Source organism: Streptomyces sp. NPDC039423 (genome assembly GCF_055598725.1).
In genome coordinates, this window is sequence record NZ_JBVKAH010000005.1 from 92,701 (window position 1) to 149,245 (window position 56,545).

Below are 56,545 nucleotides of genomic sequence, written 5' to 3' on the forward strand. Positions count from 1 at the left end.
GGGGTTTGGGGGCGAGGGGGGGGGGGCGGTGTACGTGCCTGCACCCCCCCCCACACCACCCCCGCCCCCCCAAACGGGGGCCGCCCGCCCGGTGCTTACGGGCTGGTGACCGTGAGGACCGGCGAGACCTGGTACTTGGCGCCGAACTTGGCCTTGTCGCCGGTCTTGATCAGGCCCGCGCACGACCCGGACGCACTGGTGACGGTCAGCGCCGGGGTGGCGTCGGGCACGATCTCCAGGACGCCGGTCGCGTTGGTGTAGCTGCCGGTGTTGGCGGACCCCTCGATCGTGGCGTTGCACGTCCCGAGCAGGCTGGTGCCGGTGAGGGTCACCTTCACGCCGGTCAGCGTGCCCTTGGTGACGCCCGCGGCGTAGGTGACCCCGTTGAGCTTCATCGCCTGGACGGACGAGGAGACCCACTTGGACCCGAGCGGGCCGTTGCACTTGGTGGCGGAGGTGCCGAAGGTGGCGGTGCCGATGGTGGCCAGGCCGGCCCCACTGGCGTAGGCGCCGTCCACGGCGGTCCCGGAGGCGGCGTAGACGGAACACGTGATGGTGGCGCCGGTGGTCACGTTGGTGAGGACGGCGTTGGCGGCCGGGACGTTGGTGGCTGTGAACACGTCGTCCGCGGCCGGGTTGCTGACGGTCCAGGTGGCCTGGGGGGCGGCCGACGCGGTCGTCGCGGACACTCCGGCGGCGGCCAGTAACGCGGCGGCGGAAATGGCGGAAATTCTGGTAACGGGTCGCACGGGCTGTTCCCTCCTGAGGGGATGGGGCGTACCTGATGACCGCTTTCCCCCACGCGTATGCGGCTCGTACACGCCGGGGACAAGCGGTGGCGGCTCACTTCACGGAACACGGGGCCAATTGCGTACGGCCACCAGGTCGAGCACCTTGCGCGATTGACGCTACGAGCGAGTAACCGGCCGCGCAATACGCGCCCGTAAGTTTTCCCCGGCATTCTTACCGACGGGTATTTTCTTGTCGTACGGGCCACAGATCGCCGGGGTTTCTTGTACGGAAGTGAGCACTCCCGCCCCTTCGGCCGGGTGCCGGCCCCGCCCGGACCGGGAAGACGGTCGGGCTTCGGCCAGATCCGTGCACCGCGCCCGGACCATTGGTCCGTACTGGTGCGCGCCCGGCGACTCCTGGTCTATGTTCGGCACCCACGAAGTGCTCGACCCCGCCCGCACGTGGGAGCGCTTCCCCCCACAGCGCCCCCGCACCACCTCCCCCCACCGGCCGCACCCGGAGAAGGAGGGGCCACCCGCCATGCCCCGATCCACCACCCAGCCGTCGGACGTGGGCGAGCCACTGGGGCCGCTCCCCCAGGAGTTCGCCGCCATCATCCGGCCCGAACTGCCGAGCCTCGTCCAGGAGATCGGCATCGAGGTCACGCGCGCCTACCCCGAGTACGCCCGCCTCCTGGGCGGCCCCTACGGCAAGGCGATCCGCCTCGGCGTCGAGGAGAACATCTCCGCCTTCGTCGACCAGGTCGCCTCCCCCTCGGCCCCCACGACCCTGCGCGACGAGATGTGCCGGCGGTTCGGCCGGTTCGAGGCGTACGAGGGCCGCAGCCTGGAAACCCTGCTGGGGGCCTACCGCCTGGGCGCCCGGGTGGCGCTGCGGCGGGCCAAGAAGGTCGGCAGGCGCTACAACTTCTCCCCCACCCTGATGCTCAGCTTCGCCGACGCGCTGTTCGCCTACGTCGACGAGCTGGAGGCGCTGTCCCGGGAGGGCTATCTGCAAGTCCGGGCGGAGACCGTCGAACAGGCCGAGTCCTTACGCAGACGGCTGCTGCACCTGATCCTCGCCGGACCGCCCGTCCCGCGCACCGCCCTCGCCGAACTGGCCGAGCAGACCGGCTGGCCGCTGCCCGACCGGGTCACGCTCGTCGCGCTGCGCCCTCCGGCCCGTCCCTCCCTCCGCGGCAAACCCGACAACGATGTCCTGGTCGACCCGAGCGACCCTCAGCCGCACCTGCTGTTCCCCGGCCCGCTGGACGACACACGGAGGCGGTCGCTCGAGGCGGCCCTCCCGGCGGACCGCGCGGCCGTGGGCCTCACCGTCCCCCTGGCCTCCGCGGCCGACTCGCTCCGCTGGGCCCGCCGCGTCCTGGAACTGATCGACGCCGGTGTCGTCGAGGACGCCCCGCTCACCTTCTGCGCCGACCACCTGGTGACCCTCTGGCTGCTGGCGGACCCCGCCCTCGTCGACCAGCTCGCCGAGCGGGAGCTGGCCCCGCTCGCCGGACTCACGCCCACCCGCCGCGACCGGCTCATCGATACCCTGCGCACCTGGCTGGACACCCGCGGCACCGCCGCGCAGATGGGCGAGCTGCTCGACGTGCACCCGCAGACCGTGCGCTACCGGATGCGCAACCTCGAAGCCCGGTTCGGCGGACGGCTCGCCGACCCCCGGTCCAGGTTCGCGACGGAGGCGGTGCTGCGGGCGCTGCACCTGCGTGCCGCGGAGTCCGGCGGCCGGCGGGGCACCGCCTAGGGCCGGCGGGGCTGACCGCGGCCGGGAAGATCAACACCTGCCGTCCGGCGGGGACTTCGGGCGTTCGTGCGACGGAAATCACCGGTCGCGGAGCAAACGGTTGCAGCACAGATACAAACCCTTGGGGTAAACGCGAACCTGATGCTGTACCCATGGAGGGAGCACAGCAAACAGACGGCTGCCACAAGCAGCGCTCAGCAGTGAAGGACTCCACGTGACCGCGTCGCCCCTCGTCCCCGTCCCGATCCCCGACCGGGTGGCCGCCCTCATCGGCTCGTGCATGCCGATCGGCATCCTTCAGGCGGAGGTCGACGCCGAGTGCGCGGCGCGCGAGGTGTACCGGTTCCGGGCACCCCTGTGCACCGAGGACCAGGCGGACCGCGAGCACGCCCTGGCCGCGCTGGCCCGCGCCAACAAGGTGCTCGGCGCCTACAACCCGGGCCTGCTGCTCCGCCCGGGCGCGTCCTGGCGCTGATCCTCCGCCCGGGGCGCCGCCCGGCGCTGATCTCCCGCCGCGGCCGGCCGCGCGCCGGCCCGTCACTGAAGCCGGCGCCGAGGCGTCCTCCTGCCGGCCGCGCCGCCTATTCGGTGAAGGTGCCGTCCACGTACACCCAGGCGCCGTCGGTCCGCTCGAAGCGGCTGCGTTCGCTCAGCGCGCCGGGCTCGCCGCCGTGGGTGTAGCGGGCGACGAAGGAGACCGTGCCGGTGGTGTGGAAGAGGGTGCCGTCGGTGGTACCGGTGATCTCCAGGCCGGTCCAGCGCATGGCGGGGTCGAAGTCCACGCTCCGCGGCCGGGTGGCCGGTGCCCAGGTGCGCAGCAGATACGGCTCGTCGCGGACGACGAAGGCGCTGTAGCGGGAGCGCATCAGCAGTTCGGCGGTCGGCGCGAGCGCCCCGCCCGTGTGAAACCGGCCACAACAGGCCCCGTAGGCGGCGGGCAGTCCGCACGGGCAGGGGCTGTCGTCCCGCACCTCGGAGGCGGTGCGCGGGTGTGCGGCGGACCGGGGGTTACGCGAGGTGGGGCGGGGGGTGGCGCGGCGGGCGGGGGTGCGTCGGGGCATGCCTCCATTGTGCCGGTCGCCGGGGGCCCGGCCGGCCGCGCGTCCGGTGCGCAGCGGAGCGTAGTGAGCCCCCTACACACGCCCCCGCGTACCGTCACTCGTACCGGAGTTGACGAATGATGGAGGGGATCATGCAGCCGTTCGCGTGCAGCTACGCGCGTCCGCAGAAGGCTTCGGAGGACGTCACCGCGCTCTACACCTACGACCCGGCGCTCCAGCTCAACGTCCTGCCCGACGGGCGCCCGGCCATCAGCGACCGGGCGCTGCTGCTGGCCGCGGGCACGACCACGTCCACCGCCGGCTCCCAGACGCACTTCGACGACTGAAGCACGGCCGGCGCGAGCTGATGACCGTTCTGGTCCTGACGAGCCCTCAGGACGTCACGGCGGACATGGTGGTGGCCGAGCTGCACGAGCGGGGTGTGCCGCTCGTACGGCTGGACCCCGCCGACCTGCCCGGTGGGGCCGATCTGTCCGCCGAGTACGTGCACGGGGACTTCCACTGCTACCTCTCGGCACAGGGGCGCATGGTCAGCTCCCGGGCGCTGCGCTCCGTGTGGGTGCGCCGCCCGGGCGAGCCGGCGGCACACGCGCCGGGGACGTCGGCGTGGCTGGGCGCGGAGACCGGGCAGGCGCTGTACGGGATGCTGTACTCGACCACGGCGCGCTGGATGAACCATCCGCGGCCGGCCGCGCAGGCGCGGTACAAGCCCTGGCAGTTGCGGGTCGCGCACCACAGCGGCTTCGCCGTGCCGCCCACGCTGATCACGACGTTCCCGCGGGTGGCGGAGGAGTTCGCCGGGCGGTACGGGCGGGTGGTGGTGAAGTCCCTGTCGGGGCCGCCGCGTACCGATCCGCCGGTCGCGCTGCCCACCACGCTGGTGGAGCCGGGGGCGGACTTCGCGGGGGTCGCGGCCGGGCCGACGCTCTTCCAGCGGTACGTGCCCAAGCGGGCGGACGTCCGGCTCACCTGCGTCGGGGGCCGGCTGTTCGCCGCGCGCAAGGCGTCCGCGGAGGGGCAGGTGGACGGGCGGTACGGCGACACCGGGCACGCGTGGGAGCCGGTCGGGGTGCCGGACCGGATCGCCCGTCCGGTGCGGGAGTTCATGGACCTGGCCGGTCTGGTGTACGCCGCGTTCGACTTCGCCGAGGACGCCGAGGGCCTGTGGTGGTTCCTGGAGTGCAACCAGGGCGGGCAGTTCGGGTTCGTGGAGCTGGAGACCGGGCTGCCGATCGCCGGGGCGGTCGCGTCCTGGCTGGCGGCTCCCGGCCCGGCGCACACCTGAGCCCGCGTCTCTCCCCGGCCCGGGCGGCCCGGGGGGCCGGGGGCCGGCGGGTGGTGCCGGCGCGAGGCCGGTGGCGGGAACCGGCCATTGTGCGGTGGCGGGGCGCACGGTGGTTCCGGGTCGCGCGGGGCGGCCCTAAGCTCCTGCGACCGACGGGCTGGTTACCTCGGGTAAGGGTGGGTGGGGCATGCACCGTACGGGTACGACACGACGCACCTTCATGGCGGGCGCCACCGCCGTCACCGGGGCGGTCGGGGTGGGCGCGCTGCCGGGCCCGGCGGCCGCGGCGGCCCCGGCGCCCCGCGGCCCGGCCGTCGCGGTGTTCGGCGGCGGGGTCGCCGGGATGACCGCCGCGCACGAGCTGGCCGAGCGGGGGTTCCGGGTCACGCTCTACGAGCGGCGCGCGCTCGGCGGCAAGGCGCGCAGCATGGACGTGCCCGGCAGCTCCAGGGGCGGGCGCAGACCCCTGCCGGCCGAGCACGGGTTCCGGTTCATCCCGGGCATCTACCACAACCTCCCCGACACGATGCGGCGCATCCCGTTCCCCGGCAACGCCCACGGCGTGTACGACAACCTGGTCGCGCCCCGCGAGATGGCGTTCGCCCGCACCGGCCGCGAGGACCTGCGGATGCCCATCCCGTGGCCGGGCCACCAGCCGGAGCGGCTCACGCTCGACGACATCCGCCGGGCCCTGACCGCGCTGGTCGAGACGGCGACCGGGCTGCCGCTCCACGAGGGCGCGTACTTCGTCAACCGCGCGCTGGTCTTCCTGACGAGCTGCGACGAGCGGCGCGACGAGGTGTGGGAGCACATGCCCTGGTGGGAGTTCACCCGGGCGGCGCGGATGTCGGAGACGTACCAGCGGATCCTCGCCATCGGCGTCACCCGCAACATCGTGGCCACCAAGGCGGAGGAGGCCAGCACCCGCACGGTGGGCACGCTCGGCGAGGCGTTCGTCTTCAACGCGCTCGGCCGTGGCGCGGACGGCCCGCCGGACCGGATCCTGGACGCGCCCACCAACGAGGCGTGGATCGACCCGTGGGAGGCCCACCTGCGGTCGCTGGGCGTCGAGTTCCGTATCGGCTGGAGCCTGCGCGAGGTGCTGTACGGAGGGGGCGAGGTGACCGGCGCACTGGTGGAGGACCCCGCCGGCGTCCGCGGCACGGTCCGCGCCGACCACTATGTGTGCGCCCTGCCGGTCGAGCACGCGCGGCGCACCTGGGGCGCGGCCCTGCGGGCGGCGGACCCCCGGCTGGCGCGGTGCGACGGGCTCCGGACCGACTGGATGACGGGCATCCAGTTCTATCTGACCGAGCGTCCGCCCATGGTGCGCGGCCACGTCAACTGCATCGACTCGCCGTGGGCGCTGACGGCGATCGCCCAGGCGGGGCACTGGCCGCGGCGGGACTTCCCGGCCGACTACGGCGACGGCGTGGCGGTGGAGTGCCTGTCCGTGGACATCTCGGAGTGGGACAGGCCGGGGATCCTGTACGGCCGGACGGCCAAGCAGTGCACGCGCGAGCAGGTGGCCCGTGAGGTGTGGGCCCAGCTCAAGGCGGCCCTCAACGACACCGGCCGCACGGTGCTCAAGGACGGTGCCCTGCACTCGTGGTTCCTGGACCCGGGCGTGGACGGTCTCGGCACCCCGCACCCCACCAACGAGGACGAGTTGCTGATCCACCCGGTCGGCACGTTCCACCTCCGCCCGCCGGCGGCCACGGCGGTCCCCAACTTCTTCCTGGCGGGCGACTACGTGTCGGTCGCCATCGACCTGGCGACGATGGAGGGCGCCAACGCCGCCGCCCGCCAGGCCGTCAACGCCCTGCTGGACCGGACCGGTTCCGACGCCCCCCGGTGCGTGGTGAAGCCCCTGTTCCGGGCGCCGGAGATCGAGGCCCTGAAGCGGCACGACCGCGTCCGGTACCGGCTGGGGCTGCGGAACGCGCTGGACGTGGGCTGAGGGCGCTCAGGGGCGCGCGGTGTGCCCCAGGACCGCCTCGGCCGGCGGCGCGAGGACCTGGCGCGGCAGGGCGTGCCCCATCCCGGGGGCCTCGACCAGGTCGGCGCCGCCGGTGACCTGCGCCAGGTGCCGGGGGTGGGGCGGCGGGGGCCGTCGAGCAGTGCGACCGCATCCTCCGCGAGGGCGGTGAGGGCGTAGGGCTCCTTGCCGTAGGACCAGGTCGAGCGGCCCGTGTCGCGGTGGTCGTAGCGGATGACCCGGTGGTGGGCGGCGAGCAGGTCGCACAGTTCGTCGGGCCAGCCGAGGCCGGACGCCTGGGCACCCATGATCAGGAGCAGCGCGGGGGCGTCCGGGTCACCGCGCCACTCGGTCCACAGGCCCACGCCGGGGGCGGTCCGGACGTACCGGACGTGGGGCTGGGGCACGGGTGGTTCCCTTCCATGAGGACGAGACGATACGTATCGTCTCGCTCGGTCCTGCCGTGGTCAAGCCTTTCCGGGCGCTCCCGCGCGGCCGAGTAGCGTGACCGCATGAAGCTGACGATTCTGGGTGGCGGCGGTTTCCGCGTTCCGCTGGTGTACCGGGCGCTGCTGGGCGACCGCGCGGAGGGGCGGGTCACCCGGGTGACCCTGCACGATGTGGACGCGGACCGGCTGCGGGCGGTCCGCGGTGTGCTGGCCGAGCAGGCGGCGGGCGTCCCGGACGCCCCCGTGGTGACGGCCACCACGGACCTCGACGAGGCCCTGCGGGGCGCCGACTTCGTGTTCTCGGCGATCCGCGTCGGGGGCCTGGCAGGGCGGGCGGCGGACGAGCGGGTGGCACTGGCCGAGGGCGTGCTGGGCCAGGAGACGGTGGGCGCGGGCGGCATCGCGTACGGGCTGCGCACGGTCCCGGTGGCCGTGTCGATCGCCCGCCGGGTCGCGGCGGTCGCCCCGGACGCCTGGGTCATCAACTTCACCAATCCGGCCGGGCTCGTCACGGAAGCCATGTCCCGGGTCCTGGGCGACCGGGTGATCGGCATCTGCGACTCGCCCGTGGGCCTGGGGCGGCGCGTGGCGCGGCTGCTCGGGGCCGACCCGGACGAGGCGTTCTTCGACTACGTGGGCCTCAACCACCTGGGCTGGCTGCGCGGTGTGCGGGTGGCGGGGCGGGACGAGCTGCCCCGGCTGCTGGCGGACCCCGGGGCGCTGGGCTCCTTCGAGGAGGGCAAGCTGTTCGGCGCCGACTGGCTGCGCTCCCTGGGCGCGATCCCCAACGAGTACCTGCACTACTACTACTTCAACCGCGAGGCGGTGCACGCCTACCGCGACGCCGGGCTGACCCGGGGCGCCTACCTGCGCGAACAGCAGGCCGGGTTCTACGGCTCCCCCTCCCTGGACACCTGGCACGCCACCCTGGCCGAGCGCGAGGCCACCTACATGGCGGCCAACCGGGAGGCGGCCGGCGCCGGGGAGCGGGCGGAGGAGGACCTGGAGCCGGGCGGGTACGAGCAGGTCGCCCTGGCGCTGATGCGGGCCGTCGCCCGCGACGAGCGCACCACCCTGATCCTGAACGTCCGCAACCGCACCACCCTCGCGGAGCTGGACCCGGACGCGGTCGTCGAGGTGCCCTGCTTCGTCGACGCCAACGGCGCCCACCCGGTGTCGGCCGCACCGCTTCCCCGGCACGCGGCCGGGCTGGTGACCACGGTCAAGGCGGTCGAGCGGGAGGTGCTGGCGGCCGCGGAGGGCGGGTCGCGGGCGGCCGCCGTCAAGGCGTTCGCCCTGCACCCGCTGGTGGACTCGGTGTCGGTGGCGCGACGGCTCCTCGACGCGTACGTGAGCGAACACCCGGGGCTGCGCTATCTGGCGTAGCGATGGCCAACAGCGGTGTCTTTACGGCTCGTTGGCCGCACCGTACGCTCCGGCCCCATGGTTCCTCAACGCCTTGGACGAGCCGCCGCGCTGACCGGCGCGGCCTGCCTCCTCACCACCGCGCTGGTGGGCTCCGGACCGGCCACCGCCGGGGAGCGCCCGCCGGTCACCGAGAACGCCACCGTCGTCCCGGTACAGACCACCGGCCCCGCGGACGAACGGTTCAACCTGGTCCTGCTCGGGGACGGCTACACCGCGGAACAGCTTCCCGAGTTCCGGGCGGACGTCGAGAAGCACCTCAACGTGCTGTGGAGCATCGAGCCGTTCGCTTCCTACCGTTCCTACGTCAACGTCTGGGCGGTGGAGGTCCCCTCGGCCGAGTCGGGGGTCGACTGCGACCCCGCGCTGGACGCCCCGCGCCGGGACACCCCGCTCGGGATGGGCTTCTGGGGCGGCTGCGACCCCGGCAGCGTGCAGCGGCTGCTGACCGTGGACGGCGACGCGGCCGACGCGCTCGCCGGCCTGGTACCGGGCACGACGGCGGCCAACCGGCAGATCGTCGCCCTCGCCAACAGCGACACCTACGGCGGCGCGGGCGGCACCCACGCCACCGCGTCCGGCGGCAACGCACTGTCCTCCCTGATCACCCCGCACGAGATCGGCCACTCCCTGGGCGGGCTCCAGGACGAGTACGACTACTACGGGCGCGGTGTCCCCGGCGGTGCGTACGAGGGCGGCGAACCGGCGTCCGCGCACCACACCGTGCTCACCGAGCGGCGGATGAGGGACCAGCGGGCCAAGTGGTGGCGGTGGCTGGGCGAGGAGAGCGAGTCGGGGGGCGTCATCGGCCGCCACGAGGGCGGGCTCTACAGCACGAAGGGCGTGTGGCGGCCCAGCCGGCACTCGATCATGAAGACCCTCGGGTACGCCTTCGACCAGGTGGGCCGCGAGGTCATGGTGCGGGCGATCTCGTCGAAGGTGAACCTGGTCCGGGCGCACACCCCGAACACCGCGCCGCTGGGCGCCGACCGGACGGTGTGGGTGGACACGCTGCACCCGGTGGGCGGTGAACTGGACGTGACCTGGCGGCTCGACGGGCGCCCCGTGGGGACGGCCGGGGCCCGCACGGTCGACCTGCGGCGGCTGGACGTGGCACCCGGCCGGCACACCCTGACCGCGACGGTCACCGATCCCACGCCGTTCGTGCGGGACCCGGCGGTGCGGGGCTCGGCGGCCCTGACCCGCAAGGTCACCTGGACGGTCGACCCGGCGGTCACCACCCGGCCCGAACCGGTGGCCGCCGCGTTCACCGGGCACACCGCCACCGGGACGCCCGTCGGGGCCCGCTCGGTCGTGTACGCCGACACCACGCACCCGGCCGACCGCATCCTCGCCGTCCAGTGGCGGCTGGACGGCCGGCGGGTGGCCGGCGCCGGCAACGACCGCGACCTGGACCTGTCCGCGCTGCGGATGCGCCCCGGCGTCACCCACACCCTGACCGCCCGGATCGCGGGCACCGGCCACGAGCTGCGCTGGACGGTCGACGCGACACCGGCCACCGGGGCGTACGAGCTGTCGGAGCCGCTGCGCACGGTCCGCCGCCCGGGCCGCCCGGTGGAGTACGTGTACGACGGTCCGTTCACGATGCGGCTGACCGCGCGGGACGACCAGGACGGGTACGTGGTCAGCCAGTTCCGGGTCGACGGCGACGGCTGGTACACGTACTACGGCTGGCCGACCGACGCGGACGCGCCGTTCCGCTTCACCCCCGGCGGCACCGAGATCGACGGCCTGGTCTACGGCAAGCTCGGCACCCCGCGCGTGGTCCCCTGGGACGACGCGACGCCCGAGTACGGCACGCACACGGTGGAGTACCGCACGATCGACTCGGCCGGGAACACCGGCCCGGCCAAGAGGTTCCTCGTCACGCTGATGCCCCCGGCGGCACGTTAGGGAGTGTCCGGAAAGTATCGGCGTCCGCCCGGAGGGCGGGGGCCGCGGTGTCCGGTGCGTGCGATCGCAAGGCGGAGGAGGGAGTCGATACGGAGTATCGACGACCGACGACAACGCCGCGAGCGCGCGTGCGGGACACCGCGGGCCAGGCGAGACTTCGCGGACACGACCTAGGGCTTGCGTGCCACGCCGGCGTACCCCGGGATCGGGTCGTCGCCGGCGACCGGGACGGCCTCGCCGAGCTCCGGGTGCCAGTCCGCCGTGAGCGACACCCCGGGTTCGGCGAGCTCCAGGCCGTCGAAGAAGCGCGTGAACTCCTCGCGGGTGCGCGGCCGCAGGGTGAGGCCACGGCTCCGGTACAGCGCGCGCGCCTTGGCCGCGCCCTCCGGGTCGAAGTCCCCGGTGACGTGCGACAGCACGAGGTAGCTGCCGGACGGCAGCCGCTCGACGAGCCGGCCGAGCAGCTCGTACGCCCCGTCCTCGTCGTCCACGAAGTGCAGCAGGGCGAGCAGGGACAGGGCGACCGGGCGGGTGAAGTCCAGGACCTCGCCCGCCCGTTCGAGGATGTCCCCCGGCTCCCGCGCGTCGGCCTGGATGTACGCGGTGGCGCCCTCGGGGGTGGAGCGGAGCAGCGCCTCGGCGTGGGCGAGCACGATGGGGTCGTTGTCGCAGTAGACGATCCGCGACTCGGGGGCGACCTGCTGGGCGATCTGGTGGAGGTTCGGCTCGGTCGGTATGCCGCTGCCGACGTCCAGGTACTGGCGGACACCGTTGGCGCCGAGCCAGCGGGTGGCCCGGTGCATGAAGGCACGGTTGACCCGGGCCATGTCGCGCCCCCGGGAGTCGACGGTCAGCAACTGCCTGGCCATCTCCTCGTCGACCGGATAGTTGTCCTTGCCGCCCAGGAACCAGTCGTACATACGGGCCGGGTGCGGCTTGCTGGTGTCGATCCGGGTCATCCGGCGTTCCCCCTGGCGATGTGGACGGACATGGATGCTGCTGAGCGGAAGGTGAGGTGACGGAAGGTCGAGGTGACGGGAGGTCGAGCTGACGGGCGGTGGGTGAGCGGAAAGGCGGTCGGGCGGCCGACGGTCAGGTGAGCAGGAAGTCGGCCTTGCCCGACTTCGCCCCCTGGATGAAGGCGGCGATCTCCCCGTGGGTGTAGATCAGCGCGGGTCCGTCGGGGTCGGCGGACTGGCGGACCGCGACCCGGCCGTCGGCCAGCTTCATCGCCTCGACGCAGTTGCCGCCGTTGCCGCCGCTCCACGGCTTGTGCCACCCCTCGGCGCCGAGCTCGGCGGCGGGCATGCCGTTGTATATGCGCTCTGCGCTATCCATTCACAGCTCCTTGCGGAAATCCCGGAGGATTTCCTTCGTACGTTGCGCCGTGGCGGCCTGGGCCGCCATGCGGTCCATGACCTCGAGGTGCGAGGCCACCTCGGGGCGCGCGTCGAGGTAGACCGCGCCGGTCAGGTACTCGCTGTAGACCATGTCCGGGAGTTCGGGCACGGCGAAGCGGAAGAGGACGAACGGTCCGTAGGTGCCGGGGTGGTGCCCGGAGGCGAACTCGGCGACCTGGAGCGTGACGTTCGGCAGCTCGGTGGCCTCCAGCAGCCGGTCGACCTGGGCCCGCATCACGGCCGGCCCGCCGCCCACGGGACGGCGGAACACCGTCTCGTCCATGATCACCCAGAACTTCGGCGCGTCGGGGCGGGCGAGCAGGGACTGCCGCTCCATCCGGAGGGCCACATGGCGCTCGATGTCGTCGTGCCGGACCTGGCCCACGGCGCCGCCGCGCAGGATGGCGCGGGCGTAGTCCTCGGTCTGGAGGAGGCCGGGGACGAACTGCGGCTCGTAGGCCCGGATGACGCTCGCGGCGCCCTCCAGGCTGACGTACATGCTGAACCAGCCGGGCAGCACGTCGTGGAACCGCTGCCACCAGCCCGGCTTGTTGGCGTCCTCGGCGAGCCGGACGAAGCCCTCCGCCTCGTCGGCCGTCACCCCGTACGCCTGGAGCAGGAGCTGGACGTAGGGGATCTTCAGCGCGACTTCCGCGGTCTCCATCCTGCGGATCGTGGCCGGTGCCACGCGGAGCACCTTGGCGGCCTCTTCCCGCTTCAGCCCCGCCCGCTCCCGCAGATCCTGCAGACGCTTGCCGAGTACGACCTGTCCCACGGTGGGGGCGGACCGCGGCTCGCTCACTTAAGACCTCCCCACGCGCTGTTTCGACGAGTGTGCCATGCGGCGGGCACAGAGAACACCACACTCTGCAACTTTCAGAGTGCCACTTGCCAAGTGTCCAAGTCGGGAGGAAAGTATTCCGGTGAACCAGTTGGTGAACCAGTTCACGCGGCTGCCGCGCTCCGCCACGGGAGAGGCGACGTACGGCGCCGCTCCCCCATGTGAGGAATCGGTCGTGGCTCCTGGTAACGCGCTCACCCCCCGGCTCATAGCCCCACGACCCCCGATCTCCGCCGATGTCCGCCGCTTCTCGTTCGAACTCGCGGCGAGCCCGGAATCGGTCGCCAGGGCCAGGCACCTCGTCGAGGAACGGCTGGTGCTGTGGGAGGTGGACGGCACCGTGTGCGAGTCGGTGACGCTGGTCGTCTCCGAGCTCCTCACCAACGCCGTGGTGCACACGGCGAGCTGCCGGGTGGTCTGCGAACTCCGGGACTGCGGCGAGCGGTTGCGCGTCTCGGTCCAGGACGAGGGGTGCCCGGCCGCCGCGCCGAGGCTGCGGCGGGGCTCACCGGAGGAAGGCGGCCGGGGACTGATGCTCGTGGACGCGGTCAGCAGCGCGTGGGGCGCCCATGACGCGCGGCACGGGGCGGGCCGCGTCGTGTGGGCGGAGCTGGCGCACGGCGGTGGCGGCCTGGCGGACCCGTGCTGAGGACGATGGCCACGCTCCTGTCGGCGCGCGGCCGGCGGGAACCGGCCCGGCGGGGTGGGCCCGAGGGCGAGGTGCGGCTCCCGCTGCCCGCGTCGCTGCCGGCGGCCCTGGGCTGCGACGCGGTGGGCGTACCGGCGCGGTACGGCTTCCGGCTGCTGTCCCGGCTGCCCGGCGACGGATGCGTGTTCGCCGACACCGACTGGTGGTGGTGGATCGTCCCGGCCGGCTCGGACGCGGACCTGCGCTGGCCGCTGCCCTCCTGCTACGCGGCGGGGGCGTACGTCCCCGACCGGCGGCCGCGGCTGATCCACCGGCCGGGCACGACGTCGCCGTACACCCCGCCCATCCCGCTCTACCTCATGATCTGCCAGCTCACCGGGGTGGCCCCCGCCTGGACCGTTCCGGGCGTCGGCACCCGTCTCTGACCCACCTGACCGCCGTGGCCCAGCCATGGCGGCCGGCTCGCGCGGCCCCGGCTGGGGGGCCGGGCCGCGCGAGCCGCGGGTGTCCTTCCCGCGCCTTCCGTTCCGACCGTCGCCCCCGGGTGCCCGTGCCCGGGGGCTTCGCCGTGCCTGCCGTACGCCGGGCCGGGGCCCGGCGCGGGCCGTGCGGGAGGGGGGCCGGCGCCCGGTGGGTGGCGGCAGGGGGTGGGGGGCGGGGGGTGACAAGGGTTTTCCCCGTATCGGGGTCGTGGCCGGTTTCCCTACTGTCTGCCGCACCGGAGGTTCTCGGCCACCTCGATGTCAGGTGCATGTAACGCGAATCCTCCGGTGACGGCCCCGCCCCAGGGGCCGTCGCGTCGGCGGCGGCGCAAGGGGCATACCCGGCCCGGGGTCCACGGACTGCCACCCCCACGGCACGTCCGCGGTCCCCATGCGCCCGCCGCCCGTCGCGCCCTGCACCGTCAGCCGCTCCGGGAGTCGCCGGAGCTGCCCTGAAAGGGAACACCTTGAACGGTTCCAGGCGGAGACTCATATCCGTCGTGGCGGCGAGCGCCACGATCCTCGGCGTGACCACCACCTCCGCGGTGGCCCTCGCCGGAGAGGCCACCCCCACCCCGAAGCCCGCTGCCCCGGCTTCGCAGGCCATGACCCCGGCGGCGCTGCCCAGCGCGCCCGTGGACAAGGTCATCGTCACCTACAAGTCCCGTACCGCCGAGGCCACGTCGAACAGCGCCGCCAAGAGCGACGCCGCGGCGAAGGCCACCGAGACGGGCGAGAAGCTCAGCTTCGAGCGCCGCCTGGCCACCGGCGCCGCGCTGGTCGACCTCGGCGCGGACGCCTCCAAGCAGGACGTCGCGGAGGTCATGGACGCCTTCCGCGCCGACCCGCAGGTCGCCTCCGTGGAGGCCGACCTCCGCGCCTACGCGATGGCCGTCACGCCGAACGACACCGAATACGCCAAGCAGTGGGACCTGTTCGAGCCCACCGGCGGCATGAACGTGCCCGGCGCCTGGGACAAGACCACCGGCAGCGGCGTCACCGTCGCCGTCATCGACACCGGGTACGCCGCGCACAGCGACCTGAGCGCCAACATCGTGCCCGGCTACGACTTCATCTCCAGCTCCGCCGACGCCCGTGACGGCAGCGGCCGCGACGCCGACCCCAAGGACGAGGGCGACTGGAACGCCACCGACGGGGAGTGCGGCACCGGCTCCAAGGCGAGCAACTCCTCCTGGCACGGCACGCACGTCACCGGCACCATCGCCGCGACCACGTCCAACGCCAAGGGCATCGCGGGCATCGCGTACGGGGCGAAGGTCCAGCACGTCCGGGTGCTCGGCAAGTGCGGCGGCGCGTCCTCGGACATCGCCGACGCCATCACCTGGGCCTCCGGCGGCACCGTCCCGGGCATCCCGGCGAACCCGAACCCCGCCAAGGTCATCAACATGAGCCTCGGCGGCGCCAGCTCCACCTGCCCGTCCGTCTACAAGACGGCCATCGACGGCGCCGTCGCGCGCGGCACGACCGTCGTCGTCGCGGCGGGCAACAGCAACGCCAACGCCTCGGGCTTCACCCCCGCCAACTGCGCGGGCGTCATCAACGTGGCGTCCACCAGCCGCGAGGGCAACCGTTCGTACTACTCGAACTACGGCTCCATCATCGACGTCTCGGCCCCGGGCGGTGAGACCCGCCGCGCCACCGACACGCCCGGCACCGTCACCACCCCCGAGAACGGCATCCTCTCCACGCTGAACTCGGGCACCACCACCCAGTCGCTGGAGAACTACAAGCCCTACCAGGGCACGTCGATGGCCGCCCCGCACATCGCCGGCCTCGCCGCGCTGCTGAAGTCGGCCAAGTCGAGCCTGACCCCCGCCGAGATCGAGTCCGCGATCAAGGCCAACGCCCGACCGCTGCCGGGCACCTGCACCGGCGGCTGCGGCACCGGTATCGCGGACGCCGCCAAGACCGTGAACGCCGTGACCGGTACTACCACCCCCGGTACCGGAGCGGCGTTCACCAACAGCACGAACGTGACGATCTCGGACAACGCCACCGTGACGTCCCCGATCGCCGTCACCGGCCGCACCGGCAACGCCCCGGCCGCCCTCAAGGTGGACGTGGACATCAAGCACACCTGGCGCGGAGACCTGGTCGTCGACCTGGTCGCCCCGGACGGCACCGCGTACCGGCTGAAGAACTCCAGCAGCAACGACTCGGCCGACAACGTCCTCGCGACCTACACGGTCGACGCCTCCTCGGAGGTCGCCAACGGCACCTGGAAGCTCCAGGTCCGCGACGTGGCGTCGGGTGACACCGGCTACATCGACTCGTGGAGCCTGACCTTCTGATCCTCCGGCAGGACGTACATCTTCACAGGTCAGGGGCGTGCTCGCGGTACTTCGCCGCGGGCACGCCCGCTTGTGTGTTCGTCCACATACCGGACAGGACACCTGGACTCCCCTGGCCGAGTTCGTATCCTGCGCTCGCGGGACAGAACCGCGAGACGGATCGCGGGCAGGGCGCGGGCAGGGGGTCCGCGCCGGAGGGTGGTGGTCGCAAGTGAGGTCGGCGCCGTACCCCTCCACGCCGTGCGCCCCCATGCCGTACGGCCCCGGGCAGACCGACCGGGCCGCGCCCGTCGGGCGGGACGAACTGCTCGCGCGGCTGGACCGGGTCCTGCTCGCCCGTGGACGGGCGCTGCTCACCGGGCCCCCGGGCGTCGGCAAGACGGAGGTCGCGCAGGCGGCCGCGGAACAGGCCGGGGCGCGCGGCGAGACGGTGGTGTGGCTCGCCCCGCAGCCCGCGGACCAGGGCATGGCCGGGGCGGCGGCGGCCGCGCTCGTCGCCTCCGTGCCCGCCGTCGCGCTCGACGGCCTGCCGGGGCCGCAGCGGGACGCCGTGGCGGTGCTCTGCCGCGAGTCCGCCGCGCCGGCCGTCGGCTGGGACCCCATCGCCCTGCGGCTGGCCATCGCGGGCATCCTGCGCACCCTCGCCGAACGGTCCCCCGTGCTCCTGGTCGTCGACGACGCCCAGCGCATCGACGCCGACAGTGCCGACCTGCTGCGCTTCGCCCTGCATCTCGCCCCGCCCGCCCTGCGGGTGGTCGCCGTCGAGACGCCCGCCCCGTACGCCGGGGGCGGCGCCGACAGCGGGGGCGCGCCCATGCCCCTGTGGGTGGCGTCCGAGGCCGACGTGCTGCTGGTCCCGCCGCTCCAGGCCGACGAGATGGCGGAGCTGCTGGTGCACCACCGGCTGCCGTCCCGGCTCGCGGGCCGCATCCACCGGGCGAGCGGCGGCAACCCGCGCCTGGCCCTGGCGGTCGGCCGGTCGCTGGCCGACGCCACCGCCCCGGTGCACCACGCCGAGGCGCTGCCCCTGTCCGGGCGGGCCCGGGACGTGGCGCGCCGGATGCTGGCGCCCGCCTCCGCCCCCGTACGGGCCACGCTGCTCCTCGCCGCCCTGGCGCTGCGGCCGACCACCGCGCTGCTGCGGCGGGCCGGCCGCCCGACGGCGGAGGCGGAGCTGGCGGCGGCGGAACGCGCCGGGCTGATATCGCTGACCGAGGACGGGACGGTCGCGTTCACGGCCGGGCTGCTGCCCTCCACGCTCGTCCACGACACCTGCTGGACCGAGCGCAGCCGGGGGCACGCCGCGCTCGCCGGGGTGGTGGACGACCCGGTGGAGGCGGTGCGGCACCGGGCGCTCGCCAACGACGTGCCCGACGAGGACCTGGCCGCCGAGGTCGCCGAGGCGGCCGACACCGCGCGGCGGCGCGGCAACAGCGCGCTCGCCGCCGAACTGGCGCTGCTGGCCGCCGAGACCACCCCCGCGGACCTGGGGCGGCGGCGGCTGGAGCGGCTGGTGGACGCGGCCGAGGAGGCCGCCCGGGCAGCCCGGGCGGACCTGGCGATGCGGGCGGCGGCCGACCTGCTCGCCCGGGACGCGACGCCCGCCGACCGGGTCCGCGCGCGGCTCGCCGTGCTGGACACGGCGGGGCAGGGACTGACCGACCTGGACGAGATCTATGTGCACGCCACGGAGGACTCCGAGCACGAGCCGGCGCTGCGCGCCGCGGTGCAGTTGCGGCTGGCGGTGAAGTACGTCCTCGCGGACGGCGATCCGGTGCGGTCCCGGGCGGCGGCGGTCGAGTCGGCGGCGCTGGCCATGTCGGTGGGCGACCGGCACACGGCCGCGCGGGCGCTGACCCAACAGGCCCGGATGGACCGGGTGCTGGGTTCGCCGGACGCCGAGCGGACGCTGGCTGAGGCACGGGCCCTGGAGATGACCGACCGGCCGCTCGGGGTCCACAACACCGCCCAGATCCTGACGATCCGTCACGCCCTGTTCGACGACCGGCTCACCGAGGCCCGTGACCAGTTGTACGCGCTGCTGCCGCTCGTGGAGCGGCGCGGTCCGGTCGAGGACGCGATCGAGCTGTTCCGTACCCTCGCCGAGGTCGAGGCGCGGCGGGGCCAGTGCGCGGCGGCGCTGGCGCACGCCGGGCGGTCGCTCGCCCTGACGCTGGAGGCGGGCCTGTCGCCGGGACCGGCCTGGTACGCGCTGGCGCTGGCCGAGACGGCGGGCGGCAGCTTCGCGCGGGCGGCCGGGTACGCGCGGCGCAGCGTCCGGGCGTCGGAGGAGGAGGGCGACCACGTCTTCCTTTCGCGGAGCCTGTACGCGCTCGGCCGGGTGCAGCTCGTGACCGGGGACGTGGCGGGCGCGCTGGAGACGCTGCGCCGGGTGCGGGACGGGGAGAACGCGCAGTGCACGGTCGACCCGTCGATGCTGCGCTGGCACGAGGAGCTGGCGGAGGCGCTGCTGGCCGGGGACGCCCTGGAGGAGGCCCAGGCGCTGCTGGCCGACGTGGGCCCGGTGGCGGAGCGGCTGGGCCGTACGACGGTGCTGCTGGGCTGCGACCGGGTGTACGCGCTGTGCCTGGCGGCGAGCGGCAAGACGGACGAGGCGGTGGGCCTGCTGGTGGAGACCGCCGAGCGGTTCGCGGGGCTCGGGCTGGTGCTGGAGCAGGGGCGCTGCCTGATCGCCCTGGCGCGGGTGGAGCGGCGGCGGCGCAGACGGTCGGCCGCGCAGGCGGCGATGCAGGCGGCGGCTGCCGTGTTCGAGCGGGCGGGCGCGGTGCCGTGGCTCGGGCTGACCGCCGAGAGCCCGTCCCCCGCCGACTCCTCCCCGGTGCCCGCCGCCGGGAGCGCCCTGTCCCGGCTGACCGACGCCGAGCTGCGGCTGGCCCGGCTGGTCGGGGAGGGGGCGAGCAACCAGGAGGCGGCCGCCAAGCTGTACCTGAGCGTGAAGACGGTCGAGGCGCGGCTGACCCGCATCTACCAGAAACTCGACGTCCGCTCCCGCGCCCAGCTTGCGACGGCGCTCAACGGACCGGCCGCGGGAGTGCGCTGACGGCCGGGACGGGCCGCTCTGCCGGGCTCCTCCGAGCGGCATACGCTGAGAACAGCAGTCGCTCCAACGGCGGGAGGCGTCATGACATTCGTCCAGATCATCGACTGCAGAACCGACCGGGTCGACGAGATGAACCGGTTGCTGGACAGCTGGGCCGAGGCGACCCAGGGCAAGCGGACGGCCACGCACGCGGTGATGGGCCGGGACCGCTCGGACTCCGCGCACGTGCTGGAGATCGTGGAATTCCCCTCCTACGAGGAGGCGATGGAGAATTCGAAGCTGCCCGAGACCGACCGGATCTTCCAGGAGATGACGGCCCTCTGCGACGGTGAACCCACCTTCACGGACCTGGACGTCGTCCGGGACGAGCAGCTCAACAAGCTCGTCGTCCGGAAGTTCGTGGACGAGGTGATCAACCAGGGGGACACCGACGCGGCCGACGCACTGTGCACCCGCGACTACCGGGAGCACGACCCCTCGCTGACCTCGTACGACGTGGACCTGGAGACCGCCAAGGCGGAGAACCGGGAGATCATGGAGGCGTTCCGGCCGCGGTGCACCATCGAGGGGCTGGTCGCTGAGGGTGACACGGTGTGCCTGCGCATGTCGTTCACGGGCCGCCACGTCGGCAGGTACCGGGACATCGAGCCCACCGGCCGGGACGTGTCCGGCACCGGTCACGCGACCTTCCGCTGCACCGGCGGCAGGATCGCGGAGAGCTGGTGGAACGTGGACGACCTCGGGTTGATGCGGCAGCTCGGAGTGGTAGCGGAAGACTGACCCACCCGGCCATGCTGCCGGCCGCGTGGCCCGTACGCGGCCGGCGGGGGCACCACGCGTCGCGGCCCGGGGCCCGTCCCGCGCCGGGCCGGACCGCCCGGCGTGTCCGGCGGGGGCGCGGCCGCCGGTCAGGCGCGGCCGCCGGTCAGGCGCGGCCGCCGGTCAGGACGTCAGCAGCGAGTCGTCCTCCGGGCGGGCGCCCGGCAGTCGGTGACGGGCGGCGACCAGGGCGGTGTCCACGTCCGCGGTGCCGGTGGCGACGCACAGGGTCCGGGCGAGTTCGTCCATGCGCTCCCGGACCTCCGGGGTGCCCGCCTCGGCGTGCAGCACCCTCAGGGTCTCGTACTGCTCGACCAGGTTGTTCAGGACGGCGGGGTGGGCCATCAGCACAGCGGGTCTCCTTCCTCCACGAGCGCCGGATGTCGGCGTGGAGCCCTGCTACCCGGTGATCCGTTCCGCATGCCCGGACGTCCTGGGCTAGCTTCACCCCCATGACCAGCGCCGCGACGCCGTCCTTCGCCGACACGCTCACCACCGCGTCCTCCCCCCTCGTCCTCGACGGGGGCCTGGCCGGCCGGCTGGAGGCCGCCGGGCACGATCTCGGGGACGACCTGTGGTCGGCGCGGCTGCTCGCGGACCGGCCCGAGGCGATCGTGGCGGCGCACCTCGCCTACTACGAGGCGGGCGCGAGCGTGGCGACGACGGCGAGCTACCAGGCCACCTTCGAGGGCTTCGCCCGCCACGGCACCGGGCACGAGCGGGCGGCCGAGCTGCTCGCGCTCGGTGTGGAACTGGGCCGGGAGGCCGCCCGCCGGGCCGCCCCCGGGGCGTCCGGCCGGCCGCTGTGGGTGGCCGCGTCCGCCGGGCCGTACGGCGCGATGCTGGCCGACGGCTCGGAGTACCGGGGCCGGTACGGGCTGGACGTCACCGCGCTGGAGCGGTTCCACCGCCCGCGCCTGGAGGTGCTGGCCGCGGCCCGGCCGGACGTCCTGGCCCTGGAGACCGTGCCGGACGCGGACGAGGCGCGGGCGCTGGTGCGGGCGGTGCGCGGCCTGGGCGTGCCGGCGTGGCTGTCGTACAGCGTCGCCGGTGACCGGACGCGGGCGGGCCAGCCGCTGGAGGAGGCGTTCGCGGTGGTGGCGGCGTCGGAGGAGGTCGTCGCCGTCGGGGTGAACTGCTGCGCCCCGGAGGACGCCGGCCACGCGGTCGCGGTCGCGGCGCGCGTCACGGGCAAGCCGGTGGTGGTGTACCCGAACAGTGGTGAGCGGTGGGACGCCGGGGCCCGTGCCTGGCGCGGCCGTCCGACGTTCACCGCCGGGCGGGCGGAGGGCTGGCGGCGGGCGGGAGCGCGGCTGATCGGCGGCTGCTGCCGGGTCGGGCCGGACATGATCGCGGAGCTGGCGGCGGGGCTGCGCTGAGCCGTCCCGGGGCGGCCGTCACCGGGACGGACCCGGGGACCCGGGACGGGACCGGGGCGGGACCCCGGGGACCGGGACGGGACCGGAGCGGGACCGGAGCGGGGCCCCGGGCGGTCACACCCGGGGCCTGGACAGGTCCCGGTCGGCGGCCTGGAAGGTACGGCGGTACGCGAGCGGGGCGACGCCGATCGCGGCGTGCAGGTGCTGCCGCAGGGACGTGGCGGTGGCGAACCCCACCTCGCCCGCGACCCGGTCCACCGGCAGGTCGGTGGACTCCAGCAACTGCCGCGCCCGGGCGACCCGTTGCTGGATGAGCCACCGTCCGGGGCTCATGCCCACCTCCTCGCCGAACCGGCGGGCGAAGGTCCGGGTGCTCATCCGCGCGTGCCGGGCGAGGTCGGTCAGGGTGAGCGGCAGGTGCAGGTTCTCCAGGGCCCACTGCCGGGTGGCGCCCGTCCCGCTGTCCGACGTCTCGGGCACCGGCTGCTCGATGTACTGGGCCTGGCCGCCGTCCCGCCAGGGTGGCACCACGCAGGCGCGGGCCACCTGGTTGGCCACCTCGCTGCCGTGGTCCTCGCGCACGATGTGCAGGCAGACGTCCACGCCCGAGCCGGCGCCCGCGGAGGTGAGGACGTCCCCGCTGTCGACGAAGAGCACGTCGGGGTCGAGCGCCACATGCGGGTAGAGCCGCCGGAAGTGCGGCACCAGCGACCAGTGCGTGGTGGCGGTCCGCCCGTCGAGCAGGCCCGCCGCGGCCAGCAGGAAGGCCCCGGTGCAGATGGAGACGATCCGGGTGCCCGGGCGGATCCGCGCCAGCGCGGCGGCGGCCGGCGCGGGCGGTTCGGCGGCGATCAGCCCCATGTCGTACGGCGGGATGACCACCGTGTCGGCCGTGGCCAGGGCCTCCGGCCCGTGGTCGACGGTGATCGAGAAGTCCGAGCCGGTGTGCACGGGACGTCCGTCGACGGAGCAGGTGATCACCTCGTACCGGCCGCCGGCGGAGCCGAAGACGCGGTTCGGTATGCCGAGTTCGAAGGGATACACGCCGTCGAGGGCGAGGACGACCACACGATGCATGGCACGATCCTATCGGACCTTGGCAATCGTGCCATTTTCCGGCCGGTCCTCCCCCGGCAGGCTGGTCCGCATGACAACGACAACGACCATGCGCGCGATCAGTCAGGACGTCCTCGGCGGCCCCGAGGTGCTCAAGGAAGTGGAACTGCGGCGCCCCGAGCCGGGCCCGAGCCAGGTACTGGTACGCGTACGCGCGGCGGGGGTCAACCCGACCGACTGGAAGCACCGCGGCGGCCGGATGTTCCTGGGCGACCCGCCCTACGTCCTCGGCTGGGACGTCTCCGGGGTGGTGGAGGCGGTCGGCATGGGCGTGACCCTGTTCAAGCCCGGCGACGAGGTGTTCGGGATGCTGCCGTACCCGTACGGCGTCGGCTCCCACGCCGAGTACGTCACCGGCCCCGCCCGCGCCTTCGCCCGCAAGCCCTCCGGCCTCGACCACGTGCAGGCCGGCGCCCTGCCGCTGGCGGCGCTGACGGCCTACCAGGCGCTCGTCGACACCGCGCGCGTCGAGGCGGGGCAGCGCGTGCTGATCCACGCGGCGGCCGGCGGCGTCGGCCACCTGGCCGTGCAGATCGCCAAGGCGCGCGGGGCGTACGTGATCGGCACCGCCAGCGCGGGGAAGCACGCGTTCCTGAAGGACCTGGGCGCCGACGAGGTGATCGACTACCGGGAGACGGACTTCGCCGAGGAGGTCGGCGACGTCGACGTCGTCCTGGACACCATCGGCGACGAGGACTACCGCGTCCGCTCGCTGCGCACGCTCCGCCGGGGCGGCCTGCTGGTGTCGATCCTGCCGATGGGCGGGGAGGAGCTGGCCGCCCACGCGGAGCGGCACGGCGTCCGCACCGAGCTGCTGCTGGTGGAGGCGGACCACGCGGGCATGAACGCGATCGCCCGGCTGGCCGAGGAGGGCAGGCTGCGGGCGGCGATCGCGGGCACCTTCCCGCTGGCGGACGCCGCCAAGGCCCATGCGCTGGGCGAGACCGGCCGCACCGCCGGCAAGCTGGTCCTCACCGTCGACTGACCCGGCGCCACCGCGCCCTTCCGCCGCCGACCGCGTCCGGCCCCCGCTCGGGGGCCGGACGCGGTCGGCGTGCCCCGTGCCGGTCCGCCCCGGCGTACCCGCCCCCGGAGGCGGCCGGAGAGGCCGCGTGGGCGCGGGCGTGCGACGGGGCGTGACACCTGACCGGCTGGGGCGTTGTCCGGGGCATGGACCGCACGAACACCGAAGAGAAACGCACCTGCTCCCCCGAGCCGCCGACCGTGGGCGTGGTCGTCGCGCGCACCGGGCGGCTGGCGCGGCTGGGCGACCCGCTGGCGTACGCCATGGATCTGCTGGCGCCGAAGCTGCGTGGCCGGCTGCGCCTGGTGGGGCGCGACAGCCGCTCCTCCGCCGCGGGCGCCCGGCGCGCGGTACGGGAGCTGGTGGAGGTGGAGCGGGCGCGGATGGTGCTCACGCTGGCGGGCACGGAGGTACTGCCGGCGGTCGCCGACGCCTGCGAGGAGGCGGGGGTGCCCTGTCTGTCGAGCACGTTCCCGTGGCAGGTGTACGTCCACGGGGGCCGGCCGCGGCGCTGGACGTACCACTTCTGCTGGGGGCTCGACGACATCGCGGAGACCTTCGCCGACCTGTGGGAGGCGGACGGCGGGCCCGGGCGGACGGTCGGGTGCCTGTGGAACGACGGCCCGCAGGGCGGCTGGTCGCGGCACGGGACGCACGGCTTCCTGCCCGCGGCACGCGCGCGCGGCCACCGGCTGCTGGACCCGGCCGGGTACCGGGAGCCGGCCGCCGCGTTCGCCGGGCACGTGACGGCGTTCCGGAATGCGGGCGTGGAGGTCGTCACGAGCGCGGCGACCGGGGAGGACCTCGGGGTGTTCCGCCGGGAGGCCGCCCGGCAGGGACTGCGCCCCCGGATGATCACGTGCTCCCGCTGGCTGGCGTACCCGCCCGCCGGGGACGACGGCGCGGCGGCCGTGGCGAACGTGGCGACGCTCGTCTACTGGACCCCGGCGCACCCCTACCGCTCCTCCCTGGACGGCATGACCGCCGCCGAGCTGGCCGAGGGGTACGAGCGGGCCACCGGCAACCAGTGGCTCCAGCCGCTGGGCCTGGCGTACGCCCTGGTCGAGGTGGCCGCGCACGCCCTGGCGACGGCGGCCGACCCGACGGTTCCCGCGTCCGTGGCGGAGGCGCTCGGCGCGACCCGGCTCCGGACCGTGGCCGGTCCGCTCGACTGGACCTCGGGTCCGGTGCCGCACATCGCGACCGTGCGGCTGTCGGGGGGCCAGTGGCAGCGGGGCCGCCGTCACCCGTACGAGCTGGTGGTGGTCGACAGCCGCCGGGTGGAGGGCCTGCCGGTGGGCGGGGAGCTGCTGCCCGTGGACGCGGACCGGTGACCCGCCGGACGCCCCGCCCACCCCCAAATGTCAACTCGCCGTTGACAGTTGGCGAGTGTCAACCTACGGTTGACACATGACGCAACCAGTCGGCATGACACATCCCGTACGCCTCGACGACCTCATCGAAGCCATCAAGCGGGCGCACGGCGACGCGCTCGAGCAGCTCTCCGGTGCCGTGATCGCCGCGGACCACCTGGGGGACCTGGCGGACCATCTGATCGGCCACTTCGTGGACCAGGCCAGGCGCTCGGGCGCCTCCTGGACGGACATCGGCAAGAGCATGGGCGTCACCCGGCAGGCCGCCCAGAAGCGCTTCGTCCCCAAGGCGGGCGAGGCCGCGGACCTGGACCCCGCCCAGGGCTTCAGCCGCTTCACCGACCGCGCCCGCAACGTGGTGATGGCCTCGCAGAACGAGGCCCACGCGGCGGAGAACGACGAGATCCGCCCCGCGCACCTGGTCCTCGGGCTGCTGCACGAGCCCGAGGGGCTCGCCGCCCGGGCGATCGTCGCCCAAGGGGTCCTGCTGGACACCGTCCGGCAGGAGGCGGCCGCGACCCTGCCGCCGAAGGCGGACGCGGTACCCGATCTCGTTCCGTTCGACGCGGGCGCGAAGAAGGTCCTGGAACTGACCTTCCGCGAGGCCCTGCTGCTGGGCCACAACTACGTCGGGACCGAGCACATCCTGCTCGCGCTGCTGGAGTTCGAGGACGGGCGGGGCGTCCTCACCGGCCTGGGCATCGACAAGGCCACCACCGCCGCCCATGTGACGGCCGCCGCGGCGGCGGCCGCGCGGGCGGCGCGGGAAGCGCTGGACGCGACGGAGGACTAGGTCGGGTCGGCGACGTCCCGGCCGGCCGCCCGGCCGGAGGACCGCCGACGGCCGGGGCCCGTGGCGCGGGAACACGGTGGCCGGGATCCGCGCCCGGCCACCGGCTCCCGCCGCGCGGGCCCTATCCTCGTCCGGGCAGCGGCTGGAAGGAGCGGCGATGCGCGTCGCGCTGTTCGTCACCTGCGTCAACGACGCGGTGTACCCCTCGACCGGGATCGCCACGGTGCGCCTCCTCGAACGCCTGGGCGTGGAGGTGGACTTCCCGGCGGCCCAGACCTGCTGCGGCCAGCCCCAGTACAACACCGGTTACCGCCCGGAGGCCCGGCGGCTGGCGCGCCGCACGGCCGGTGCCTTCGAGGGCCACACGTACGTCGTCACCCCCTCGGCCTCGTGCGCGGCCATGGTGCGCGACCACTACGCCCGGCTCGGCGAACCGGACCTGGCACCCCGGACGTACGAGCTGACGGAGTTCCTGGTGGACGTCCTGGGCGTGACGGACGTCGGGGCGTACTTCCCGCACCGGGTGACCTACCACCCGTCGTGCCACGGGCTGCGGCTGCTGGGGCTCGGCGACCGGCCGCGCCGGCTGCTGGAGACCGTCCGGGGCCTCGAACTGGTCGAACTGCCCGGCGCCGAGGAGTGCTGCGGCTTCGGCGGGACGTTCGCGGTGAAGAACCCGGCGGTGTCGGTCGCGATGGGCCGCGACAAGGTGCGCCACGCCGTGGGCACCGGGGCGGACGTGCTGTGCGGCGGGGACAACTCGTGCCTGATGCACATCGACGGCGTCCTCCGGCGCGAGGGCGAGCGGATGCGGGCGCTGCACATCGCCGAGATCCTGGCCGCCACGGAGGAGGAGCAACCGCGATGAGCGGAACGTACCTGGGCATGCCCGCCTTCCCGAGGGCGGCCGCCGACGCGGTGGCCGATCCGGTGCTGCGGGCCAACCTGCGGCACGCCACGCACACCATCCGCGAGAAACGGGCACGGGCGGTCGCCGAACTGGACGACTGGGCGCTGCTGCGCGAGGCGGGGAAACGGATCAAGGACCGGACACTGCGCCACCTGGACACCCATCTGCTGCGGCTCGAGGAGGCCGTCACGGCGGCCGGGGGCACGGTCCACTGGGCGGAGGACGCCGCGGAGGCCAACCGGATCGTGACCTCGCTGGTGCGGGCGACCGGTGAACGGGAGGTCGTGAAGGTCAAGTCGATGGCCACCCAGGAGATCGGCCTCAACGAGGCGCTGGAGGCCGAGGGCATCGCCGCGTACGAGACGGACCTCGCCGAACTGATCGTGCAGCTCGGCGAGGACCGGCCCTCGCACATCCTGGTCCCGGCGATCCACCGCAACCGCGGGGAGATCCGGGACGTGTTCCGCGACCGGATGGCCGACTGGGGCCGCCCGGCGCCGGAGGGCTTGACCGACGCCCCCGCCGACCTGGCCGAGGCGGCCCGGCTGCACCTGCGGGAGAAGTTCCTGCGGGCCAAGGTGGGGATCTCCGGGGCGAACTTCATGGTCGCCGAGACCGGCACGCTGGTGGTGGTCGAGTCGGAGGGCAACGGGCGGATGTGCCTGACCCTGCCGGAGACCCTGATCTCGGTCGTCGGGATCGAGAAGGTGGTGCCGTCCTGGCGGGACCTGGAGGTGTTCCTCCAGACGCTGCCGCGCTCGTCGACGGCCGAGCGGATGAACCCGTACACCAGCATGTGGACGGGGACGACGGACGCGGACGGGCCGCGCGCCTTCCACCTGGTCCTGCTGGACAACGGCCGCACATCGGCGCTCGCCGACGAGGTGGGCCGCCAGGCGCTGCGCTGCATCCGCTGCTCGGCCTGCCTGAACGTGTGCCCGGTGTACGAGCGGGCCGGCGGCCACGCGTACGGCTCGGTCTACCCGGGTCCGATCGGCGCCATCCTCACGCCCCAACTGCGCGGCACGGCCAGTGAGATCGACGCCTCGCTGCCGTACGCCTCGTCGCTGTGCGGGGCGTGCTACGAGGTGTGCCCCGTCGCGATCGACATCCCGGAGGTGCTCGTCCACCTTCGCGGCGAGGTCGCCGGGCGGGGCGGCCGTGGGCACCGGGCGGAGCGGGCGGCGGTCGGGGCGGCCACCTGGCTGCTGGACCACCCCGGGGCTCTCGCGGCCGCCGAGCGGGCGGCCTCCGCGGTCCGCGGGGTGCTGCCGTCCCGGCCGCCGGGCGCGGGGGCCTGGACCGACGGGCGTGAGCTGCCCGAGCTGCCGGAACGGTCGTTCCGCGACTGGTGGAGGAGGAACCGCGGATGAGCGCCCGCGAGCGGATCCTGGCCCGGGTCCGGGCGGCCGTGGTGGGCGCGCCGGACGCCCCCGAGCCTGCCCACGACTACCGGGTGAGCCACTCCCCCGAGGACCCGGCGGCCCTGCTGGACCTCCTCCACCACAACCTGGCCGACTACCGGGCGCACGTCCACCGCGCCACGGAGGCCGAACTCCCGGCGCTGGTGGCCCGGTCGCTCGCCGAGCGCGGGGCGGCTTCGGTGGCGGTGCCGCCCGGGCTGCCGGCCGCCTGGCTCTCCGGCACGGGTGCGGAGCTGCGGTACGACACGGCCGCGCGCCCGCTGTCCCCGGACGAACTCGACGCCACCGATGCCGTCGTCACCGCCTGCGCGCTGGCGATCGCCGAGACGGGCACGATCGTGCTGGACGCGTCGGAGGGCCAGGGGCGCCGCGCCCTGAGCCTCGTACCGGACCTGCACGTGTGTGTCGTCCGCGCGCCCGGCCAGGTCGTCGCCTCGCTGCCCCGGGCGCTGCCCAGGCTGACCCCGGCACGGCCGCTGACCTGGATCTCCGGCCCTTCGGCCACCAGCGACATCGAACTCGACCGGGTGGAAGGGGTGCACGGGCCCCGCACGCTGGTCGTCGTCCTCCTCACCGCCGGCTGAGCGGGCGCCGGGCGCGGTGGCGCGCCGGCCGACGGAACGCGTCGCCTCCCCACGCGGGTGCCCGAGGGAACGCGTCGCCTCCCCACGCGGGTGCCCGAGGGGGCGCGGGAGGCGGAGAGTGGGCGGTTGCGCGAGCGGGGGGCGCGCGGACCCGCCGCGCGCTGCGGCGCGACACGCGCACACCCACGCCAATCCGCCATCACTGTACGTCACGCATATTCACTACGCGTGATGACTCCTGGCGAGGAGCGCGCCCGTCCGGTCGGCCGCCCGCCACGTGGATCACCATACGAAAGGGAAAGCAGCCCATGGCAGTCCAGACACGCCCGGCCCCCGCGGAGCCGAAGATCCAGACGCAGGAGCGGATCCAGCTCAGCCTCAGCACCCGCGCGGCGCGCAACCTCGCCACGACCACCAAGTCCGAGCCCCAGATGCAGGAGATCAGCTCGCGCTGGCTGCTGCGCAAGCTGCCCTGGGTCCACGTGCCCGGCGGCACCTACCGGGTCAACCGCCGGCTGTCGTACGCCGTCGGGGACGGCCGGATGACCTTCGTCCAGACCGGCTCCAAGGTGCAGGTCGTCCCGGCGGAACTCGCCGAACTGCCGCTGCTGCGCGGGTTCGGCGACCCCACCGCGCTGGCCGCGATGGCCGACAAGTTCGTCCAGAAGGAGTTCGAGCCCGGCCAGGTCCTGGTCGAGGCGGGCCGCAAGGCCGACCAGGTCGTCCTGATCGCGCACGGCAAGGTCGAGAAGATCGGCAGGGCCAAGTACGACGACGGCGAGACCCGCCTCGGCATGCTCGCCGACGGCGACTCCATCGGCGGCCGCATGCTGGCCGGCGACACCGGCGCGAAGTGGGAGTTCACCGTCCGCGCCGTGACCCGGACCACCGCCCTGGTGCTCTCGCAGACGGCCTACAAGCAGGTCGCTGGCCAGTACGAGACGCTGCGCGACCATGTGCGGAGCCTCACCTCCAACGGGCACAAGCCGACGAACAAGTACGGCGAGGTCGAGATCAGCTTCCTCTCCGGCCACGAGGGCGAGCCGGACCTGCCCACGACGTACGTGGACTACGAACTCGACCCCCGCGAGTACGAGCTGAGCGTCGCCCAGACGGTGCTCAAGGTGCACAGCCGCGTCGCCGACCTCTACAACCAGCCGATGAACCAGACGGAGCAGCAGCTCAAGCTGACCGTCCAGGCGCTGCGCGAGCGCCAGGAGCACGAGCTGGTCAACAACCCGGAGTTCGGGCTGCTGCACAACACGGAGTACGACCAGCGCATCCAGGCCCACTCCGGCGCGCCCACCCCGGACGACCTCGACGACCTGATCAGCATGCGCCGCAACACCCAGTACCTGTTCGCGCACCCGCGCACGATCGCCGCGTTCGGCAAGGAGTGCAACAAGCGGGGCCTGTACATCGGCAGCGTCGACGTCGGCGGCCACCAGATCCCCGCGTGGCGCGGCATCCCGCTCCTGCCGTGCGGGAAGATCCCGATCACCGAGCACCACACGTCCTCGATCATCGCCATGCGCACCGGCGAGGACAACGAGGGTGTCATCGGCCTCTACCAGACGGGTCTGCCGGACGAGTACGAGCCCGGGCTGAACGTCCGCTTCATGGGCATCGACGAGAAGGCGATCATCTCCTACCTCGTCAGCACCTACTACTCGGCCGCCGTCCTGGTCCCCGACGCCGTCGGCATCCTGGAGAACGTCGAGGTCCGGCCCCGTGCCGAGTAGCCGCCCCACCGCGCCCGGCGCGACCCCCCACGGACCGGCAAGGAGTACCCGAGCATGACCACGACCACCTCCGCGGAGGAGGTGCTGCGGACGGACTTCCAGAAGTCCGTCGCCGCGTACTGGAACACCAACCGGCAGGACCCGGTCAACCTGCGGCTCGGTGAGGTCGACGGCCTCTACCACCACCACTACGGCCTGGGCGACTACGACCCCTCCGTCCTGACCGGCCCCGAGGACACCCGCCAGGAGCGGATCGTCCGGGAGCTGCACCGCCTGGAGACCGCGCAGGCCGACGTGCTGCTGGACCACCTGGGCCCCGTCACCGCCGAGGACCGGCTGCTGGACGCCGGCTCCGGGCGCGGCGGCACCGGCTTCATGGCCAACCAGCGCTTCGGCTGCTACGTCGACGGGGTGTCGATCTCCGAGTACCAGGTGGGGTTCGCCAACACCCAGGCCGAGGAGCGCGGCGTCTCCGACCGCGTGCGGTTCCACTTCCGCAACATGCTGGACACCCGCCTGGAGACCGGCTCCCGCCGGGCCGCCTGGACCAACGAGACCACCATGTACGTGGACCTCTTCGAGCTGTACGCGGAGATGTCCCGCGTGCTGCGCCGCGGCGGCCGCTACGTGTGCGTCACCGGCTGCTACAACGACCTCACCGGCGGCCGCTCCAAGGCCGTCAGCCGCATCGACGAGCACTACACCTGCAACATCCACCCGCGCAGCGAGTACTTCAAGGCCATGGCGGCCGCCGGTCTCGTCCCCATCACCGTCGTGGACCTCACCGCCCGGACCATCCCGTACTGGGAGCTGCGTGCCCGGTCCGCGCTGGCCACCGGCATCGAGGAGCCGTTCCTCACGGCGTACCGGGAGGGCAGCTTCCACTACCTGCTGATCGCCGCGGACCGGGTCTGAGGCACCGGGATCCACCGCACGGGTGGGGGAGCGCTCCGAGGCGTACCGTGGGCTGGTAGGCAGCCCACGGTGGCGCACCTGTGAAGGGACGGTGCCTCCCATGCCCGAGAATTCGCTGTTGCGGGGGCGTGCGACCGGTACGCACGCCCATGGACCGTGCCGGGGGGACATCGGCCGTCGTGTGGCCGCCCGCCGGGAGCTGCTCGGCCTGAGCCGGGAGGAGGTCGCCGTCCGGGCCGGCTCGGCGCCCGGGTACATCCAGTACCTGGAGGAACAGCCGGCCACTCCGGGGATCGGCTTCCTGCTGCGGCTGGCGGACGCGCTGGAGACCAGCGTGGTCGAGCTCACCGGCGGCACCGCCGACCTGCCGCCCGGGGTCGGCCACGCCCCGCTCCACCCCGAGCTGGTCGACCTCGACCTGGACGAGTGCCGCACCCTGCTGGGCACGCACGGGGTGGGACACGTGGCCGTGACCACGGAGGAGGGGCCGGCGATCCTGCCGGTGAACTACCTGGTCACGGACGGCGAGGTCGCCTTCCGGGTGGCTCCGGACGCGCTGGCGCCGCTCACCGGCGACAGCCGGATGGCGTTCGAGGTGGACCACATCGACGACGCGCTGTGCCGGGGCTGGAGCGTCCTGGTGGTGGGCACCCCGCACCGGGTCACCGACCCCGAGGCGGTGCGCGGCCTCGACGACCTGGCGTACAGCACGCCGTGGGTCGGCGGACCGGAGGCCTGCTGGGTCGCCGTCACGCCCGCCAGGGTCAGCGGCAGGCGCGTCGACGTGCCCTACGCCCACGTCCAGCACCACCTGTGACGCCCGCCGCGTGACGGCGGCCCCGGTCGGCCTCGCGCGGGGCGGGGTGAGGCCCGGGGGGCCTCAGGCCGGGAGCGGCAGTTCGCGCACCTCGCCCGGCTCGACCGGCACGACGGCCCCGTCGGCCAGTTCGATGGTGATGGGTTCGCTGCCGGAGCCGGGGACGGCGATGTGCAGGTGGCCCGGCGTCATCCGCAGCCGTACGCCCCAGTGGCCCCGGTAGCGGAGGGTGAAGTCGTACTGCGACAGCTCGGGCAGCGGCACCGGGTCGAGGCGGAGTACGCCGTCCCGGGTCTCCAGGCCGGTCAGGCCGCGCTGGACGAGGTCGAGGGTGCCCGCCATGGCGCCCAGGTGGATGCCCTCCCCGGTGGTGCCGCCCTGGAGATCGGCGATGTCCCCCTCCAGGGCCTCCTGGCAGAACCGCCACGCCTCCGAGCGGCGCACCCGGGCCAGGACCCAGCCGTGCACCAGACCGCTCAGCGTCGAGCCGTGGCTGGTGCGGTACAGGTAGTAGTCGACGGTCCGGCGCCACGTCCCGTCGTCCAGCTCGTGGCCCAGCCGGCGCAGCAGGGCACGCAGCTCGGCCGGTGAGAAGAGGTAGCCGAGCATCAGCACGTCGGCCTGCTTGGACGCCTGGTAGCGGTTGACCGAGTCGCCCTCCGCCTCCAGGATCCGGTCGAGCCGGCGGATGTCCCCGTAGCGCCGGCGGCACCCCTCCCAGTCGAGCTCGGCCAGGTCGCCGAAGCCCTCGAACTGGCTGATCACGCCCCGGTGGAAGGGGACGTGAAGCTTGCGCGAGACGTCCTCCCACAGTTCCAGTTCGCTGTGGTGCAGCTCGGTGCGCTCGGCCAGTTCGCGCCGGCGCGGTTCGGGCAGGTCGCGCAGCAGCCGGAGGGTGCGGGCCAGCACCCAGGTGGCCGTGACGTTGGTGTACGCGTTGTCGTCGAGCCCCGGGTGGTCGGCGTCCGGGTAGGCGTCGTGGTACTCGTCCGGGCCCAGCACGCCCCGGATGCGGTAGCGGCCGGTGCCGGGGTCCCAGGCGGCGCGGCAGGCCCAGAAGCGGGCGATCTGGAGCAGCATCTCCGCGCCCTTGGTGTGCAGGAACTCGGTGTCGCCGCTGGCCTCGCAGTACTGCCACACGTTGTACGCGATGGCCGAGCCGACGTGGTGCTGGAGGTGCGAGTGGTCGGGCAGCCAGCGGCCGGAGCGCGGGTTGAGGTGGAGGAGCTGGGTCTCCTCGCGGCCGTCGCTGCCGCTCTGCCAGGGGTACATGGCCCCGGTGCAGCCCGCGTCGCGGGCGGTGAAGCGGGCCCGCTCCAGCCGCCGGTGCCGGTAGGTGAGCAGGGCCCGGGACACCTCGGGGAAGTGCAGGTTCAGGTAGGGCAGGACGAACAGCTCGTCCCAGAAGACGTGCCCGCGGTACGACTCGCCGTGCAGGCCCCGGGCCGGGACGCCGACGTCCAGGTCGGCGGTGTGCGGGGAGAGCGTCTGGAGGACGTGGAACAGGTGGAGGCGCAGGATGCGGCCCGCCTCGTCCGGAACGTCCAGGGCGGCGCGCCGCCATAGCTGCCGCCAGGCCGCGCGGTGGGAGGCCAGCAGCGCCTCGAAGCCCGGGGCGCGGCGCACCCGGTCGACGGCGGCGTGCAGCGGGTCGCTGATGGCCGCGTCCCGGGAGGTGTGCAGGGCGACGGTCTTGTCGACGACGACCGTGCCGCCGGGCCGCAGCTCCAGGCGGAGGCACTGGTCGACGCGGCGGTCGGCGTGGCGGACCGTGCGTGTGGTGTCCTCGGCGCCCGTGGTGGTCGTGCGGGCCGCCAGGCCGACACGGATGTCGGAGGTACGGGTGCGGCAGCGCAGCCACACCGTGTCGGCGGAGGCGTCGCCGGTGTGCCCGTGGGTGAGGTGGCGGGAGGCGAGCTGGCCGTAGCGGGCCACCCCCGTGTTGGCGACGTTCCCGTCCAGACCGGCCTCGACCTCCAGCGTCCCGGCCCAGTTCTCGGCCGTGAACTCGGTGCGCAGCGCGGCCAGGTGCGGGGAGGCCATGTGCACCAGCCGGGTCTGGCGCACCGCCAGTCGCCGGCCGTCGTCGTCCTCGTAGCGCACCAGGCGCTCCAGGGTGCCGGCGCGCAGGTCGAGCGTCTGGCGGTGGTCGATGAGCTGGTCGCTGTCGGGGCCCAGCCAGGCGCCGGGCTCCGCGGGGTCGCCGACGCGGTAGCGGAGGGGCAGCCAGTTGGGCAGGTTGACCATGTCCTCGTTCTCGACCGTGCGGCCTGCCACGTCGGAGGTGAGGCGGTTGTAGCAGCCCGCCACGTACGTGCCGGGGTAGTGGACCCCGTCGGCGGAACACTCGGGGGCGGCCCCGCGGGTGGCGAAGTAGCCGTTGCCGAGGGTGCACAGGGACTCCCGGAGGCGTTCCCCGGCGGGCGCGTAGCCCTCGTACTCCCAGGTCCAGTCCGTCACGACGGCACTCCTTCACGGGGGGCCGGCAGCAGTTCCGCGAGGTCGTGCACCACGAGGTCGGCGCCCGCGCGCCGCAGCGCGTCCCCGGTGGTGGGGCCTGCCGCGCGGTCGACGCCCACGACGAGGCCGAAGCCGCCGCGCCGCCCCGCCTCGACACCCGCGAGGGCGTCCTCGGCCACCGCGCACCGGGCGGGCGGCACGGCGAGCCGGCGGGCGGCCTCCAGGAAGAGCGCGGGGTCGGGTTTGCCGGGCAGCCTCAGCCGGGCCGCCTCGTCGCCGTCGACGCACACGTCGAACAGGTCCGCCACCCGCGCGGCGGCCAGCACCTCGCGGGCGTGGCGGGACGCGGAGACGGCGGCGACCGGGACGCCGGCGCCGCGCAGCGCGCGCACCAGCCGCACGGTGCCGGGGAAGGTGCGTACGCCCCGCTCCCGGAGCAGTTCGGTGAACAGCCGTTCCTTCTCCGCGGCGACCGCCCGGACCGTCGCGGGCGACGGAGCGGTGCCGCGGGCGGCGAGGAAGGCGGCGGCGCCGTCGAGGCGGGACTTCCCGTCCACGTACCGGAGGTAGTCCGCCACCTCGTCGAACGGCGCGAACCGCGGGTCGCCGGCGGGTGCGGCGGCCGGCCGCGGGGCGTCATGCGGGGCGGGCGGCCGGGGGGACGGCGGTGTGGCGGCGGGCCGGGGGGCGCGGGCGCGCAGATGGGCGTCGAAGGCCGCCTTCCAGGCCGCGGCGTGCACCCGGGCCGTGTCGGTGATCACGCCGTCGGTGTCGAACACCACGGCACGCGTCGCCCACAGCCGGTGGGCGGGAGCCAGATCCGTCATGGGCGGTCCTCCAGCGTCGTGCTCCGGACCTCGGCGGGTTCCCGGCCAGGGCCGGCGTACGCCGGGATCGGTCACCATCCGTCACCCGGAAGTGGAACCCCACCGGTCTCTTGATCCTCTTCCCTCCCAGCAGCGCGCGCAGTCAGCCGGAGAAGACGAGACAGGAAGGGGTGCCGCCGGATGGCCCATCCGCCGTACGGTCCGCGGCCGCCCCTCGGGGAAAGGCAGTCATGTTCAGCAAGGCACTCGCGCCGGAGTACCAGGGCGCGCTCAGCGCGCTGTCGGTGAATTCCTCGCTCACGGACGTGCTGGCCGCGGCGACCGATCAGCTGGTCGCCGCCCGGCGCGCGGGGGACGCCCATGAGATGGCGCGGGCCGCGCTCGCGGTGGCGGAGGCGCACCGCCGGCTCGGCCACGTGGAATCGGCGGACCTGGCGTGGAAGACGAGCTACCGCACGGCCCGCTCCGCCGGGGACGTACCGGCGATGGCGTGGGCACTGTGGAGCGGTGGCACGCTGGCCCGGCAACGGGGGGCGCTCAGGCTCGCCTTCCGGCTGCTGCGGTACGCGGCTGACCTGGGCAAACAGGGCGGTGACATCGTCGCCCAGGGCTACTCGCTGGCCGGGCTCGCGGAGACCGGCCGTATCCAGGGCGACTACGAGGCCGTCGGCGCGCTCCACGACGAGCTGCTCGCCGAGGCACGCCGGCGGGGCGAGGCGCGGCACACGGTGTGGGCCCTGGAGGGCATCGCGCAGATGCACCGCAACAGCGGGCGGTACGACACGGCGTACGCGCTGTTCGAGGAGGCCGCGGAGATAGCCGCCGCCGCCGACGACCGGCGCGGTCACGCCTGGGCGCTGCGGGGGCTGGCGGACATCGTCTCGGTACGGGACGGCGACACCGCCCGGGCGCTGGAGCTCCTCGGCCGGGCGGAGGCGGGCTGCCGGTCGATGGACCTGACGAGCGCCCTGGCCTACAACCACAAGATGCGGGCCAACGTGCTGTACCGGGCGGGGCGGTACGCGGAGGCGCTGGAGACGTACGAGCAGGCGCTGGCGGAGTTCCGCGGGATGGACGAGCCGCGCGGCGAGGCGCTGTCCCGGCTGGGTGCCGTCAAGGCGCGCGCCCGCCTCGGCGCGGATCCCGCCCGTACCGCCGCCGAGCTGGCCGGCCTGCGGGTCGTGCTGGACCGCATGGGCCTCCGCCACGCCCGGGCGATGGTCGACAAGGCCCACGCCGAACTCGGCCTGACGCCGGTGGCGGCGGGAGGACCGGAACCGGCGGCGGCCTCGGTGCCGGGGCAGGCGGCGGTGCCGGCTCCGCGGGAGGCCCGACGATGACGCTCACGAGCGGGGCCGTGACCAAAGCCGCCGCACCCGGGCCGCGGGTCGCCGGCGCGGAGCCGGCGGAGGGCGCGGGGCCGGCGGCGGCGGAGGTGCTGGCGCGCTGCCGGGACATGGTGGAGCCGGTGCTGCGGGCCCGGGTCGCGGGGATGCACGCGTGGCCCGCCGAGATGGCCGGGTACGCCTTCGGGTGGTGCGAGCACGGCGGTGAGCCGCGTACCGGATCGTCCGGGAAGGGGGTGCGGCAGGCGCTGGCCGTGCTGTGCGCCGAGGCGGCGGGGGCCCCGGCGGAGGCGGCCGTCGACGGTGCCGTGGCGGTGGAACTGGTCCACACGTTCTCCCTCCTCCACGACGACATCATGGACGGCGACGAGACCCGGCGGCAGCGCCCGGCGGCGTGGAAGGCGTATGGCACGGGGCCGGCCGTGCTGGCCGGGGACGCGCTGTTCGCGCTGGCCTTCGAGGTCCTGGCCGGCTCGCCCGGTCCGCACGGCGCGGCCGCGGTGCGGCGGCTGTCCCGGGACCTGGCGGACCTGGTGGACGGGCAGGCCGAGGACCTGCTGTTCGAGGGGCGGCCGTGGACCGGCCCTGGCGCCGTGCCGGTCGGCGCGTACCTGCGCATGGCCGAGCACAAGACGGGTGCCCTGCTCGGCTGCGCGGCCGCGCTGGGCGCCCTGCTGGCGGGGGCGCCCGCGACGACGGTGGACGCCCTGTCGACGGCGGGGCGGCAGCTCGGCGTCGCCTTCCAGGCGGTCGACGACGTGCTGGGACTGTGGGGCGACCCGGCGTCGACGGGCAAGCCGGTCCACGGTGACCTGCGGCGCCGCAAGAAGACCCTGCCGGTGCTGGCCGCCCTCGCCGCGGGCACCCCGGCGTCCGGGCGGCTGGCCGCCCTGCTCTCCGTACCCGGGCCGCTGGAAGGGGCGGAGCTGCGGCGGGCGGCGGACCTGGTCGAGGAGGCGGGTGGCCGCGAGGCGGCGATGGCGGAGGCGCGCGGGCGCCTCGACCTGGCGCGGGCGGCCCTGTGCGGCGTCCCGCTGGCGCCGGAGCCGGCCGGCCGTCTGCTGGCGCTGCTGCCGTACGTGGTGGGCCGCGTCGTGTGACGCCCGGCCCCCGGGCAACGGCCCCGCCGGGGGCCGCGGCACCGGTGCGCCGGCGGGCCGCCGGTGCCGCGTTCCGGCGCGGGCATCCGTTTTGAGGCAATGTCAGCGAATCTGCACACCGAATGTACAGGCGTCACACCGCCTCCCACGGGTCCTCATGACAGCGGCCAGGCGGCCCGGCCGTTGGTACCGGAATGTACCGTTCCGAAATGGCCGGGCCGCGGCCGCCGGAAAGGCACCCGGCCGGCCCTGTGAAGAAGCTGCCACCAAGCCGTGGACGCACCTGCACATCGAGGTAATTCGGCACCGGCGGAACGCCGTTGCGGGTACCCGCCGGATTGGCTGAGCAACACGCCCCCGTGCTTTGATCCATCGCACTGCGGCGGTCGCACAAAGGCTCGCTCCGTAGTCATTTCGAGTTATCCGTGTGAAGGGAACCTCACAGCATGAACCCCCAGATCCAGACCCAGGAGATCTCCGACGCCGACCTGGACGCCGTGTCCGGCGGTCTGCACAGCGCCGTTGTCGGCGGTGTCGTCGGCACCGCGACCGCCACGCTCGACTCGGTCGCCCCGGTCTCCTCCGTCGCCACCTCGGCCGTCGGTGCGGTCGAGTCCTTCGCCGGCCTCAACACCTCGGCCGTCACGGGTCTCGTCGCCGGTCTCTGAGACCGCGCGAGTGAGCCCCGGGACCATTCCGTTCCGGGGCTCGTCTCGCTGTTCACTTCACGATCCTTTGTGCGCAGTTGAGGGAAGAGTTACGTGCAGTTCCGCCAAAAGGCCCTTTCCAAGCTGCAATCCCCCGAGGAATTGGACCTGCCGGTGCGTTTCGCCCGGCCCCAGGGTCTTCTCGTGCTCGCCGTGACCGTCGTCGCCATGGCCGCTGCGGCCGTCTGGGCCGTCACCGGAACGGTCACCTCCACACTCACGGCGCCGGGCATCCTGACCCATGGCAGGGGCAGTTACGTCCTCCAGAGCCCGGTCGCCGGACAGGTCACGGCGGTGCGCGCCGAGGAGGGGGAGCACCTTCCCGCCGGCGCGCCCCTGCTCGACGTCCGCACCGCACAGGGGACTTCCGTCGTCCGGGCCGTCGCCGCCGGCCGGGTGACGGCCCTCGTCGCCACCATCGGCTCCGTGGTCACCGTCGGCTCGGACGTGGCGTCGGTCGAGCGCGTCGAGAGCGAGGACGCGCCCCTGACGGCGACCGTCTACGTACCGGCCGACAGCGGCGCGACCGTCCCCGTGGGCGCCTCCGTGGACCTCACCGTCCAGTCGGTGCCGGCCCGGACGTACGGCGTGCTGCGCGGCCGGGTGAAGGCCGTCGGCCGGACCCCGCAGACCCGCAGGCACATCACCGCCTTCCTCGGCAGCAGCCAGCTCGCCGAGCAGTTCTCGCGCGCCGGCCAGCCCGTGGCGGTCCTGGTCGAGCTGCGCCGGACGTCCTCGACCCGGACGGGGTACGCCTGGTCGACGCCGGACGGACCCGGCCAGGCGCTCGACACCATGACCCCGGTGAGCGCCTCCGTGCACCTGGCCTCCCAGCACCCGGCCGATTGGCTCCTCCCGTGAGCGCCCCCGGCGGCCGCCGCCGCGCCCGGCCGGCAGCGCCCAGGGCTCGGGCCAGGGCCAGGGGGAACGCGAAGCGGCCCAGGGCCGTCCGGACACCCACCGTGCTCCAGATGGAGGCCGTGGAGTGCGGCGCCGCCTGCCTCGCCATGGTGCTGGCCCACCACGGCCGGCACGTCCCGCTGGAGGAACTGCGCATCGCGTGCGGCGTCTCCCGCGACGGCTCACGCGCCAGCAACCTCCTCAAGGCCGCGCGGGGGTACGGCCTGAAGGCCAAGGGCATGCAGATGGAGCCGGAGGCCCTGGCCGGGGTGCCGGTCCCGGCCATCCTGTTCTGGGAGTTCAACCACTACGTCGTGTACGAGGGGACGGGCCGCCGCCTCGGCCGCCGGGGCGTGCACCTCAACGACCCGGACAAGGGCCGGCGCTTCGTCTCGCCGGAGGAGTTCGACACCGGCTTCACCGGGGTGGCCCTGGTCTTCGAGCCGGGCCCGGACTTCCGCCGGGGCGGTCGCCGGCCCGGTGTGCTGAGCGCCGTGCCCGCGCGGCTGCGGGGCACGGCCGGCACCCTGCTGGTGGCGCTGCTGGCGAGCCTGCTGCTCGTCGCGGTCGGCGCGGCGGTGCCCGCGCTGAGCCGGACGTACATCGACATGTTCCTGATCGGCCAACAGACCTCGGTGCTGGGCCCGCTGTTCGGGGCGATGGCGGCGACGGTCGCGCTGACCGCCGTCCTGACCGGGCTGCAACAGACCAACCTGCTGCGCGGCCGCCTCATCTCCTCGACGCTCGGCAGCGCCCGCTTCCTGCGGCACCTGATGCGGCTGCCGGTGACGTTCTTCGCCCAGCGCAGCCCGGCCGACCTGGTGCAGCGGCTCAGGTCGAACGACGCGGTGGCCGAGACGCTCGCGAGGGACCTCGCGGCCGCCGGCGTCGACGGCGTCGTCGTGGTCCTCTACGCGGTGCTGCTGTGGACGTACGACCCGCAACTGACGGTCGTCGGCGTACTGATGGCGCTCCTGAACATCGTCGCCATGCGGATCGTGATCCGGTTGCGGGCGACGCACACGCAGAAGCTGCGCGCCGACGCCGCACGGCTGACGAACACCTCGTACACCGGTCTCCAGCTCATCGAGACCATGAAGGCGACCGGCGGCGAGAACGGCTACTTCCGCCGGTGGGCGGGACAGCACGCGACCACCCTGGAGGTGCAGCAGCGCCTGGGGGTGCCGAGCGCCGCACTGGCCGTGGTCGCGCCCACCCTGGCGACGCTCAACAGCGCGCTGATCCTGTGGATCGGCGGGCTGCGGGCTGTGGAGGGCCACCTCTCCATCGGTCTGCTCGTCGCCTTCCAGGCCCTGGTGACCCGTTTCACGGCGCCCATCACCCGGCTCAACGGGGTGGCGGGCCGCATCCAGGACTTCGCCGCTGACGTGGTCCGGCTGAAGGACGTCGAGAGCTTCCCCGTCGACGCCCTCCACGCGCGCGTGGAGCCGGACGGGAGCACCCGCCGCCTCACGGGGCACGTGGAGCTGGCGGACATCACCTTCGGCTACAGCCCGCTGGACGAACCCCTGCTGAGCGGCTTCTCCCTCCGCGTGGGTCCGGGACAGCAGGTGGCGCTGGTCGGCGGATCGGGGAGCGGCAAGTCGACGGTGTCCCGGCTGATCTCGGGCCTGTACGCCCCCTGGGAGGGGACGGTCCGCATCGACGGCCGGCGGCTGGAGGACATCCCGCGCGGTGCGCTGGCGGCCTCGGTGTCGTTCGTCGACCAGGACGTGTTCCTGTTCGAGGGGACCGTCCGGGACAATGTGGCCCTGTGGAACCCGTCCGTACCGGACGACGCCGTCGTCGCCGCGCTCCGGGACGCCGCCGTGTACGACGACGTCGTCGCCCGCCGGCCGGGCGGCATCCACAGCCGCGTCGAGCAGGACGGCCGGAACTTTTCGGGCGGGCAGCGCCAGCGCCTGGAGATCGCCCGCGCCCTGGTGCGGCGGCCGAGCGTCCTCGTGCTGGACGAGGTGACCAGCGCCCTCGACGCCGGCACGGAGCAGATCATCATCGACAACCTGCGGCGGCGCGGCTGCGCCTGCGTGGTCATCGCCCACCGGCTGTCCACGGTCCGCGACAGCGACGAGATCGTGGTCCTGGACCACGGCCGGGTCGTCGAGCGGGGCCGCCACGAGGAACTGCTCGCCGCCTCGGGGGCGTACGCCGAGCTGGTCAAGGAGCGCTGACATGTCCGTCCGTCCCGAGGTGGCCGCCGCCGATCCGGTGGTCCACGCCCTGGGCACCCTGGGCTCCCCCGTCGACTGCGCGGGCCTGCGCACGGTGCCGCTGGAGGGGCCGCACGTGCTGTGGCTGGTCGTGGCGGGCGGGCTGGATCTGTTCGCGGTCGACGCCGCCGAGCGGGGCCACTGGCACTTCCTGGGCCGGCTGGAGGCCGGCAGCCTGCTCCTCGGCCCGGTCCAGGGCCCGCGGCACACCCTGGTGGGCCGCCCGACGCGGGACTGCGCGGTGCGCCGGATCGGGCTGCGGGAGCTGCACCCCGGCCACGGGCAGGACCCGTACGGCGCGTACGACCCGTACGGCGGCCATGGCGCGTACGACCCGTACGGCGAGCACGCCGGTGCGCACGACCCGTACGGCGGGGCCACGCCCCTGGAGCACGCCTTCGCCCTCGGCACCGCCCGCAGCCTGGGCGTGCTGTTCGAGGCGCCGCTCGGCGACGGGCGCGCCCCCGGGGACGAGGCGATCGCCTCCGACGACATGCTGTGGATGCCGGTGCCCCCCGGCGGCGTGCGCCACGGTGCCGCGGACGGCTCGTACGGCCCCGACGGGGCGGCCGGCCTGCTGGTCGACGGGGACCTGTGGCGGCGGATGGTGAACCAGCAGTACCGGCTGCTGTCCGCCGTGGACCGCTGGATCGAGCAACTGGAGCGCGCCCACGAGGACCGGGCGGCCGCCGGTGTCAAGGCGGGTGAGACGGTCCGCGCCCGGGCCGACCGGGCGCTGCTGGCCTCGATCGGCCGGCCGGACCGCACCGCCCGGAAGAAGGACGCGACGGCGTCCGACGACGCCACGTTCGCCGTGTGCCGGCAGGTCGCCCGCGCGGCCGGGATCACGCTGGCCGAACCGTCCGCGAGCGGCGTGTCCGACGAGCGGACCGGCCCCGTGGAGCGCATCGCCCTGGCCTCCCGGGTGCGTACCCGCGCGGTGCGGCTGGAGGGGCGCTGGTGGCGTACGGACTCCGGTCCCCTGGTGGGGCACTGGGCGAAGTCCGGCGCCCCGGTGGCGCTGCTGTGGCGGCGCGGCCGGTACGAGGCGGTGAACCCGGCCTCGGGGCTGCGGATCCGGATCGGGCGGGCGCGGGCCGGCGAGCTGGATCCGCGGGCGGTGATGTTCTACCGTCCGCTGCCGGAGCGGCCGTTGTCGCCGGCGGGGCTGCTGCGCTTCAGCCTGCGCGGTGCCGGGGGCGACGCGCGCAACCTGGCGCTCGCCGGGCTGGTGACGGTGGGGCTGGGCGCGCTCGTGCCGTTGGCGACGGGCCGGATCCTCGGGGTGTACGTGCCGGCCGGCCGGACCGGCCCGATCGTGCAGTTGGCGGTGGCCGTGATGGTTGCCGGTGTGGTGTCGGCGGCCTTCATGCTGATGCAGAACCTGACGGTGCTGCGGATGGAGGGGCGCATCGAGAGCGTCCTCCAGCCCGCCGTGTGGGACCGGCTGCTGCGGCTGCCGACGGCGTTCTTCGCCGGGCGCTCCACCGGGGAGCTGGCGAGCGCGGCCATGGGGATCAGCGCCATCCGCCGGGTGATGGCGGGAGTCGGACCGGTGGCCGTGCAGGCGGGCACGGTGGGCGCGGTGAACCTGGTGCTGCTGCTCTGGTACAGCGTGCCGCTGGCGCTGGCGGCGATGGCGATGCTGCTGGTCGTCGGGGTGGTGTTCCTGGGCCTCGGACTGTGGCAGGTGCGCTGGCAGCGGCGGCTGGTGGAGCTGAACAACAAGCTCGACAACCAGGCCTTCCAGACGCTGCGGGGTCTGCCGAAGCTGCGCGTCGCGGCGGCGGAGAGCTTCGCGTACGCCGCGTGGGCGAGGGAGTTCGCCCGCTCGCGGGAACTCCAGCGGCGGGCGGGGCGGATCCGCAACGTCACCACCGTCCTCGACGCGGTGCACCTCCCGCTCTGCTCGCTCGTCATGTTCATGCTGCTGGCGGGTCCGGCGCGCGGGAGCATGACGGCGGGCGAGTTCCTGACGTTCAGCACCTCGGTGACGATGCTGCTGACGTCGGTCACGCAGCTCACCGGGGCGCTGGTCTCCGCCGCCGCGGCGCTGCCGCTGTTCGAGCAGATCCGACCGGTGCTGGAGGAGGCTCCGGAGGTTCGCGGCTCCACCACGCCGCCCGGCGTCCTGTCGGGGGCCCTGGAGGCCCGCAACCTGTCCTTCCGCTACGCGGACGACGCGCCCCTGGTGCTGGACGACGTGTCGCTCGACGTCCGGCCGGGCGAGTTCGTCGCCGTCGTCGGCCCCAGCGGCTGCGGCAAGTCCACGCTGCTGCGCCTGCTGATCGGCTTCGACCGCCCGGTCTCGGGCAGTGTGCTGTACGACGGGCAGGACCTGAGCGCCCTCGACCGGTCCGCGGTGCGGCGCCAGTGCGGGGTCGTCCTCCAGAACGCCCAGCCCCTCACCGGCTCGATCATGGACTGCATCAGTGGGGCGGAGTCCTTCTCGCAGGAGGAGGTGTGGGCGGCCGCGGAGATGGCCGGTCTGGCGGAGGACATCCGGCGGATGCCGATGGGGCTGCACACGATGATCGCGGGCGGCGGAGCCGTCTCCGGCGGCCAGCGCCAGCGCCTGATGATCGCCCAGGCGCTGATCCGCCGGCCCAGGATCCTGTTCCTGGACGAGGCCACGAGCGCGCTGGACAACGAGGCGCAGCGCGTCGTCATCGAGTCCACGCGCCGGCTGAACGCCACCCGGCTGGTGATCGCCCACCGGCTGTCGACGGTCATGGACGCCGACCGGGTGATCGTCATGTCGGCCGGCCGGATCGTCGAGCAGGGCCACCCCTCCGCGCTGCTCGCCGACCCCGACGGGCACCTGTACGCGCTGGTACGCCGCCAAATGCGCTGACCCGGGGCCCCTCGAAAGGGTGGGATCGGCCCTCGGGGGCGCGCCGGTCCCCGGGAACGCGGGAACCCCTCCCTACGAACCCCGCCCGGACGGACCGGGCGGCGCGTCCACGGAGGAACACATGCTCAGGAAGGCCTTCGCCTGCGCGGCCCTCGTCGCCGCTGCCATGGCGGTCGGTACTGTCCCCGCCGCCGCCCACGGCGACAACGACAAGGACGACCACGGCAGCTTCCACGCCGTCGAGTGGAGCAAGGGCAAGTTCGCGGCCCTGGAGTCCGCCGGCGGTTCGAAGATCGCGGCAGGCGGGTTCAACCAGGGCGGGGCCATCGGCGCCGAGTGGTAGCCGACGGACCCGTCGTACGACGGCCGCCGGGACGACAGCGTGGTCGTCCCGGCGGCCGCCGTCGTCAGCGGGTCAGTGCCCGCACCCGAACCGTCGCCGCTCCGAATCTGGGCCGGCTTGCGGTCCCCGGACAGCGTCCAGGCCGGCGGGGGAACGCGAAATGCCGACCGGGATGATCCCGATCGGCATTTTCCGTGGTGTCCGAGGGGGGACTTGAACCCCCACGCCCGATAAAGGGCACTAGCACCTCAAGCTAGCGCGTCTGCCATTCCGCCACCCGGACAAGGTGTCTGTCGCTCCGGGGCGTTCCCCGCGGCGACATGGATAACTCTACCAGGGGTTCGAGGTGCCCTTCACCCACATATCCCGTGGTCAGGCGGCCTGGCGGGGGGCGGGCGGAGACATCGGGGCACGGCGTACGCGGTGTCCGTACACGGTCACGGAGCGTGCGGGGTTCGCCCGTCGCCGGTCACGGGACCCGGACGACCTGCCCGGCGTACGAGAGGTTTCCGCCGAACCCGAACAGCAGGGCGGGCGCGCCGGAGGCGACCTCACCGCGCTCGACCAGCTTGCTGAGCGCCATCGGGATGGAGGCGGCCGAGGTGTTGCCGGACTCGGTGACGTCCCGGGCGATCACCGCGTTGACCGCGCCGATCTTCTGGGCGACCGGCTCGATGATCCGCAGGTTCGCCTGGTGCAGCACCACCGCCGCCAGGTCCTCGGGCGCGATGCCCGCCCGCTCGCACACCTTGCGGGCGATCGGCGGTAGCTGGGTGGTGGCCCAGCGGTAGACGGTCTGGCCCTCCTGGGCGAAGCGCGGCGGGGTGCCCTCGATCCGGACGGCGTGGCCCATCTCCGGGACGGAGCCCCACAGCACCGGGCCGATGCCCGCGTCGGGCGCGGCCTCGACGACCGCCGCCCCGGCGCCGTCGCCGACCAGGACGCAGGTGGTCCGGTCGGTCCAGTCGGTGATCGCGGTCATCTGGTCGGCGCCGATCACCAGCACGCGGCTCGCCGAGCCCGCCCGCACGGCGTGGTCGGCGGTCGCCAGGGCGTGGGTGAAGCCGGCGCACACCACGTTGAGGTCCATGGTGGCGGGCGAGCCCATGCCCAGCCGGGCGGCCACGCGGGCGGCGGTGTTCGGGGAGCGGTCGACGGCCGTGGAGGTGGCGACGAGGACCAGGTCCACGTCGGCGGGGGTGAGCCCGGCGGCGGCCAGCGCCTTGGCGCCCGCGTGGGCGGCCATCTCGTCGACGGGTTCGTCGGGGCCGGCGACGTGCCGGGTCCGGATGCCGACCCGGCTGGTGATCCACTCGTCGCTGGTGTCGACCAGCGCGGCCAGGTCGGCGTTGGTCAGGACCTTGGCGGGCTGGTAGTGCCCGAGCGCGGCGATTCGAGTGCCCGTCATGCTCGGGACCCCCCTTGGCTGGCGATGTACAGGAGCCCCCAGTCTCGTCAGCGACTGGCGAGTAACCGGTCGGGCGAATCGACAGGATTCACGCCCTCCTCTTGGAGAGTCCGCAACATCACCGGTGGCGGGCGGGCGCGCCGTGAAATGCTGTCCGTCCCTCCTCCGCGGGGTGCCGCCACGGAGGGCCCGCCGGCCGCCCGGGGGCGGTGGGGCGTTCCGTGGAGCCGGGCGCGGCCGCGTCCCGTCCGTGCAGGACAATGAGGGCGTCGGGGTCACCTCGCCGCACGACGGCCCGGTGGTCCACGGCGACCTCCGCAGCCGGGTCCGTTGCGGCTGCCACCACGTCACGAACCGGGACTGATCAGCATGGGACGGGTCACCGAGCGCCGCCGCGTCATCCGCATCCGGGACGGGGCCGCATCGGCCCGTCCCGACACCCTGGTCGCGGAGGAGCCGCTGGAGATCCGGCTCAACGGCAAGCCCCTCGCCATCACGATGCGCACACCGGGCGACGACTTCGCGCTGGCCGCCGGCTTCCTCGTGAGCGAGGGCGTGCTCGGCTCGGCGGCGGACGTGCGGAACATCGTGTACTGCGCCGGTGCCAGGGAGGACGGGTCCAACACGTACAACGTGGTGGACGTGCAGCTTGCGCCCGGTGTGGCCGTCCCGGACATCACGCTGGAGCGGAACGTCTACACCACGTCGTCGTGCGGCCTGTGCGGCAAGGCCAGTCTGGACGCGGTCCGCACCCGCACGCGTTTCCCCCTGGCCGGCGCTCCCCCGCTCGTCGTCACACCGGAACTCCTCGCGGCCCTGCCCGACCGGCTGCGGGCGGCGCAGCGGGTCTTCGACCGGACGGGCGGGCTGCACGCGGCGGCGCTGTTCTCCGGGACGAGTGAGCTGCTGGACGTGCGGGAGGACGTGGGCCGGCACAACGCGGTGGACAAGCTGGTGGGCCGTGCGCTGCGGGAGGACCGGCTGCCACTGGACCGGGCGGTCCTGCTGGTGTCGGGGCGGGCGTCGTTCGAGCTGGCGCAGAAGGCGGTGATGGCGGGGATCCCCGTACTGGCGGCGGTGTCGGCGCCGTCGTCGCTCGCGGTGGACCTGGCGGCCGAGACCGGCCTGACGCTGGTCGGCTTCCTGCGCGGCCGGAACATGAACGTGTACGCGGGTGAGGAGCGGATCGCCCTGGAGGCGGGGGTCACCCCGGGCGGCTGACCGCCCCCGGCCGGCGGACGGGTTCACGGGCGTCCGGCGGGAGCGCGTCCGCCCGCCGGCCCGGTGCCGGCCTCCTGTCCGGCGTACCGCTCCTCACTTCCCCGGTGGGTCGATCATCTGGAGCGCCAGGGTGTCCGGGGGTGGCGCGACGCCCGGTCCGCCCGCCTCCACCCAGGCGAGGATGTCGTCGAGGCAGTCGTCGTCGAGCGCCCAGCCGATCCAGGCGGCGCGGGCGCCCTTGCGCCGGGCCTCGGTGGAGGGCTGGACGACCACCACGTTGGCCTGTCCGCAGGGCCCGAGGCAGTCGCTGGTCCGGACGGCGAGCCGGCCGCCGGAGGCGGCGGCGGCCGCCCGCAGCCGGTCGAGCTGGCCGGCGTGGTCGGTGCCGGGGTGCTTGCGGGCGTCGCCGCAGCAACAGCCGCGGCAGACGACCAGGGAACAGGGGCGGGCGGCGCCGGGGCGTATCCAGGTGTGGTTCACCGGGCGGCGTCCGGGGCGTCGGATGAGGGCATGGCCTCACGGTATCGACCCCGGTGATCATCCCGGGCCGGTGGGGTGCGTGATGGCGCGGTGCCGGCGGTGGGGGGCGCGCCCGGCCGTGTCCGACCCGGTCCGCCCCCGGGGCCCGTGGGCGCGGCGTACAGATTCCGTGGAGATTCCGCCCGCCGTTACTTACCCGGCGGTCAGTAAGGCGCGCGCACCCCACCGCCCCGCGTGGGCACTTGGCTTCTGACCTGTGGCGTTGCCGTACGGACAGGCTTCGCGAAGGGCCTCCCGAACGGGTCTTGCGTGAGGTACCGTCACCCTCCGCTGTGCGGAGCGCCCCCAAGGAGCAGGCCATTGCGCGAGTTCACTGTCCCACCCGTGGCGACGGCTCCCCTGGTCGGTGGACTGGCCGATTCCGTATTCGAGCACGCGCGGGACGATCCGGACCGTGTCGCGCTCGGACGCAAGGAGGCGGACGGCCGGTGGACCGACGTCACCTCGGCGCGGTTCCGGGACGAGGTGCTGGCTCTGGCCAAGGGGCTGCTCGCGGACGGGGTCCGGTTCGGGGACCGGGTCGCCATCATGGCGCGCACCCGCTACGAGTGGACGCTGTTCGACTTCGCGCTGTGGACGGTGGGGGCCCAGTCCGTGCCCGTGTACCCCACCTCGTCCGCCGACCAGGTCCACTGGATGCTGTTCGACGCCGAGGTGACCGCGTGCGTGGTGGAGCACGAGGACCACGCCATGACCATCGGGTCGGTGATCGACCGGCTGCCCCGGCTCAAGCGGCTGTGGCAGCTCGACGCCGGGGCGGTCGACGAGCTGGTGGAGCTGGGGGCGCGTATCGACGAGGACGTGGTGCACCGGCACCGGCGGGCGGTGACGCCCGAGTCGGTCGCCACGGTGATCTACACGTCCGGGACGACGGGCCGCCCCAAGGGGTGCGTCCTGACGCACGCGAACTTCATGTTCGAGGCGGACACCCTGGTCAGCCGCTGGGAGCCGGTCTTCCACTCCAAGCCGGGCGACGAGGCGTCGACCCTGCTGTTCCTGCCGCTGGCCCACGTCTTCGGCCGGATGGTGGAGGTGGCGGCGATCCGCAAGCGGGTCAAGCTGGGCCACCAGCCGCAGCTTGCGGCCGGCCCGCTGCTGGCGGGCCTGGCGGCGTTCCGGCCGACGTTCGTGCTGGCCGTGCCGTACATCTTCGAGAAGGTCTTCCAGGCGGCGCGGCGCAGAGCGGAGACCGAGGGGAGGGAAGGGCCCTTCGACAAGGCCGTCGAGGTGGCGGTGCGGTACGCGGAGGCGCTGGAGACCAAGGCCTTCGGGCAGGGCCCCGGGCCGTCGGCGGCGCTGCGGGTGCAGCACCAGTTCTTCGACAAGGTCGTCTACGGGAAGGTGCGCGACGCGCTGGGCGGGCGGGTCCGGCACGCGATGTCGGGCGGGTCGGGGATGGCCCGGCGGCTCGGGCTGTTCTTCGAGGGCGCGGGCGTGACGGTGTACGAGGGGTACGGGCTGACGGAGTCGGCATCCGCGGCCACCGCCAACCCGCCGGAGCGGACGAAGTACGGCACGGTCGGGCCGCCCATCCCGGGGACGACGGTGCACATCGCGGAGGACGGCGAGGTGTGGCTGCGCGGCCCGCACCTCTTCTCCGGGTACCTGGGCAATCCCGACGCGACGGCGGCCGTGCTCCGGGACGGCTGGCTGGCGACCGGTGATCTGGGGGCGCTCGACGAGGACGGTTACCTGACCATCACCGGGCGGAAGAAGGAGATGCTGGTGACGTCGGGCGGCAAGAGCGTGCCGCCGGCCGGCCTTGAGGAACGGGTGCGGTCCCACCCGCTGGTGGCGCAGTGCATCGTGGTCGGCAACGACCGGCCGTACATCGCGGCGCTGGTGACCCTGGACCAGGAGGCGGTCGAGCACTGGCTGGCCATGCAGAACCGGCCGCCGCTGCCCCCCGCCGAGCTGGTGCGCGACCCGGCGCTGGAGACCGAGATACGCCGGGCGGTGGTGGCGGCGAACACCCTGGTGTCGCAGGCCGAGTCGATCCGTACCTTCCGGATCCTGGCGCACCCGTTCACGGAGGAGCACGGTCTGCTGACCCCGTCGCTGAAGCTCAAGCGCAAGGCGATCGAGACGGCGTACGCGGCGGAGGTCGACGCCCTGTACGGGTGATGCGGGGCGGTCCGGGGAACAGGTGCGGGAGCGTGGACGTTGATCCGTGGAGCGACAACCGCTGAGTGACAACCGACGACCGACGACGTAAGGAATCGACCGCTCGTGAGCAAGGTCCCCTCCATCACCCTCAACAACGGCGTCTCCATGCCGCAGCTCGGCTTCGGTGTCTGGCAGGTGCCCGACGACGAGGCGGCGAAGGCGGTGGGCACGGCCCTGGAGGCCGGATACCGCAGCATCGACACCGCAGCGATCTACGGGAACGAGAAGGGCACCGGCGAAGCCGTCGCCGCCTCCGGCATCCCCCGGGACGAGCTCTTCGTCACCACCAAGCTGTGGAACAGCGAGCACGGACACGACGCCACACTGCGCGCGTTCGACGAGTCGCTGGCCCGGCTCGGTCTCGACTACGTCGACCTGTACCTGATCCACTGGCCGGTGCCCTCGAAGGACCGGTTCGTGGACACCTACCGGGCACTGGAGAAGATCCAGGCGGACGGCCGCGCCCGGGCGATCGGCGTCTCCAACTTCCTGCCCGCGCACCTGGAGCGCCTGCTCGGCGAGACCTCCGTGGTCCCCGCGCTGAACCAGATCGAACTGCACCCGCAGCTCCAGCAGGCGGAGGCCCGGTCCTTCCACGCCCGGCACGGCATCCTGACCGAGGCCTGGTCGCCGCTGGGCCAGGGCAGGGGCCTGCTGGAGGTCCCGACGATCATCGCGATCGCCCGGAAGCACGACCGCACCCCCGCCCAGGTGGTGCTCCGCTGGCACCTCCAGCTCGGCACCATCGTGATCCCGAAGTCCGTGACGCCGTCGCGGATCCAGGAGAACATCGACGTCTTCGACTTCGAGCTGGACGCCGACGACCTGGCGGCCCTCGCCGCCCTGGACGAGGGCAAGCGCCTGGGCCCGCACCCGGACACGTTCGGCGACGAGTGATCGCGGGCCGTCCGGGGACGGCATGGACGCCCGAGGAGGGCGTGCCGTCCCCGGGGCGGACCCGGTTTCAGGTGGTCAGCAGGCGGTTGAAGAACGACCGGTACCGGCGCAGCGCCCGGCGGAGGTCCTCGGTGTCGACCTCCTCGCCCCGGTTCCACTGACCCTCCAGGTCCCTCTTGTGGTCGGCGAACGTCGAGGCGAGCCGCCGCATGACGTCGGCGACGAGGGCGTCGGCCTTGTGCACCGCCTCGCGGGGGTCGTCGACGAACTGGATCTGGATCTCCTGCCAGCTCGCCCGCGGGTCAGGCCGGGGTCCGGCGGGACTGACCGCCGTCGGACAGCAGCTCGTCGAAGAGGGCGTGGTAGTGGACCATCGCCCCGCGGAGCTGCTCGGTCGTGGCCCGGTGCTGCATGCTCAGCCGGTTGACCTCGTGCGCGGCGCGGTAGTGCTCCACCGTGCGTCCGTGCTCGACCGAGAGGTCCCGCAGCCGCTGGTCCAGGTCCTCCACGGGATAGCCGCGCTCCCGCATCAGGGAGGTCACCAGGAGGTCCGCGTCCTGCACGGCGTCCTCCGGCTGGTCCACGAACTCCCCCTGCACGTCGTCCCAGTCGCGGCTGTAGCGGTCGCGGACCTCACCCGGCAGCGGCCGGATGTCCAGTGCCTCGTGGCGTTTCTCGCGGGCGCTCAGCTCGCGTTCGGCCGCGGTCCGGCTGCCGGTGTCCTCGACCGTCCTGTCGTACTCCGGTCCGAAGCGCTGTCGCAGGCGCCGGCTGCGGAGGCCGAGGAAGGCGATCACGGCCAGGGCGGCCAGGACCACCGCGACGGGAATGACGATGGCCAGGAGCGTTCCTGTCGACATGGGGTCCAACCCCTCACAAATGTCCAATATGCCCCGAATTAAGGGTATCCCTCCGCCGTCCGGCAGGGAACGGAAGCCCGGCCACCGTGATCCACCGTGATGATGAAACGATTGTCATGTTCGGCTAAGGTGTGGCCCCATGAACCGAGCCGCCTGGGCGCGGGAGCGGCCGACCGGCACCGCACCGCCGTCCCTCACCCTCGCCGGGGCCGTGTCGCTGCTGCTGGTCGCCGCACTCGCCCTGCCCCTGCTGGGACACCCCGGCTTCCGGGCCTGGCAGACGATCTGCGTGGCGCTCACCGTGCAGGCGCTGCCCTTCCTGCTGCTCGGCACCCTCGTCTCCGGCGCCGTCAACGCCTTCGTCCCGGAGCGGGTGTTCAGCAGGGCGCTGCCCCGCAACCCGGCGCTGGCCGTACCGGTGGCCGGGGCGGCCGGTGTGGTGCTGCCGGGCTGCGAGTGCGCCTCCGTGCCGGTCGCCGCCGGCCTCGTCCGGCGCGGGGTCGCCCCTGCGGCGGCGTTCGCGTTCCTGCTCTCCGCCCCGGCGGTCAACCCGGTCGTGCTGGTCTCGACCGCCGTCGCCTTCCCTGGACGACCGGAGATGGTCGCCGCCCGGCTGGTGGCCTCGCTGGCGACGGCCGCCGCCATGGGCTGGCTGTGGCTGCGCTTCGGCCGGGACGAGTGGCTGAAGCCGTCCGCGCGGCACACCGGCCACCGCACCGGGCACAGCCGGTGGGAGGAGTTCCGGACCGGGTTCCAGTACGACTTCCTGCACGCGGGGGGCTTCCTCGTGGTCGGCGCCATGGCGGCGGCGTGCTTCAACGTGCTCGTCCCCCGCTCCGTGCTGGACACGTTCGCCGGTTCCCCGTGGCTGTCGGTGCTGTTCCTCGCCGGGCTCGCCGTCGTGCTCGCCGTCTGCTCGGAGGCCGACGCGTTCGTCGCCGCGTCGCTCACCGGCTTCTCCCCCACCGCCCGGCTGGCGTTCCTGGTGGTGGGCCCTATGGTGGACGTGAAGCTGATCGCCCTTCAGGCGGGGACCTTCGGCCGGGCCTTCGCGGCCCGCTTCTCCGCCGCGACGGCGGTCGTCGCCGTGGTGTGCGCCGGCGTGACCGGATGGTGCCTGCTGTGAGACGGAACGTCCAGGCGGCCCTGCTGCTGCTGACCGGCTCCGCCGTACTGCACGTCTCGCTGCTGAGCCAGGTCTACCTGCGGTACGTGAAGGAGGGCCTGCGCCCCTTCCTCGTCGTGTCCGCCATCCTGCTGCTCGTCCTCGGGGTCACCGGCGCCGTGCGGGACGGTCTGCCGTTCGCCCCACGGCACCCGGACCGGGAGGAGACGGACGACGGGCACGGCCACGGGCACGGCGGCGGCCCCCGGGTGGCCTGGATGCTCTTCCTGCCCGTGCTGGCGCTCCTGCTGTACGCCCCGCCCGCGCTCGGCTCGTACACGGCCGGGCGCGAGACGGACGACGCGGTGGCGCGGGTCGAGGAGTTCGGCCCGCTCCCCACGGGCGACCCCGTCCCGCTCGCCCTGTCCGCGTTCATCGCGCGGGTGCAGCAGGACCGCGCCCGGGGCCTCACCGGCCGCACGGTCCTGCTGACCGGCTTCGTCACGCCCGCGAAGGACCGCCCCGGAGCGTGGCACCTCACCCGGCTCGTCGTGAGCTGCTGCGCGGCCGACTCCCGGTCGCTGCGCGTCCTGGTGCACGGCGCGCCCGCGCCCCCCGCCGACACCTGGGTCACCGTGACGGGCACGTGGCGCCCCGCCGGCGGCCCCCCGGCGACGGGGCCGGCACCGGTGGCGGTGGACGCCCGGACCGTCGAGCGGGTGCCGGAGCCGGTCAACCCGTACCAGGACACCACGCCCCGGCCGCGGTGACCGCCGGGCCGCCCGGCGGTCCGGCGCCCCGGCGGCCGTGCCGGCTCAGCCGCGGCGGGCGGTGTGCACGGTGCGGGCGGTCAGGGTGAACAGATCCGCCCGCCGGTGCAGCCCCAGCGGTTCGGCCGGGTCCAGCAGCCGGTCCAGCGTCGCCCGGTCCTCGGCGGAGAGGCGGTCGCCCAGCGACTGGCGGTGCCGGGCGAACCCGGCCACGATCTGCCGGCGTACGGCATCGGTGACGGGGGCCGGTACGTCGTGGAGGAACGAGCGGGTGCCGCTCGGCAGCAGCCCGGCGCCGGCCAGCATGCCCCGCCAGTCGTCGCCGACCTCCTTGGCACCGGGCAGCTCCGCCCGCATCTCGCCGAACCACCCGGCGTGCGCGACGTCCATCCGGGCCTCCAGGCCGGGGCTGCCGATGCCGCAGTCCTGCGGCAGGCGCCGGGTGGGCAGCCCGCCCTCGACGACCGCCAGCAGGCCGCCCGGCCGCAGCAGGCCCGCCAGCCCGGCGACGGCCCCCCGCTGGTCGCCCAGGTGGTGCAGGGAGTCGGCCGCCCAGATCAGGTCCGCGGCACCCAGCCCGGCGATCCCGTCCGGGAGTTCGGCCCGCAGTGTGGTGACCCGGTCGCCCAGGGACGCGGCACGGGCCCGCTCCCGGGTGCGTTCCAGGAGCTCGGGCGTGGCGTCGACGGCGACGACCTCCGCGTACGGGAACGCCTCGGCGAGCAGGCAGGTCAGCACGCCCGGCCCGCTGCCCACGTCGAGGACCCGGCGCACGCCGGCCGCCGGTACCAGTTCGCCGAGCCAGGCGGCGGCTCGCCGGTACAGCGGGCTCTGGAGTTCCGCGCCGTTCTCCAGCAGCGGCAGCATCTCGGACCAGTCCATGTGCGTGTGGTCATGCGCAGGGGCGGTGGCGGAGGAGGTGTGGGCGTGGTGGCCGTGGTGGTGTTCGCTCATGCCGCAAGCGTGGCGGCGGGGTCGGGCCCGTGGCGAGCTTTGTTGCCGTTCCGGCAAAACGGCCGGACCCCGGGCCCGGCGCCCTCACTCCGCGCCGTGGCCCGCCGCGATCGACTCGACGCGGGACGCCAGCGTGAAGTCCTTCTCGGTGATGGCGCCGCCCGCGTCATGGGTGTTCACCGTGAGGTTCACGGTGTTGTAGCCGAGGGTGAGGTCGGAGTGGTGGTTCAGTTCCTCCTGGATGCGGGCGACGTGGACCACCAGGGCCGTCGCGGCGAAGTGCGTGCCGAGACGGTAGGTACGGGCAATCCGGTCGCCCTCCTGGGACCAGCCGGGCAGTTCCCGCAGCCGGTCCTCGATCTCCTTCTGCGACAGCGGCTCAGTGGGCATGAATCCGTGCTCCCTCCGGTCGGTGCGTGTCGGTACGGGTGACCGTGACGATACGGTCCGGCGGGACGACCGCGCGGTCAACACGTGGGTTACCGTCTGCGGTATGACAACTGTCGCCACCGGTACGGGAGTAGGGCCGCTGCTGCGCGGCTGGCGTGAGCGACGGCGGCTGAGCCAACTGGAACTGGCGCTGCGCGCCGACTCGTCGGCCCGTCACATCTCGTTCGTCGAGACGGGGCGGTCGCGCCCGAGCGAGGAGATGGTCCTGCGCCTCGCCGAGCACCTGGAGGTGCCCGTACGGGAGCGCAACGTGCTGCTGCTGGCGGCGGGGTACGCCCCGCGCTACTCCGAGACGTCCCTGGACGATCCGTCGCTCGGCACCCTGCGGGCGGGCATCGAGCAGTTGCTGGCGGGCTACGACCCGTACCCGGCGCTGGTGGTGGACGGCTCGTACACGGTGGTGGCCGCCAACCGGGGGATCTCCCTGCTGCTGGACGGGCTGCCCGGGCACCTGCTGACGCCGCCGATGAACGCCATGCGGATCACCCTGCACCCGGAGGGCCTGGCCCCGAGGATCCGCAACCTGCGGGAGTGGCGCGGCCATCTGCTGGCGCAGATGGAGCGGCAGATCGCGCTGTCGCGGTCGGAGCCGCTGCGGCGGCTGTACGCGGAGGTCACGGCCTACCCGCTGCCCGCGCCGGCGGACACCGGCCCGGAGGACCGGGAGGACCGGGAGGACCCGCAGCCGTACCCGTACTTCGCGCTGCCGCTGCGGATCGAGCACGACGGACGGGTGCTGTCCTTCGTCTCGTCGATCTCGACGTTCAACACACCGATGGACGTGACGGTCGCCGAGCTGGCCATCGAGACCTTCCTCCCGGCCGACCCGGCGACGGTGGCGTACCTCCGCTCGCTCTAGGTCGTGTCCGCAAAGTCTCGCCTGGCCCGCGGTGTCGCGCCGGTCGTGCCGGACTTGCGTCACACGGCCCCGCCCCGGCGGCCCACCGCCCGGAGGGCGGTCCACTGGAGGGCGGCGAACCCGGCGACGGTCGCGGCCTGCGCGGGGATCCACAGGGTCCCGGCGTTGCTGGGCGACAGCCAGACGGCGAGCGCGGCGACGCTGAGCACCGCCCAGAGGGCGTTGGCGTCGACCACCAGCCGGACGGCGGTGGCGGACGGCTGCGGCCGGGAGGCCAGGTGGCCGACCGCCG

51 protein-coding genes, 1 tRNA gene and 1 pseudogene (1 of these 53 cut by a window edge) are annotated in these 56,545 nt (G+C 74.0%); 35 read left to right on the top strand and 18 right to left on the bottom strand.

What is annotated here, in order from left to right:
* Positions 1–95: 95 nt before the first annotated feature.
* Entirely contained in the window at positions 96–749 is a 654-nt protein-coding gene (locus tag ACZ7LK_RS17685; protein ID WP_469465091.1) for a hypothetical protein, read from the bottom strand.
* 523 nt (positions 750–1,272) lie between these two features.
* Here ACZ7LK_RS17685 and ACZ7LK_RS17690 point away from each other — a divergent pair.
* Together ACZ7LK_RS17690 and ACZ7LK_RS17695 are read left to right on the top strand one after the other, a co-directional pair.
* Positions 1,273–2,502 carry a PucR-like N-terminal domain-containing protein gene (locus ACZ7LK_RS17690; protein ID WP_471141704.1) on the top strand — a complete coding sequence of 410 codons (1,230 nt, stop codon included), beginning with the start codon at positions 1,273–1,275 and terminating at the stop codon, positions 2,500–2,502.
* Between the two features lie 214 nt (positions 2,503–2,716).
* The gene (locus tag ACZ7LK_RS17695) at positions 2,717–2,977 is read left to right on the top strand and encodes a hypothetical protein (RefSeq protein ID WP_392273950.1); all 261 of its coding nucleotides are present in this window, start codon (positions 2,717–2,719) and stop codon (positions 2,975–2,977) included.
* Positions 2,978–3,083: 106 nt separating this feature from the next.
* On the opposite strand, the gene ACZ7LK_RS17700 is transcribed toward ACZ7LK_RS17695, so the two are convergent.
* Positions 3,084–3,563 (bottom strand): YchJ family protein, encoded by a 480-nt coding sequence (locus tag ACZ7LK_RS17700; protein ID WP_471141708.1) that lies wholly within the window; start codon positions 3,561–3,563, stop codon positions 3,084–3,086.
* A gap of 131 nt (positions 3,564–3,694) precedes the next feature.
* Between ACZ7LK_RS17700 and tgmA the strand changes: the two genes are divergently transcribed.
* From tgmA to ACZ7LK_RS17715, 3 genes are all read left to right on the top strand, one after another.
* Complete coding sequence (gene tgmA, locus ACZ7LK_RS17705) at positions 3,695–3,889, top strand: putative ATP-grasp-modified RiPP (protein ID WP_392273952.1); 195 nt, start codon at positions 3,695–3,697, stop codon at positions 3,887–3,889.
* 20 nt (positions 3,890–3,909) lie between these two features.
* Positions 3,910–4,848, top strand: coding sequence for an ATP-grasp ribosomal peptide maturase (gene tgmB, locus ACZ7LK_RS17710; protein ID WP_471141711.1), 939 nt, complete (start codon positions 3,910–3,912; stop codon positions 4,846–4,848).
* A 187-nt stretch (positions 4,849–5,035) separates the two neighbouring features.
* The gene (locus ACZ7LK_RS17715; RefSeq protein WP_392273954.1) at positions 5,036–6,808 is read left to right on the top strand and encodes a hydroxysqualene dehydroxylase; all 1,773 of its coding nucleotides are present in this window, start codon (positions 5,036–5,038) and stop codon (positions 6,806–6,808) included.
* A gap of 152 nt (positions 6,809–6,960) precedes the next feature.
* On the opposite strand, the pseudogene ACZ7LK_RS17720 reads toward ACZ7LK_RS17715, so the two are convergent.
* Positions 6,961–7,233, bottom strand: a pseudogene (locus tag ACZ7LK_RS17720) (alpha/beta fold hydrolase); the annotation flags it as partial.
* 105 nt (positions 7,234–7,338) lie between these two features.
* On the opposite strand from ACZ7LK_RS17720, the gene ACZ7LK_RS17725 reads away from it, so the two are divergent.
* On the top strand, positions 7,339–8,661 hold the full coding sequence (locus ACZ7LK_RS17725) for a 6-phospho-beta-glucosidase (RefSeq protein ID WP_392273955.1): 1,323 nt from the start codon (positions 7,339–7,341) through the stop codon (positions 8,659–8,661).
* A 57-nt stretch (positions 8,662–8,718) separates the two neighbouring features.
* On the top strand, positions 8,719–10,614 hold the full coding sequence (locus tag ACZ7LK_RS17730; protein ID WP_471141716.1) for a M64 family metallopeptidase: 1,896 nt from the start codon (positions 8,719–8,721) through the stop codon (positions 10,612–10,614).
* Positions 10,615–10,784: 170 nt separating this feature from the next.
* Here the strand turns inward: ACZ7LK_RS17730 and ACZ7LK_RS17735 are convergent, their stop codons facing one another.
* The 3 genes from ACZ7LK_RS17735 to ACZ7LK_RS17745 form a co-directional block, all read right to left on the bottom strand.
* Positions 10,785–11,573, bottom strand: coding sequence for an SAM-dependent methyltransferase (locus tag ACZ7LK_RS17735; protein WP_392273957.1), 789 nt, complete (start codon positions 11,571–11,573; stop codon positions 10,785–10,787).
* 133 nt (positions 11,574–11,706) lie between these two features.
* Positions 11,707–11,952, bottom strand: coding sequence for a DUF397 domain-containing protein (locus ACZ7LK_RS17740; RefSeq protein WP_064072405.1), 246 nt, complete (start codon positions 11,950–11,952; stop codon positions 11,707–11,709).
* Positions 11,953–12,816, bottom strand: a complete 864-nt coding sequence (locus ACZ7LK_RS17745) for a helix-turn-helix domain-containing protein (protein ID WP_392273958.1) — start codon at positions 12,814–12,816, stop codon at positions 11,953–11,955.
* Between the two features lie 214 nt (positions 12,817–13,030).
* Here ACZ7LK_RS17745 and ACZ7LK_RS17750 point away from each other — a divergent pair, with 214 nt between their 5' ends.
* From ACZ7LK_RS17750 to ACZ7LK_RS17770, 5 genes are all read left to right on the top strand, one after another.
* Positions 13,031–13,504, top strand: a complete 474-nt coding sequence (locus tag ACZ7LK_RS17750; RefSeq protein WP_392274363.1) for an ATP-binding protein — start codon at positions 13,031–13,033, stop codon at positions 13,502–13,504.
* Between the two features lie 5 nt (positions 13,505–13,509).
* Positions 13,510–13,929 (top strand): hypothetical protein, encoded by a 420-nt coding sequence (locus tag ACZ7LK_RS17755; protein ID WP_392273959.1) that lies wholly within the window; start codon positions 13,510–13,512, stop codon positions 13,927–13,929.
* A 557-nt stretch (positions 13,930–14,486) separates the two neighbouring features.
* Positions 14,487–16,298 carry a S8 family peptidase gene (locus ACZ7LK_RS17760; RefSeq protein WP_471142216.1) on the top strand — a complete coding sequence of 604 codons (1,812 nt, stop codon included), beginning with the start codon at positions 14,487–14,489 and terminating at the stop codon, positions 16,296–16,298.
* Positions 16,299–16,548: 250 nt separating this feature from the next.
* Positions 16,549–19,359 (top strand): helix-turn-helix transcriptional regulator, encoded by a 2,811-nt coding sequence (locus ACZ7LK_RS17765; RefSeq protein WP_469465092.1) that lies wholly within the window; start codon positions 16,549–16,551, stop codon positions 19,357–19,359.
* 81 nt (positions 19,360–19,440) lie between these two features.
* Complete coding sequence (locus ACZ7LK_RS17770; protein WP_471141720.1) at positions 19,441–20,139, top strand: ester cyclase; 699 nt, start codon at positions 19,441–19,443, stop codon at positions 20,137–20,139.
* Between the two features lie 162 nt (positions 20,140–20,301).
* On the opposite strand, the gene ACZ7LK_RS17775 is transcribed toward ACZ7LK_RS17770, so the two are convergent.
* Positions 20,302–20,529: a DUF5133 domain-containing protein gene (locus ACZ7LK_RS17775; protein WP_392273961.1), complete on the bottom strand. Its 228-nt coding sequence runs from the start codon at positions 20,527–20,529 to the stop codon at positions 20,302–20,304.
* Positions 20,530–20,630: 101 nt separating this feature from the next.
* Between ACZ7LK_RS17775 and mmuM the strand changes: the two genes are divergently transcribed.
* Complete coding sequence (mmuM, locus tag ACZ7LK_RS17780) at positions 20,631–21,557, top strand: homocysteine S-methyltransferase (RefSeq protein WP_471141724.1); 927 nt, start codon at positions 20,631–20,633, stop codon at positions 21,555–21,557.
* Between the two features lie 114 nt (positions 21,558–21,671).
* On the opposite strand, the gene ACZ7LK_RS17785 is transcribed toward mmuM, so the two are convergent.
* A complete protein-coding gene (locus ACZ7LK_RS17785; RefSeq protein ID WP_469465085.1) occupies positions 21,672–22,634 on the bottom strand; it encodes a GlxA family transcriptional regulator in 963 nt (320 codons plus the stop codon).
* A gap of 70 nt (positions 22,635–22,704) precedes the next feature.
* Here ACZ7LK_RS17785 and ACZ7LK_RS17790 point away from each other — a divergent pair, with 70 nt between their 5' ends.
* The 9 genes from ACZ7LK_RS17790 to ACZ7LK_RS17830 all read left to right on the top strand — a co-directional run bounded on the left by ACZ7LK_RS17790 (position 22,705) and on the right by ACZ7LK_RS17830 (position 32,255).
* Positions 22,705–23,658 (top strand): NADP-dependent oxidoreductase, encoded by a 954-nt coding sequence (locus tag ACZ7LK_RS17790; protein ID WP_392273964.1) that lies wholly within the window; start codon positions 22,705–22,707, stop codon positions 23,656–23,658.
* Positions 23,659–23,843: 185 nt separating this feature from the next.
* A complete protein-coding gene (locus ACZ7LK_RS17795) occupies positions 23,844–25,031 on the top strand; it encodes an ABC transporter substrate-binding protein (protein ID WP_471141727.1) in 1,188 nt (395 codons plus the stop codon).
* Between the two features lie 76 nt (positions 25,032–25,107).
* On the top strand, positions 25,108–25,863 hold the full coding sequence (locus ACZ7LK_RS17800; protein WP_392273966.1) for a Clp protease N-terminal domain-containing protein: 756 nt from the start codon (positions 25,108–25,110) through the stop codon (positions 25,861–25,863).
* Positions 25,864–26,020: 157 nt separating this feature from the next.
* Positions 26,021–26,731, top strand: coding sequence for a (Fe-S)-binding protein (locus ACZ7LK_RS17805; RefSeq protein WP_471141730.1), 711 nt, complete (start codon positions 26,021–26,023; stop codon positions 26,729–26,731).
* Complete coding sequence (locus ACZ7LK_RS17810) at positions 26,728–28,146, top strand: lactate utilization protein B (RefSeq protein ID WP_392273968.1); 1,419 nt, start codon at positions 26,728–26,730, stop codon at positions 28,144–28,146. Before ACZ7LK_RS17805 ends, ACZ7LK_RS17810 begins: the two co-directional genes overlap by 4 nt.
* Positions 28,143–28,781, top strand: coding sequence for a LutC/YkgG family protein (locus ACZ7LK_RS17815; protein ID WP_471141732.1), 639 nt, complete (start codon positions 28,143–28,145; stop codon positions 28,779–28,781). The genes ACZ7LK_RS17810 and ACZ7LK_RS17815 overlap by 4 nt, the downstream gene beginning before the upstream one ends.
* 308 nt (positions 28,782–29,089) lie before the next feature.
* The gene (locus ACZ7LK_RS17820; protein ID WP_392273970.1) at positions 29,090–30,523 is read left to right on the top strand and encodes a family 2B encapsulin nanocompartment shell protein; all 1,434 of its coding nucleotides are present in this window, start codon (positions 29,090–29,092) and stop codon (positions 30,521–30,523) included.
* A gap of 54 nt (positions 30,524–30,577) precedes the next feature.
* Positions 30,578–31,438 carry a geranyl diphosphate 2-C-methyltransferase gene (locus ACZ7LK_RS17825; RefSeq protein WP_392273971.1) on the top strand — a complete coding sequence of 287 codons (861 nt, stop codon included), beginning with the start codon at positions 30,578–30,580 and terminating at the stop codon, positions 31,436–31,438.
* 100 nt (positions 31,439–31,538) lie between these two features.
* On the top strand, positions 31,539–32,255 hold the full coding sequence (locus ACZ7LK_RS17830) for a helix-turn-helix domain-containing protein (RefSeq protein ID WP_469461635.1): 717 nt from the start codon (positions 31,539–31,541) through the stop codon (positions 32,253–32,255).
* Positions 32,256–32,318: 63 nt separating this feature from the next.
* Here ACZ7LK_RS17830 and ACZ7LK_RS17835 read toward each other — a convergent pair whose 3' ends face one another.
* Both ACZ7LK_RS17835 and ACZ7LK_RS17840 read right to left on the bottom strand, forming a co-directional pair.
* Positions 32,319–34,715, bottom strand: coding sequence for a glycoside hydrolase family 65 protein (locus ACZ7LK_RS17835; protein ID WP_392273973.1), 2,397 nt, complete (start codon positions 34,713–34,715; stop codon positions 32,319–32,321).
* Entirely contained in the window at positions 34,712–35,542 is an 831-nt protein-coding gene (locus ACZ7LK_RS17840) for an HAD family hydrolase (RefSeq protein ID WP_471141737.1), read from the bottom strand. Before ACZ7LK_RS17840 ends, ACZ7LK_RS17835 begins: the two co-directional genes overlap by 4 nt.
* A gap of 230 nt (positions 35,543–35,772) precedes the next feature.
* Here ACZ7LK_RS17840 and ACZ7LK_RS17845 point away from each other — a divergent pair, with 230 nt between their 5' ends.
* From ACZ7LK_RS17845 to ACZ7LK_RS17875, 7 genes are all read left to right on the top strand, one after another.
* Positions 35,773–36,882, top strand: a complete 1,110-nt coding sequence (locus tag ACZ7LK_RS17845; RefSeq protein WP_471141739.1) for a tetratricopeptide repeat protein — start codon at positions 35,773–35,775, stop codon at positions 36,880–36,882.
* Between the two features lie 116 nt (positions 36,883–36,998).
* Positions 36,999–37,988 (top strand): polyprenyl synthetase family protein, encoded by a 990-nt coding sequence (locus tag ACZ7LK_RS17850; protein WP_471142218.1) that lies wholly within the window; start codon positions 36,999–37,001, stop codon positions 37,986–37,988.
* A gap of 446 nt (positions 37,989–38,434) precedes the next feature.
* Entirely contained in the window at positions 38,435–38,656 is a 222-nt protein-coding gene (locus ACZ7LK_RS17855; RefSeq protein WP_392273976.1) for a type A2 lantipeptide, read from the top strand.
* Positions 38,657–38,749: 93 nt separating this feature from the next.
* A complete protein-coding gene (locus ACZ7LK_RS17860; protein WP_392273977.1) occupies positions 38,750–39,556 on the top strand; it encodes an HlyD family efflux transporter periplasmic adaptor subunit in 807 nt (268 codons plus the stop codon).
* Entirely contained in the window at positions 39,541–41,787 is a 2,247-nt protein-coding gene (locus tag ACZ7LK_RS17865; RefSeq protein WP_471141743.1) for an NHLP family bacteriocin export ABC transporter peptidase/permease/ATPase subunit, read from the top strand. Before ACZ7LK_RS17860 ends, ACZ7LK_RS17865 begins: the two co-directional genes overlap by 16 nt.
* Before the next feature lies 1 nt (position 41,788).
* Complete coding sequence (locus ACZ7LK_RS17870; protein ID WP_471141745.1) at positions 41,789–44,680, top strand: NHLP bacteriocin export ABC transporter permease/ATPase subunit; 2,892 nt, start codon at positions 41,789–41,791, stop codon at positions 44,678–44,680.
* A 121-nt stretch (positions 44,681–44,801) separates the two neighbouring features.
* Entirely contained in the window at positions 44,802–45,023 is a 222-nt protein-coding gene (locus ACZ7LK_RS17875; protein ID WP_392273980.1) for a hypothetical protein, read from the top strand.
* 195 nt (positions 45,024–45,218) lie between these two features.
* On the opposite strand, the gene ACZ7LK_RS17880 is transcribed toward ACZ7LK_RS17875, so the two are convergent.
* Positions 45,219–45,306, bottom strand: a tRNA-Leu gene (locus tag ACZ7LK_RS17880).
* Positions 45,307–45,492: 186 nt separating this feature from the next.
* Positions 45,493–46,431, bottom strand: a complete 939-nt coding sequence (locus ACZ7LK_RS17885; protein WP_392273981.1) for a beta-ketoacyl-ACP synthase III — start codon at positions 46,429–46,431, stop codon at positions 45,493–45,495.
* A 369-nt stretch (positions 46,432–46,800) separates the two neighbouring features.
* Between ACZ7LK_RS17885 and fdhD the strand changes: the two genes are divergently transcribed.
* Positions 46,801–47,652 carry a formate dehydrogenase accessory sulfurtransferase FdhD gene (gene fdhD / locus ACZ7LK_RS17890; protein ID WP_471141748.1) on the top strand — a complete coding sequence of 284 codons (852 nt, stop codon included), beginning with the start codon at positions 46,801–46,803 and terminating at the stop codon, positions 47,650–47,652.
* Between the two features lie 93 nt (positions 47,653–47,745).
* Here fdhD and ACZ7LK_RS17895 read toward each other — a convergent pair whose 3' ends face one another.
* Positions 47,746–48,132, bottom strand: a complete 387-nt coding sequence (locus tag ACZ7LK_RS17895) for a (2Fe-2S) ferredoxin domain-containing protein (RefSeq protein WP_392273983.1) — start codon at positions 48,130–48,132, stop codon at positions 47,746–47,748.
* Positions 48,133–48,516: 384 nt separating this feature from the next.
* On the opposite strand from ACZ7LK_RS17895, the gene ACZ7LK_RS17900 reads away from it, so the two are divergent.
* On the top strand, positions 48,517–50,316 hold the full coding sequence (locus tag ACZ7LK_RS17900) for an AMP-dependent synthetase/ligase (RefSeq protein ID WP_471141751.1): 1,800 nt from the start codon (positions 48,517–48,519) through the stop codon (positions 50,314–50,316).
* A gap of 105 nt (positions 50,317–50,421) precedes the next feature.
* Complete coding sequence (locus tag ACZ7LK_RS17905) at positions 50,422–51,255, top strand: aldo/keto reductase (RefSeq protein WP_469461622.1); 834 nt, start codon at positions 50,422–50,424, stop codon at positions 51,253–51,255.
* Positions 51,256–51,322: 67 nt separating this feature from the next.
* Here the strand turns inward: ACZ7LK_RS17905 and ACZ7LK_RS17910 are convergent, their stop codons facing one another.
* On the bottom strand, positions 51,323–51,499 hold the full coding sequence (locus tag ACZ7LK_RS17910) for a hypothetical protein (RefSeq protein ID WP_471141753.1): 177 nt from the start codon (positions 51,497–51,499) through the stop codon (positions 51,323–51,325).
* Between the two features lie 58 nt (positions 51,500–51,557).
* Complete coding sequence (locus tag ACZ7LK_RS17915) at positions 51,558–52,115, bottom strand: hypothetical protein (RefSeq protein ID WP_392273987.1); 558 nt, start codon at positions 52,113–52,115, stop codon at positions 51,558–51,560.
* Positions 52,116–52,254: 139 nt separating this feature from the next.
* Between ACZ7LK_RS17915 and ACZ7LK_RS17920 the strand changes: the two genes are divergently transcribed.
* Positions 52,255–53,241, top strand: coding sequence for a permease (locus tag ACZ7LK_RS17920; protein WP_471141756.1), 987 nt, complete (start codon positions 52,255–52,257; stop codon positions 53,239–53,241).
* Positions 53,238–53,990 (top strand): TIGR03943 family putative permease subunit, encoded by a 753-nt coding sequence (locus tag ACZ7LK_RS17925; protein WP_469461618.1) that lies wholly within the window; start codon positions 53,238–53,240, stop codon positions 53,988–53,990. Before ACZ7LK_RS17920 ends, ACZ7LK_RS17925 begins: the two co-directional genes overlap by 4 nt.
* Positions 53,991–54,035: 45 nt before the next feature.
* Here ACZ7LK_RS17925 and ACZ7LK_RS17930 read toward each other — a convergent pair whose 3' ends face one another.
* Complete coding sequence (locus tag ACZ7LK_RS17930) at positions 54,036–54,944, bottom strand: class I SAM-dependent methyltransferase (RefSeq protein WP_471141759.1); 909 nt, start codon at positions 54,942–54,944, stop codon at positions 54,036–54,038.
* Between the two features lie 84 nt (positions 54,945–55,028).
* A complete protein-coding gene (locus ACZ7LK_RS17935) occupies positions 55,029–55,334 on the bottom strand; it encodes a 4a-hydroxytetrahydrobiopterin dehydratase (RefSeq protein ID WP_392273991.1) in 306 nt (101 codons plus the stop codon).
* Between the two features lie 103 nt (positions 55,335–55,437).
* On the opposite strand from ACZ7LK_RS17935, the gene ACZ7LK_RS17940 reads away from it, so the two are divergent.
* Complete coding sequence (locus ACZ7LK_RS17940; RefSeq protein WP_392273992.1) at positions 55,438–56,253, top strand: helix-turn-helix domain-containing protein; 816 nt, start codon at positions 55,438–55,440, stop codon at positions 56,251–56,253.
* Positions 56,254–56,312: 59 nt separating this feature from the next.
* Here the strand turns inward: ACZ7LK_RS17940 and ACZ7LK_RS17945 are convergent, their stop codons facing one another.
* Positions 56,313–56,545, bottom strand: partial view of a hypothetical protein gene (locus ACZ7LK_RS17945; RefSeq protein ID WP_469461614.1) — the 3' portion only. Its footprint extends 199 nt past the window's final position; the window shows 233 of its 432 coding nt (coding positions 200–432); the start codon falls outside the window, past its right edge — the gene reads right to left on this strand; the stop codon is at positions 56,313–56,315.

Coding starts and splice junctions, on each gene's coding strand:
- ACZ7LK_RS17795 (WP_471141727.1), top strand. CDS start 23,844: ATGGACCGCACGAACACCGAAGAGAAACGCACCTGCTCCCCCGAGCCG.
- ACZ7LK_RS17940 (WP_392273992.1), top strand. CDS start 55,438: ATGACAACTGTCGCCACCGGTACGGGAGTAGGGCCGCTGCTGCGCGGC.
- mmuM (WP_471141724.1), top strand. CDS start 20,631: ATGACCAGCGCCGCGACGCCGTCCTTCGCCGACACGCTCACCACCGCG.
- ACZ7LK_RS17850 (WP_471142218.1), top strand. CDS start 36,999: ATGGTGGAGCCGGTGCTGCGGGCCCGGGTCGCGGGGATGCACGCGTGG.
- ACZ7LK_RS17935 (WP_392273991.1), bottom strand. CDS start 55,334: ATGCCCACTGAGCCGCTGTCGCAGAAGGAGATCGAGGACCGGCTGCGG.
- ACZ7LK_RS17690 (WP_471141704.1), top strand. CDS start 1,273: ATGCCCCGATCCACCACCCAGCCGTCGGACGTGGGCGAGCCACTGGGG.
- ACZ7LK_RS17700 (WP_471141708.1), bottom strand. CDS start 3,563: ATGCCCCGACGCACCCCCGCCCGCCGCGCCACCCCCCGCCCCACCTCG.
- ACZ7LK_RS17740 (WP_064072405.1), bottom strand. CDS start 11,952: ATGGATAGCGCAGAGCGCATATACAACGGCATGCCCGCCGCCGAGCTC.
- ACZ7LK_RS17755 (WP_392273959.1), top strand. CDS start 13,510: ATGGCCACGCTCCTGTCGGCGCGCGGCCGGCGGGAACCGGCCCGGCGG.
- ACZ7LK_RS17885 (WP_392273981.1), bottom strand. CDS start 46,431: ATGACGGGCACTCGAATCGCCGCGCTCGGGCACTACCAGCCCGCCAAG.
- ACZ7LK_RS17730 (WP_471141716.1), top strand. CDS start 8,719: ATGGTTCCTCAACGCCTTGGACGAGCCGCCGCGCTGACCGGCGCGGCC.
- ACZ7LK_RS17845 (WP_471141739.1), top strand. CDS start 35,773: ATGTTCAGCAAGGCACTCGCGCCGGAGTACCAGGGCGCGCTCAGCGCG.
- ACZ7LK_RS17715 (WP_392273954.1), top strand. CDS start 5,036: ATGCACCGTACGGGTACGACACGACGCACCTTCATGGCGGGCGCCACC.
- ACZ7LK_RS17855 (WP_392273976.1), top strand. CDS start 38,435: ATGAACCCCCAGATCCAGACCCAGGAGATCTCCGACGCCGACCTGGAC.
- ACZ7LK_RS17810 (WP_392273968.1), top strand. CDS start 26,728: ATGAGCGGAACGTACCTGGGCATGCCCGCCTTCCCGAGGGCGGCCGCC.
- ACZ7LK_RS17820 (WP_392273970.1), top strand. CDS start 29,090: ATGGCAGTCCAGACACGCCCGGCCCCCGCGGAGCCGAAGATCCAGACG.
- ACZ7LK_RS17790 (WP_392273964.1), top strand. CDS start 22,705: ATGACAACGACAACGACCATGCGCGCGATCAGTCAGGACGTCCTCGGC.
- ACZ7LK_RS17800 (WP_392273966.1), top strand. CDS start 25,108: ATGACGCAACCAGTCGGCATGACACATCCCGTACGCCTCGACGACCTC.
- ACZ7LK_RS17815 (WP_471141732.1), top strand. CDS start 28,143: ATGAGCGCCCGCGAGCGGATCCTGGCCCGGGTCCGGGCGGCCGTGGTG.
- ACZ7LK_RS17825 (WP_392273971.1), top strand. CDS start 30,578: ATGACCACGACCACCTCCGCGGAGGAGGTGCTGCGGACGGACTTCCAG.
- ACZ7LK_RS17930 (WP_471141759.1), bottom strand. CDS start 54,944: ATGAGCGAACACCACCACGGCCACCACGCCCACACCTCCTCCGCCACC.
- ACZ7LK_RS17920 (WP_471141756.1), top strand. CDS start 52,255: ATGAACCGAGCCGCCTGGGCGCGGGAGCGGCCGACCGGCACCGCACCG.
- ACZ7LK_RS17915 (WP_392273987.1), bottom strand. CDS start 52,115: ATGTCGACAGGAACGCTCCTGGCCATCGTCATTCCCGTCGCGGTGGTC.
- ACZ7LK_RS17805 (WP_471141730.1), top strand. CDS start 26,021: ATGCGCGTCGCGCTGTTCGTCACCTGCGTCAACGACGCGGTGTACCCC.
- ACZ7LK_RS17770 (WP_471141720.1), top strand. CDS start 19,441: ATGACATTCGTCCAGATCATCGACTGCAGAACCGACCGGGTCGACGAG.
- ACZ7LK_RS17875 (WP_392273980.1), top strand. CDS start 44,802: ATGCTCAGGAAGGCCTTCGCCTGCGCGGCCCTCGTCGCCGCTGCCATG.
- ACZ7LK_RS17785 (WP_469465085.1), bottom strand. CDS start 22,634: ATGCATCGTGTGGTCGTCCTCGCCCTCGACGGCGTGTATCCCTTCGAA.
- ACZ7LK_RS17765 (WP_469465092.1), top strand. CDS start 16,549: ATGCCGTACGGCCCCGGGCAGACCGACCGGGCCGCGCCCGTCGGGCGG.
- ACZ7LK_RS17870 (WP_471141745.1), top strand. CDS start 41,789: ATGTCCGTCCGTCCCGAGGTGGCCGCCGCCGATCCGGTGGTCCACGCC.
- fdhD (WP_471141748.1), top strand. CDS start 46,801: ATGGGACGGGTCACCGAGCGCCGCCGCGTCATCCGCATCCGGGACGGG.
- ACZ7LK_RS17840 (WP_471141737.1), bottom strand. CDS start 35,542: ATGACGGATCTGGCTCCCGCCCACCGGCTGTGGGCGACGCGTGCCGTG.
- ACZ7LK_RS17735 (WP_392273957.1), bottom strand. CDS start 11,573: ATGACCCGGATCGACACCAGCAAGCCGCACCCGGCCCGTATGTACGAC.
- ACZ7LK_RS17725 (WP_392273955.1), top strand. CDS start 7,339: ATGAAGCTGACGATTCTGGGTGGCGGCGGTTTCCGCGTTCCGCTGGTG.
- tgmB (WP_471141711.1), top strand. CDS start 3,910: ATGACCGTTCTGGTCCTGACGAGCCCTCAGGACGTCACGGCGGACATG.
- ACZ7LK_RS17830 (WP_469461635.1), top strand. CDS start 31,539: ATGCCCGAGAATTCGCTGTTGCGGGGGCGTGCGACCGGTACGCACGCC.
- tgmA (WP_392273952.1), top strand. CDS start 3,695: ATGCAGCCGTTCGCGTGCAGCTACGCGCGTCCGCAGAAGGCTTCGGAG.